Origin of the sequence: Burkholderia sp. DN3021 (assembly GCF_049805555.1) — a bacterium.
GTDB classification, from domain to species: Bacteria; Pseudomonadota; Gammaproteobacteria; order Burkholderiales; family Burkholderiaceae; genus Burkholderia; species Burkholderia pyrrocinia_C.
On sequence record NZ_JBNCAB010000009.1, the window covers coordinates 56,505 to 113,460 of the forward strand.

At 67.3% G+C, this 56,956-nt stretch carries 50 protein-coding genes, 2 tRNA genes and 1 pseudogene (2 of these 53 only partly in view); 21 read left to right on the top strand and 32 right to left on the bottom strand.

Going from position 1 to position 56,956, the window contains the following annotated elements; genetic code table 11:
• A protein-coding gene (locus tag ACPUER_RS07550) for an asparaginase (protein ID WP_425130766.1) crosses the window boundary here: on the bottom strand, positions 1-980 show its 5' portion. It extends 43 nt beyond the left edge of the window; only the first 980 of its 1,023 coding nucleotides appear in the window; the start codon lies at positions 978-980; its stop codon lies off the left edge, out of view.
• A gap of 272 nt (positions 981-1,252) precedes the next feature.
• Between ACPUER_RS07550 and ACPUER_RS07555 the strand changes: the two genes are divergently transcribed.
• The 3 genes from ACPUER_RS07555 to ACPUER_RS07565 all read left to right on the top strand — a co-directional run bounded on the left by ACPUER_RS07555 (position 1,253) and on the right by ACPUER_RS07565 (position 3,130).
• Complete coding sequence (locus tag ACPUER_RS07555; protein WP_034181226.1) at positions 1,253-1,543, top strand: PsiF family protein; 291 nt, start codon at positions 1,253-1,255, stop codon at positions 1,541-1,543.
• A gap of 303 nt (positions 1,544-1,846) precedes the next feature.
• Positions 1,847-2,296: a hypothetical protein gene (locus ACPUER_RS07560; RefSeq protein ID WP_072437185.1), complete on the top strand. Its 450-nt coding sequence runs from the start codon at positions 1,847-1,849 to the stop codon at positions 2,294-2,296.
• A 246-nt stretch (positions 2,297-2,542) separates the two neighbouring features.
• Positions 2,543-3,130, top strand: a complete 588-nt coding sequence (locus ACPUER_RS07565) for a BPSL1445 family SYLF domain-containing lipoprotein (protein WP_072437184.1) — start codon at positions 2,543-2,545, stop codon at positions 3,128-3,130.
• A gap of 96 nt (positions 3,131-3,226) precedes the next feature.
• Here the strand turns inward: ACPUER_RS07565 and ACPUER_RS07570 are convergent, their stop codons facing one another.
• From ACPUER_RS07570 to mltG, 9 genes are all read right to left on the bottom strand, one after another.
• Positions 3,227-4,291 carry a glycosyltransferase family 4 protein gene (locus ACPUER_RS07570; protein ID WP_425130767.1) on the bottom strand — a complete coding sequence of 355 codons (1,065 nt, stop codon included), beginning with the start codon at positions 4,289-4,291 and terminating at the stop codon, positions 3,227-3,229.
• Positions 4,292-4,544: 253 nt separating this feature from the next.
• Positions 4,545-5,723 (bottom strand): AAA family ATPase, encoded by a 1,179-nt coding sequence (locus ACPUER_RS07575; RefSeq protein ID WP_175960960.1) that lies wholly within the window; start codon positions 5,721-5,723, stop codon positions 4,545-4,547.
• 33 nt (positions 5,724-5,756) lie between these two features.
• A complete protein-coding gene (locus ACPUER_RS07580) occupies positions 5,757-6,929 on the bottom strand; it encodes a mechanosensitive ion channel family protein (RefSeq protein WP_105392670.1) in 1,173 nt (390 codons plus the stop codon).
• Between the two features lie 109 nt (positions 6,930-7,038).
• Positions 7,039-7,395: a Rap1a/Tai family immunity protein gene (locus tag ACPUER_RS07585; protein ID WP_011885036.1), complete on the bottom strand. Its 357-nt coding sequence runs from the start codon at positions 7,393-7,395 to the stop codon at positions 7,039-7,041.
• Between the two features lie 130 nt (positions 7,396-7,525).
• Entirely contained in the window at positions 7,526-8,233 is a 708-nt protein-coding gene (locus tag ACPUER_RS07590) for an ankyrin repeat domain-containing protein (RefSeq protein ID WP_072437179.1), read from the bottom strand.
• A gap of 43 nt (positions 8,234-8,276) precedes the next feature.
• Complete coding sequence (locus ACPUER_RS07595) at positions 8,277-9,056, bottom strand: TatD family hydrolase (RefSeq protein WP_152857514.1); 780 nt, start codon at positions 9,054-9,056, stop codon at positions 8,277-8,279.
• Between the two features lie 141 nt (positions 9,057-9,197).
• On the bottom strand, positions 9,198-10,226 hold the full coding sequence (locus ACPUER_RS07600) for a DNA polymerase III subunit delta' (protein WP_425130768.1): 1,029 nt from the start codon (positions 10,224-10,226) through the stop codon (positions 9,198-9,200).
• Between the two features lie 19 nt (positions 10,227-10,245).
• The gene (gene tmk / locus ACPUER_RS07605; RefSeq protein ID WP_034181217.1) at positions 10,246-10,866 is read right to left on the bottom strand and encodes a dTMP kinase; all 621 of its coding nucleotides are present in this window, start codon (positions 10,864-10,866) and stop codon (positions 10,246-10,248) included.
• Entirely contained in the window at positions 10,866-11,885 is a 1,020-nt protein-coding gene (mltG, locus tag ACPUER_RS07610) for an endolytic transglycosylase MltG (RefSeq protein WP_175960966.1), read from the bottom strand. The genes tmk and mltG overlap by 1 nt, the downstream gene beginning before the upstream one ends.
• A 77-nt stretch (positions 11,886-11,962) precedes the next feature.
• On the opposite strand from mltG, the gene ACPUER_RS07615 reads away from it, so the two are divergent.
• Together ACPUER_RS07615 and ACPUER_RS07620 are read left to right on the top strand one after the other, a co-directional pair.
• Complete coding sequence (locus ACPUER_RS07615) at positions 11,963-12,997, top strand: YgfZ/GcvT domain-containing protein (protein WP_175960968.1); 1,035 nt, start codon at positions 11,963-11,965, stop codon at positions 12,995-12,997.
• Between the two features lie 76 nt (positions 12,998-13,073).
• Positions 13,074-13,919, top strand: coding sequence for an NRDE family protein (locus ACPUER_RS07620; protein WP_175960970.1), 846 nt, complete (start codon positions 13,074-13,076; stop codon positions 13,917-13,919).
• 16 nt (positions 13,920-13,935) lie between these two features.
• Here ACPUER_RS07620 and ACPUER_RS07625 read toward each other — a convergent pair whose 3' ends face one another.
• From ACPUER_RS07625 to ACPUER_RS07640, 4 genes are all read right to left on the bottom strand, one after another.
• Positions 13,936-14,376, bottom strand: a complete 441-nt coding sequence (locus tag ACPUER_RS07625) for a GNAT family N-acetyltransferase (RefSeq protein WP_310141240.1) — start codon at positions 14,374-14,376, stop codon at positions 13,936-13,938.
• A 42-nt stretch (positions 14,377-14,418) separates the two neighbouring features.
• Positions 14,419-15,378 carry an alpha/beta hydrolase gene (locus ACPUER_RS07630; RefSeq protein ID WP_310141237.1) on the bottom strand — a complete coding sequence of 320 codons (960 nt, stop codon included), beginning with the start codon at positions 15,376-15,378 and terminating at the stop codon, positions 14,419-14,421.
• Between the two features lie 199 nt (positions 15,379-15,577).
• Entirely contained in the window at positions 15,578-16,057 is a 480-nt protein-coding gene (locus tag ACPUER_RS07635) for a PaaI family thioesterase (RefSeq protein WP_072437170.1), read from the bottom strand.
• Positions 16,054-16,368, bottom strand: a complete 315-nt coding sequence (locus ACPUER_RS07640; RefSeq protein ID WP_425130769.1) for a Dabb family protein — start codon at positions 16,366-16,368, stop codon at positions 16,054-16,056. The genes ACPUER_RS07635 and ACPUER_RS07640 overlap by 4 nt, the downstream gene beginning before the upstream one ends.
• Before the next feature lie 64 nt (positions 16,369-16,432).
• On the opposite strand from ACPUER_RS07640, the gene ACPUER_RS07645 reads away from it, so the two are divergent.
• Both ACPUER_RS07645 and ACPUER_RS07650 read left to right on the top strand, forming a co-directional pair.
• Entirely contained in the window at positions 16,433-16,747 is a 315-nt protein-coding gene (locus ACPUER_RS07645; protein WP_310141233.1) for an Arm DNA-binding domain-containing protein, read from the top strand.
• A gap of 523 nt (positions 16,748-17,270) precedes the next feature.
• Positions 17,271-17,726, top strand: a complete 456-nt coding sequence (locus ACPUER_RS07650) for an avidin/streptavidin family protein (protein ID WP_175960978.1) — start codon at positions 17,271-17,273, stop codon at positions 17,724-17,726.
• Positions 17,727-17,921: 195 nt separating this feature from the next.
• Here the strand turns inward: ACPUER_RS07650 and ACPUER_RS07655 are convergent.
• Positions 17,922-18,392: pseudogene (locus tag ACPUER_RS07655) on the bottom strand (hypothetical protein); the annotation flags it as partial.
• A 598-nt stretch (positions 18,393-18,990) separates the two neighbouring features.
• Here ACPUER_RS07655 and ACPUER_RS07660 point away from each other — a divergent pair.
• Both ACPUER_RS07660 and ACPUER_RS07665 read left to right on the top strand, forming a co-directional pair.
• On the top strand, positions 18,991-21,135 hold the full coding sequence (locus ACPUER_RS07660; RefSeq protein WP_425130770.1) for a hypothetical protein: 2,145 nt from the start codon (positions 18,991-18,993) through the stop codon (positions 21,133-21,135).
• A gap of 28 nt (positions 21,136-21,163) precedes the next feature.
• A complete protein-coding gene (locus ACPUER_RS07665; RefSeq protein ID WP_175960984.1) occupies positions 21,164-21,301 on the top strand; it encodes a hypothetical protein in 138 nt (45 codons plus the stop codon).
• Positions 21,302-21,350: 49 nt separating this feature from the next.
• On the opposite strand, the gene ACPUER_RS07670 is transcribed toward ACPUER_RS07665, so the two are convergent.
• The 5 genes from ACPUER_RS07670 to ACPUER_RS07690 form a co-directional block, all read right to left on the bottom strand.
• Positions 21,351-22,751, bottom strand: a complete 1,401-nt coding sequence (locus ACPUER_RS07670) for a sensor domain-containing diguanylate cyclase (RefSeq protein WP_175960985.1) — start codon at positions 22,749-22,751, stop codon at positions 21,351-21,353.
• Between the two features lie 259 nt (positions 22,752-23,010).
• Positions 23,011-24,189, bottom strand: coding sequence for an acetyl-CoA C-acyltransferase (locus ACPUER_RS07675; RefSeq protein ID WP_425130771.1), 1,179 nt, complete (start codon positions 24,187-24,189; stop codon positions 23,011-23,013).
• A 103-nt stretch (positions 24,190-24,292) separates the two neighbouring features.
• Complete coding sequence (gene pncA, locus ACPUER_RS07680) at positions 24,293-24,925, bottom strand: bifunctional nicotinamidase/pyrazinamidase (protein ID WP_425130772.1); 633 nt, start codon at positions 24,923-24,925, stop codon at positions 24,293-24,295.
• Positions 24,926-24,969: 44 nt separating this feature from the next.
• Entirely contained in the window at positions 24,970-27,054 is a 2,085-nt protein-coding gene (locus ACPUER_RS07685; protein WP_425130773.1) for a 3-hydroxyacyl-CoA dehydrogenase NAD-binding domain-containing protein, read from the bottom strand.
• A gap of 213 nt (positions 27,055-27,267) precedes the next feature.
• Positions 27,268-28,911, bottom strand: coding sequence for a 3-(methylthio)propionyl-CoA ligase (locus ACPUER_RS07690; RefSeq protein WP_425130774.1), 1,644 nt, complete (start codon positions 28,909-28,911; stop codon positions 27,268-27,270).
• A 155-nt stretch (positions 28,912-29,066) separates the two neighbouring features.
• Between ACPUER_RS07690 and ACPUER_RS07695 the strand changes: the two genes are divergently transcribed.
• The 5 genes from ACPUER_RS07695 to ACPUER_RS07715 all read left to right on the top strand — a co-directional run bounded on the left by ACPUER_RS07695 (position 29,067) and on the right by ACPUER_RS07715 (position 32,913).
• The gene (locus ACPUER_RS07695) at positions 29,067-30,635 is read left to right on the top strand and encodes a protein adenylyltransferase SelO (protein ID WP_425130775.1); all 1,569 of its coding nucleotides are present in this window, start codon (positions 29,067-29,069) and stop codon (positions 30,633-30,635) included.
• A gap of 46 nt (positions 30,636-30,681) precedes the next feature.
• Positions 30,682-31,113, top strand: coding sequence for a peptide-methionine (R)-S-oxide reductase MsrB (gene msrB / locus ACPUER_RS07700; RefSeq protein ID WP_072437159.1), 432 nt, complete (start codon positions 30,682-30,684; stop codon positions 31,111-31,113).
• A gap of 158 nt (positions 31,114-31,271) precedes the next feature.
• Positions 31,272-31,802 (top strand): septation protein A, encoded by a 531-nt coding sequence (locus ACPUER_RS07705; RefSeq protein ID WP_034181202.1) that lies wholly within the window; start codon positions 31,272-31,274, stop codon positions 31,800-31,802.
• 1 nt (position 31,803) lies between these two features.
• Positions 31,804-32,112 carry a BolA family protein gene (locus tag ACPUER_RS07710; RefSeq protein WP_047900921.1) on the top strand — a complete coding sequence of 103 codons (309 nt, stop codon included), beginning with the start codon at positions 31,804-31,806 and terminating at the stop codon, positions 32,110-32,112.
• 18 nt (positions 32,113-32,130) lie between these two features.
• On the top strand, positions 32,131-32,913 hold the full coding sequence (locus tag ACPUER_RS07715) for a peptidylprolyl isomerase (RefSeq protein ID WP_072437158.1): 783 nt from the start codon (positions 32,131-32,133) through the stop codon (positions 32,911-32,913).
• 172 nt (positions 32,914-33,085) lie between these two features.
• Here ACPUER_RS07715 and ACPUER_RS07720 read toward each other — a convergent pair whose 3' ends face one another.
• A complete protein-coding gene (locus ACPUER_RS07720) occupies positions 33,086-33,631 on the bottom strand; it encodes an N-acetyltransferase (protein WP_310141205.1) in 546 nt (181 codons plus the stop codon).
• A 5-nt stretch (positions 33,632-33,636) separates the two neighbouring features.
• Complete coding sequence (purL, locus tag ACPUER_RS07725; RefSeq protein ID WP_425130776.1) at positions 33,637-37,701, bottom strand: phosphoribosylformylglycinamidine synthase; 4,065 nt, start codon at positions 37,699-37,701, stop codon at positions 33,637-33,639.
• A gap of 326 nt (positions 37,702-38,027) precedes the next feature.
• Between purL and ACPUER_RS07730 the strand changes: the two genes are divergently transcribed.
• The 3 genes from ACPUER_RS07730 (at position 38,028) to pgi (ending at position 42,661) form a co-directional block, all read left to right on the top strand.
• Positions 38,028-39,329, top strand: a complete 1,302-nt coding sequence (locus ACPUER_RS07730; RefSeq protein ID WP_425130777.1) for an FAD-dependent oxidoreductase — start codon at positions 38,028-38,030, stop codon at positions 39,327-39,329.
• A gap of 53 nt (positions 39,330-39,382) precedes the next feature.
• Positions 39,383-40,927, top strand: a complete 1,545-nt coding sequence (locus tag ACPUER_RS07735; protein WP_425130778.1) for an NAD(P)H-hydrate dehydratase — start codon at positions 39,383-39,385, stop codon at positions 40,925-40,927.
• Between the two features lie 111 nt (positions 40,928-41,038).
• Positions 41,039-42,661: a glucose-6-phosphate isomerase gene (pgi, locus tag ACPUER_RS07740; RefSeq protein WP_425130779.1), complete on the top strand. Its 1,623-nt coding sequence runs from the start codon at positions 41,039-41,041 to the stop codon at positions 42,659-42,661.
• 60 nt (positions 42,662-42,721) lie between these two features.
• Here the strand turns inward: pgi and ACPUER_RS07745 are convergent, their stop codons facing one another.
• Positions 42,722-43,435 (bottom strand): ABC transporter ATP-binding protein, encoded by a 714-nt coding sequence (locus ACPUER_RS07745; RefSeq protein WP_072437152.1) that lies wholly within the window; start codon positions 43,433-43,435, stop codon positions 42,722-42,724.
• Between ACPUER_RS07745 and ACPUER_RS07750 the strand changes: the two genes are divergently transcribed.
• Complete coding sequence (locus ACPUER_RS07750; protein WP_072437151.1) at positions 43,434-44,108, top strand: arylesterase; 675 nt, start codon at positions 43,434-43,436, stop codon at positions 44,106-44,108. The genes ACPUER_RS07745 and ACPUER_RS07750 overlap by 2 nt on opposite strands.
• A 74-nt stretch (positions 44,109-44,182) precedes the next feature.
• Here the strand turns inward: ACPUER_RS07750 and ACPUER_RS07755 are convergent, their stop codons facing one another.
• From ACPUER_RS07755 to tig, 7 genes are all read right to left on the bottom strand, one after another.
• The gene (locus ACPUER_RS07755; RefSeq protein WP_425130780.1) at positions 44,183-46,117 is read right to left on the bottom strand and encodes a SurA N-terminal domain-containing protein; all 1,935 of its coding nucleotides are present in this window, start codon (positions 46,115-46,117) and stop codon (positions 44,183-44,185) included.
• Positions 46,118-46,255: 138 nt separating this feature from the next.
• Positions 46,256-46,332 (bottom strand) — tRNA-Asp (locus ACPUER_RS07760).
• Between the two features lie 23 nt (positions 46,333-46,355).
• A tRNA-Val gene (locus ACPUER_RS07765) sits at positions 46,356-46,431 on the bottom strand.
• A 207-nt stretch (positions 46,432-46,638) separates the two neighbouring features.
• Positions 46,639-49,062, bottom strand: a complete 2,424-nt coding sequence (gene lon, locus ACPUER_RS07770; protein ID WP_310141185.1) for an endopeptidase La — start codon at positions 49,060-49,062, stop codon at positions 46,639-46,641.
• Between the two features lie 197 nt (positions 49,063-49,259).
• Positions 49,260-50,531 carry an ATP-dependent Clp protease ATP-binding subunit ClpX gene (gene clpX, locus ACPUER_RS07775; RefSeq protein WP_006489345.1) on the bottom strand — a complete coding sequence of 424 codons (1,272 nt, stop codon included), beginning with the start codon at positions 50,529-50,531 and terminating at the stop codon, positions 49,260-49,262.
• A 166-nt stretch (positions 50,532-50,697) separates the two neighbouring features.
• The gene (gene clpP, locus ACPUER_RS07780; RefSeq protein WP_010092137.1) at positions 50,698-51,351 is read right to left on the bottom strand and encodes an ATP-dependent Clp endopeptidase proteolytic subunit ClpP; all 654 of its coding nucleotides are present in this window, start codon (positions 51,349-51,351) and stop codon (positions 50,698-50,700) included.
• Between the two features lie 140 nt (positions 51,352-51,491).
• Positions 51,492-52,838, bottom strand: coding sequence for a trigger factor (tig, locus tag ACPUER_RS07785; protein WP_175961013.1), 1,347 nt, complete (start codon positions 52,836-52,838; stop codon positions 51,492-51,494).
• A gap of 391 nt (positions 52,839-53,229) precedes the next feature.
• Here tig and ACPUER_RS07790 point away from each other — a divergent pair, with 391 nt between their 5' ends.
• Positions 53,230-54,375 carry a glycerate kinase gene (locus ACPUER_RS07790; protein WP_425130781.1) on the top strand — a complete coding sequence of 382 codons (1,146 nt, stop codon included), beginning with the start codon at positions 53,230-53,232 and terminating at the stop codon, positions 54,373-54,375.
• Between the two features lie 62 nt (positions 54,376-54,437).
• A complete protein-coding gene (locus ACPUER_RS07795; RefSeq protein WP_111016804.1) occupies positions 54,438-54,887 on the top strand; it encodes a MarR family winged helix-turn-helix transcriptional regulator in 450 nt (149 codons plus the stop codon).
• A 196-nt stretch (positions 54,888-55,083) separates the two neighbouring features.
• On the opposite strand, the gene ACPUER_RS07800 is transcribed toward ACPUER_RS07795, so the two are convergent.
• The gene (locus tag ACPUER_RS07800; protein WP_425130782.1) at positions 55,084-56,082 is read right to left on the bottom strand and encodes a 2-dehydropantoate 2-reductase; all 999 of its coding nucleotides are present in this window, start codon (positions 56,080-56,082) and stop codon (positions 55,084-55,086) included.
• Positions 56,083-56,325: 243 nt separating this feature from the next.
• Between ACPUER_RS07800 and ACPUER_RS07805 the strand changes: the two genes are divergently transcribed.
• Positions 56,326-56,541: a hypothetical protein gene (locus ACPUER_RS07805; RefSeq protein ID WP_029227107.1), complete on the top strand. Its 216-nt coding sequence runs from the start codon at positions 56,326-56,328 to the stop codon at positions 56,539-56,541.
• Between the two features lie 31 nt (positions 56,542-56,572).
• Here ACPUER_RS07805 and ACPUER_RS07810 read toward each other — a convergent pair whose 3' ends face one another.
• Positions 56,573-56,956: the end of a DUF4438 domain-containing protein gene (locus ACPUER_RS07810; protein ID WP_175961019.1), read on the bottom strand. 660 nt of this gene lie beyond the right edge of the window; the window shows 384 of its 1,044 coding nt (coding positions 661-1,044); the start codon falls outside the window, past its right edge; it ends in the stop codon at positions 56,573-56,575.

A 56,956-nucleotide genomic window follows, 5' to 3' on the forward strand; every position in this document is an offset into this window, starting at 1 on the left:
ATGCCGTTCGCCAGCGCGAGCATCAGCAGCACGCGCGCCTTGAACGGATTCAGCGAGCCCGCGCTGACGAAGCCGAGCGCATCGTCGTTGGCCGCGCCGTTGCGCATCACATGCCCCGAGCCGACGCGCGACGCGCGGACCACGGCAACGCCCGCGCTCACCGCATCGGCGAGCGCCGCCTGCAGCGTCGCATGGATCGACCCGTTGCCGGTGCCGGCCACGACGAGCCCGCGCACGCCGGCCGCCACCAGCGCATCGACGGCCGTGCGCGTCACGCCCGCGTAGCTCGCGACGACTTCGACGGGCGGCCACGTTGCGGCGATCGCCAGTTGCGCATCGCGCGAGCGCGTGACGCGGCGCGCGAATTCGACGCGGCCGTCCTGCACCCAGCCGAGCGCACCGAGTTCCGGCGACTGGAATGCGTCGACCGCATAGGTGCTCGTCTTCACGACGTCGCGCGCGCCGTGGATCCGGTTGTTGAACGCGATCAGCACGCCCTGCCCGCGCGCGACCGGATGCGCGGCCACCGTCACCGCGTTCAGCAGGTTCAGCGGGCCGTCGGACGACAGCGCGGTCGCCGGCCGCATCGCGGCCGTCAGCACGACCGGCTTGTCGCCTGTCACGACCAGGTGAAGTGCATACGCGGTTTCCTCGAGCGTGTCGGTGCCGTGCGTGATCACGATGCCGTCGACCGCAGGATCGGCCATCAGCACGTCGATCCGCGCGGCGAGCGTGTTCCACAGCGGCAGTGCGAGATCCTTGCTGTCGATGCTGGCGATCTGCTCGGCGTCGATGCGCGCGACCGACGCGAGCGCCGGCACCGCGTCGACCAGGAAACCGACGCCGAGCGCGCCAGCCTGGTAACCGGCCGTGCTGGCCGCGTCGGGCGCGGCTCCGGCGATCGTGCCGCCGGTGGCGAGCACGGCGATGCGCGGCAGGGCCGCCGCGGACGGGGGGGATGCGGGATTCGGAGTATTCATGGCCGCGATTGTAATGGCTCGCGGCCGGGATCCGGCAGGTTCCGGCGCCACGGCCGATGCCGGCCGCCGCGCATCATGGTTTGTCCCGATCGTCCGGTCGCGCGCGTCGTCAACGGCCGCGGCGCCCGCAACGTTATAGGAAGTGCCGTTTCGGTGTTTTTCACATTGATTTGCCATAATCGGAGCGCACGGTGCGATGTGGCCCTATCCTCATCGCAACGTGCTTCGTGACGGCGTCGATAACACGCAATTCACCCCATGGGAGTGTCGAAATGAAAATCCAATCGCTCGTAGCCGCAGTGCTCCTCGGCGGCATGCTGGCTTCCCCCGCGTTCGCGGCGAACAGCCAGCAGGACAAGATGAAGGCCTGTAACACCCAGGCAGCAGGCAAGACGGGCGACGAACGCAAGGCGTTCATGAAGGACTGCCTGTCGGCGAAGCCCGCGAAGGCAATGACGCAGCAGGAAAAGATGAAGGCCTGCAACACGCAGGCCACCGGCAAGAAGGGCGACGACCGCAAGGCGTTCATGAAGAGCTGCCTGAGCAGCCAGCCGGCCGCCTGAGTTCCGGCGCTCCCGTATCGAATGCCGCGCACCGCTTCGGCGGTCGCGGCATTTTTGTTTTCGTTGCATGCGCATCGACGCGTACGCGCGTGAAGCGCCTGCCGCACGCGTTCCGCCGCCGCCGTTCGACCGCCCACCTCCACCCGTCCCGCTTTCCGGGCCCGCCGTACCGGCGCCGCCACATGGTGCGGCAATTCGCCGCGTTTTCTTCTATGATGGCTGCAACGCGGCCCACCCAAGTACAAGAAGCGCCATCGGGCCGCCCTCGAGACGGACGCGCACGCGCGCCAATTGGAGGCATGGATGGCATGGAGACAACACCGCTGGTTCCGCCGCTGGCTGATCGTGATCGTGTTCTGGGCCGTGCCCGTCGCGATCGTCGCCGTGCGCGAGATCCGCGAGGAAATGGCCTACAACAAGGCGGACCTGCAGCTCGCGCTGACCACCTGGCAGCTCACCGACGCGCAACAGGCAGCCGGCGCCGCCGCGAAGTGCCACGGGGATCCTGACGAGGCGCGCGCGGCCGGCTGCCCGGCCGACGTGCTCGCCGCCAACGCGCCGCGCCAGCAGGCGGCCCGCGACGAATACGTGGTGCGCCGCACTACGCTCGCGGGCTATCTGTGGCATGCGTTCGTCGGCTACTGGGTCGTACCGGCCGCATTCCTGTTCGCCTGCGGCGTCGTGATTGCACTGATCCGCCGCGCGCTGCGCCGCCCGCCGATCAAGCCGCCCGTCCCGCCGGTCACGCACTGACCCGCCCGCAAGCGCCGTCGCCGCCCGATCTGCCGCCCTTGTTCCCCGCATGCCGACCCGCGCGGGGCGCGTCGGCGCGCGGGCGCCGATCCGATCGGTCCGTTGGCGCGCAGCGACACCGCCCCCCGATTTGACGCTCTTTCACGCACGAACGAAAAGGGGTTGTAATCCGCTGTGATATAACTGCCGACGTGATCCGCTCCTTGAGCGAGACTCACTCCGAACGTCATCCGATGGAGAAGAACGATGCAAAAACGGAATCTTGTGCTGAAAGCCGCCGCTGCGCTCATCGTCGGTAGCCTCGCGCTCACCGGTTGCACCACCACCCCGGACAAGCCGGACAACGCCGCGACCAGCGCGTCGAAGCGTCAGGCAATCGACTCGAGCGTCGACGCAACGCTGTCGCGCCTGTATTCCACGGTCAAGGGTTCGCGTGAACTCGTCGCGAAATCGCGCGGCGTGCTCGTGTTCCCGAACGTGCTGCAAGCCGGCCTCATCGTCGGCGGCCAGTCCGGCAACGGCGCGCTGCGCGTCGGCGGCAGCACGGTCGGCTACTACAACACGTCGTCGCTGTCGGTCGGCCTGCAGGCCGGTGCGCAGTCGAAGGCGATCGTGTTCCTGTTCATGACGCAGGAAGCGCTCGACGAATTCCGCGGCTCGGACGGCTGGGCAGCCGGCGCCGGCGCATCGGTCGCGCTCGTGAAGATGGGCGCGAACGGCGCGATCGACACGACCACGGCCACCGCACCGGTCCAGGTCGTCGTGCTGACGAACGCGGGCCTGATGGGCGATGTGTCGATCAACGGCACGAAGGTCACGAAGCTCAAGATCTGACGCTCACGCACCGCCCGTGCGCACCGCGCGCGGGCCATGCGCAAACGGCGATGTCCTTGCGGGCATCGCCGTTTTTTTATCCGCCCGCGCGCCGCGTCAGGTCGTCGAGTCGATCACCTTGAAGCGCGAGCGCTTCTGCGCGCGGATCACCGACTGGTAGACGTCGACATACTGCTGCGCCATCCGCCGCGACGTGAAGCGTTCCTCGAAGCGCTGCCGCACGCGCGCACGCGGCAGCAGGTGCAGCCGGTTCACGGCAGCCACCGCACTGATTTCATCCTCGACGATGAAACCCGACACGCCCTCGTCCAGCACCTCGGGCACCGCGCCGCGATTGAACGCGATCACCGGCGTGCCGCACGACATCGCCTCGATCATCACCAGGCCGAACGGCTCCGGCCAGTCGATCGGGAACAGCAGCGCATGCGCGCCCGACAGGAATTCGGCCTTCTGGTGATCGGCGATCTCGCCGATGTATTCGACGTGCGGCAACGCGAAGAGCGGCTTGATCTCGCGGTCGAAGTATTCCTGGTCGGCCGCATCGATCTTCGCGGCGATCCGGATCGGCAGCCCGCACTGGCGCGCGATGCGAATCGCCGTGTCGACGCGCTTCTCCGGCGAGATGCGGCCGAGGAACGCGAGATAGCGCGGCTCGACGGGCTGCGGCATGTACAGCGTATCGGGCAACCCGTGGTAGACGGTCGTCAGCCATTTCGCCTGCGGCAGCGGCTGGCGTTGCGAGTTCGAAATCGAAATCACGGGCGCCGTGTTGAACGTGTCGAACACCGGCTGCTGCTCGGGCAGGTCGAGCCGGCCGTGCAGCGTCGTCACGTAAGGCGTTTCCTGCCGGTTGAAGACCGAGAACGAGTAGTAGTCCATGTGGAAATGGAGCACGTCGAAGTCCTTCGCGCGGCGCGCGACCGTCTCCATCAGCAGCATGTGCGGTGCGACGCGGTCGCGAATCGACGTGTCGAGCCGCAGCGCGCGCGGCCAGACCGGCTCGAGCTTCGCCCGTGTCGTCGAGTCGCCGCTCGCGAACAGCGTCACGTCATGGCCGAGATCGACGAGCGCCTCGGTGATGTAGGACACGACGCGCTCCGTGCCGCCGTACAGCTTCGGCGGCACCGATTCGGTCAGCGGGGCGATCTGGGCAATTCTCATGGTCCACGTCTCCTGTGTCCTGTCCCGGACGGCAGGCGGGAGCATGCGCTTTTCGCGCGCCCCGCCCCGTGCAGCGCCGGCCGGATATCCCGCCATTATTCGCGATCCCGATCCCCGGAACCGCCTGCCTTGCATTTTATGGGCGTTGTTACAGACAGGATACATTCGTTCCGCCTCGCCCGATCGCACCGCATCGTGCACCGTCGGGCCATGCCCCCGCCCGGGCGCGGCCAAATGCACGCGGCCTGGCCCGTCAGCGCGACGGCCACTTCCACGGCGGCAGGTCGCGCGTGTCGGCATCGACGAGCGCGGTCGCGCCGAGCTGCTTGTCGAGCACCAGCGATTCGCAACCGGCCTCGCGCTCGAGCGTCGCGATGAGCCGCGCCGCATGCGACACGACCAGCACCTGCGAGCGCTGCGCGGCCTGCGCGATCAGGCGGCCGAGCGCCGGCAGCAGATCGGGATGCAGGCTGGTCTCCGGTTCGTTCAGCACCATCAGCGCCGGCGGCCGCGGCGTCAGCAGCGCGGCCGCGAGCAGCAGATAGCGCAGCGTGCCGTCGGACAGCTCGGCCGCCGCGAGCGGTCGCAGCAGCCCCGGCTGGCGCATCAGCACGTCGAAGCGGCCGCGGCCGCCCGGATTGTCGATCTCGACCGATGCGCCCGGAAACGCGTCGTCGATCGCCGCATCGAGTGCAGCGCCGTCGCCGATTTCGCGGATCGTCTGCAGCGCGGCGGCGAGGTCGGCGCCGTCGTCCGCCAGCACCGGCGTATGGGTGCCGATATGCGACTGCCGTGCCGGCGCCTGCGCATCGGTCCGGAAATGGTCGTAGAAGCGCCACGAGCGAATCCGCTCGCGCACCGCGATCATCTCCGGCGCGCCGGTCGGATCGGCGAACTCGGTCATCATGCTGTCGAAGCTCGCAACCGGCTGCGGAATCGTCCGCCAGTCGCCCGACGCGGTGCGTGCGCGGATCTGCGCCCCCTGCCGATCGACCAGCAGCGTCGACGGGCGCGGCAGCGCGCCGCCCCAGATGCATTCGCGCTTGACCACCGGATCGAGCCGGAACATCGACGCGTCGTTCTTCACCGGCAGGCCAAGATCGATCGCGTAGCCGAAATCGTCGCACGCGAAGCCGAGCTTCAGGCTCACCGGCTCCTTGCGCACCGTGCCCGTCACAGGCTCGTCGCCGTTCAGCATCGCCCGCGAAAAACGCTCGGGGCCGGCCCATAGCGTCGACGGCAACCCGCCCTCGCGGGCGAGCGACGGGATCACGCGGCCCTGCGCGGTGTCGGCGAGCAGCCGCAGCGCGCGGTATACGCTCGACTTGCCGCTGCCGTTCGGCCCCGTGACGACGTTGAGCGCCGCGAGCGGCACGATCAGCTCGCGCAGCGAGCGGTAATTGGCGATGGCGAGCGTGTTCAGCGCGGTCATGACGATGGATGGCGGGCAGGCACCGGGCCGCGTTCAGCGGCCTTCGACGGCCTGCGGATCGGCTGCGGTGTTGGCCGCCGTGCTGGCGGCGGGCGCCCGCGCGTGCGGCCGTTCGGGATTCGGCGCGTCCGGCGCGGAATCATGCGGATACAGTTCCATCCGGCTGCGCGGCAGGCATTGCGGATAGCGGCCCTGCAGGTACGCGATCAACCCTTCGCGCACGCGGCAGCGCAGATCCCAGCACGACGACGAATCGGCCGCGCTGACGAGCGCGCGCAACTGCATCGTGCGCTCCGTCGCATCGGTCACCTGCAACACCTGCACGCGGCCGTCCCACTCGGGCGCCGCATGGACGAGCCGCGCGAGCTCCTCGCGCAGCGGCGCGAGCGGCGTGCGGTAGTCGACCGACAGGTAGACCGTGCCGATGATTTCCGCGCTGTTGCGTGTCCAGTTCGTGAACGGGTTCTCGATGATCCACTGCAGCGGCACGACGAGGCGCCGCTGGTCCCACAACCGCACCGACACGAACGAGCCGGTGATTTCCTCGATGCGCCCCCACTCGCCCTGGATCACGACCACGTCGTCGAGCCGGATCGGCTGCGTGAGCGCGATCTGCAGCCCGGCAATCAGGTTGCCGAGCACCGGCCGCGCAGCGATACCGGCGACCAGGCCCGCGACGCCGGCCGACGCCAGCAGGCTCGCGCCCACCTGGCGCACGTTCGGGAACGTCATCAGCGCGGCGCCGGTGCCGATGATCACGATCAGCACCATCACGGTCCGCACGAGCACCTTGGCCTGCGTATGGATGCGCCGCGCCTGGAGGTTGTCGGCCGTATCGAGCGGATGCGCCCGGATGATCGCGTCGCCGACGCCCGCCGCGAGCCGCACCAGCAGCCACGTGAGCGACACGATGGAGCCGACCGCCGCCGCGGTGCGCATGCCGCCCACGAACGACATGCCGTCGTCGGCCTGGACCCACAGGAATTCGAGCGCCAGCAGCGCGAGCACGACGAGCGACGGCTTGTCGATGTAGCGCAGGATCGCGCTCATCAGCGGATACGGCTGCGCGATGCGCTTGACGATGCGTGCGCCGAGACGGTGCACGATCGTGACGACCAGCACGACGATGACCGACACGGCCAGCGTGCCGAGCCACGAATGCAGCGGCGCATCGGCGATGCGCTGCAGTTCCTCGATTGAAATCATCGGCGCCCGGGATGCTTCGGTTATGAGGCGCGCACGCCTCGTCCTGGATGTGCGTCGGCGACGTCCGGGGTAGCGCACGCACCGGCACGCGCCCGGACACGGCGTCAGATCAGTTGCCGCCCCTGCAGGGAAACGCCTTGCCGAGACCGAGCGACACCGCGGTGCTCGCGTTGTAGTCGGCCAGCTTCGGATTTTCAGCAATGTACTTGCGCACCGCATCGGTCATCTGCTGCGCCCGGATGTCGGGCGGCAGGCAGAAATACTGGCCGACACGCGGCCCCGTGGTGCCGCCGATCGCGTCGATGGTGTTGTAGACGCCATCGGCAGCGCCTTCGATGTAGGCCGCGCACGACGCCCGCGACTTGACGTCCGTCTTCGCGCACAGCCGGTCGAGATCCGCGCCCGTGAAAGCCGCCGCCGACAACGGCACGGCAAACGCCGCGGCACAAAACATTGCGCGCAACATGGTGTTCCTTATGTCAATGCGGCCCGAGACCGCCTGCTGCGTTGGCCGGCGCGGCGCCGGACCCCCTTCTCCGGCCGGAATCCGCCCGGCCGGGTGCGCACCGCCGCCCTGGCCGGTGCACCGAAAACCGTCATTTTGCACTCTTTTGCGCATCTGCCGGCGCCGACGCGCCGATACGCACCGTACGCTTGCTCAGGATGTCGATCGCGTCCGGCGCCTTGTAATGCTTCGCGAACTCGAGCGCGGTGATGCCGAGCTGGTTCTTCACCTGCGGATCGGCCCCCTGGTCGAGCAGCAGCGTGACCGTCGACGCATGGTTGCCGCGCGCGGCCATCATCAGCGGCGTGGTGCCGTTCGGCGAAGCCGTGTCGATATACGCGTCATGGTCGAGCAGCACCTTGACGACCGCGTCCTGGCCGTTGGTCGCCGCGTAGTGCAGCGGCGCCCAGCCCTTCTTGCTGACTTCCGCGCCCTTGTCGATCAGCAGCTTGACGAGGCCGACGTCGCCGTTCAGCGACGCGAGCATCAGCGCGTTCTCGCCGGCCTTGTCCTCCTTCTCGAGGTCGACGTTCGGCGTCGTGGCGATCGCCGCCGCGACCTTGTCGGATTTCTCGCGCGCGGCGATCACCAGCAGCGGGTCGCCGTTCGGCGCGAGCGTGTTCGGATCGAGGCCGTTCTTGAGCTGCTTGCCGATGTCGGCGATGTCGTCGAACTTGACGGCCTTGACGATCGCGTCGAGCGACTCGGCATGCGCGCCGGCTGCAGCGAACAGGCCGCTCGCGATCAGCGCGGCGGCAACGAGTGCGCGTTTGGTCGGATGGTTGGTCGGCTTCGTCATTGTTGTGGGCTCCTTCCCTGGGTTGTCGGCTGCGCGCGCGTCGTTAGCGGGCGATCTTGAACAGCCGGAAAAAGTTCTGTGTCGTCGCATCGGCCAGCGCCTCGACGGCGATCCCGCGCTCGGATGCGATAAAGCGTCCGACATGGCTGACGTACGCAGGTTCATTCGGCTTGCCGCGATACGGCACCGGCGCGAGGTACGGCGAGTCGGTCTCGATCAGCAGCCGGTCGAGCGGCACGCGCCGCGCGACGTCCTGCACGTCGGTCGCGTTCTTGAACGTGACAATGCCCGACAGCGAGATATGGAAGTTCTGCGCGAGCGCCTGCTCGGCGACGGGCCACGGTTCGGTGAAGCAGTGCATCACGCCGCCCGGCACGTCCGCGCGCTCCTCGGCCATGATCCGCAGCGTGTCCTCCGACGACGACCGCGTATGGACGATCAGCGGCTTCATCGTCGCGGTCGCCGCGCGGATGTGCGTGCGAAAGCGTTCGCGCTGCCATTCCATGTCGGCGATCGAGCGGCCCTCGAGACGGTAGTAGTCGAGGCCCGTTTCGCCGATCGCGACGACCTTCGGGTGCGCGGCCAGCTCGACGAGTTCCGCGAGCGTCGGCTCGCGCGCGTCCTCGTGATCGGGATGCACGCCGACCGACGCGTAGACGTTGTCGTACGCGTCCGCGATCGCGAGGACCTCGGGCAGCGTCTCGAAATCGACGGACACGCACAGCGCGTGCGTGACGTCGTGCTCGCGCATGTTCTCGAGAACGGCCGGCAGGCGGTCGGCCAGGCCCTTGAAATTGATGTGGCAGTGAGAGTCGACGAACATCGTGTTTCCTGAATACGTAAGGCGGGCGCTCATGCGCTCGCCGGCGTGCGGCAGCGAGCGGCGTTCGCGGGCCGGCCGGCCGCGGTCGCGTCGCCGAGTAAGCCGAACATCGTTTCGCAACCCATCAGAAGCAATGCCGGGTCACGCGAACATTTCCCGATATCCGAGAAACAATTCCTCGAATACGAGCCGCGCGTTCAGCGGATGGTTCTCGACCGTCCGCTGCCGCGTCACGGCCTTCATGAAGCGCGCGAACGCGTTCGCGTCGACCGATTCCGCGCAGCGCGCGAGCGCCGCAGCGTGCACCGGGAAGTAGCGCGGCGCGCCCGCCATCCGCTGCGCGAGCAGATCGTACAGCCAGCGCTGCAGCCAGCCGAGCACCAGCGGCACCGGCAGCTTCTGCAGCGTCTCGCCGCATGCGAACGGGTCGCACGCCGCACCGGCCGCGAGCTGCCCGAGCGTGTAGTCGCGCAGCGGGCGGTTCTCGTCGCTCGCGAGCGCCAGCGCGGCGAGCGGCGCGCCGCCGGCTTCGGCGAGCAGCGCGCTCGCATGGTCGACGCCCTGCGCCGCGAGCCAGGCCGCGGCCGCGTCGGGCGCCGGCACGGTCATCGGCCACTGCCGGCAGCGGCTGATGATCGTCGGCAACAGGCGGTCGATGCGCGCCGACACGAGCAGGAACACGACGCCGGACGGCGGCTCCTCCAGCGTTTTCAGCAGCGCGTTCGATGCGGCGACGTTGAGCGCCTCGGCCGGATACAGCACGACGACGCGCGCGCCGCCGCGGTGCGAACCGACCCCGCAGAAGTCGAGCAGCGCGCGCACCTGCTCGATCTTGATTTCCTTGCTCGGCGCGCGCGTCTTCTTGCCGCCTTCGTCCGCGTCGGCCGGCTTCGCGTCGTCCGCGGCGCCCGGCGCTTCGCCGGCCAGCACCTCGGGCAGCACGATCCGGTAGTCCGGGTGGTTGCCCTGCGAGAACCAGGTGCAGGCCGCACACGTGCCGCACGGCTCGCCGTTCGGCAGCGGCGATTCGCACAGGAAGCCCTGCGCGAGATGCTGCGCGAACTGCAGCTTGCCGATCCCGGCCTGGCCGTGCAGCAGCAGCGCATGCGGCCATTGCGCGCGCAGTTGCTGCAGGCGGTTCCAGTCGTCGGTCTGCCACGGATAGATCATGTGGTGCGTTCCTTGCGGGTTACAGCGCGGCGAGCACGCGTTCGAGCTGCCGGCGGATCTCGGGAATCGACTGCGTCGCGTCGACGATCGCGAAGCGGTGCGGCGCCTCTTCCGCGCGCCGCAGGTATTCGCCGCGCGTGCGCGTGAAGAACGCGTCGGACTCGCTTTCGAACTTGTCGGGCATGCGCGCCGCGCCGCGGCGCTCGCTCGCGACCTGCGGCGCGACGTCGAACAGCACCGTGAGGTCGGGCTGGAAACCGCCCTGCACCCAGCGCTCGAGCGTCTCGAGCTTGTCGCGCGGCAGCCCGCGGCCGCCGCCCTGGTACGCGAACGTCGCGTCGGTGAAGCGATCGGACACGACCCAGTCGCCGCGCGCGAGCGCCGGCTCGATCACGAGCGCAAGATGCTCGCGGCGCGCGGCGAACATCAGCAGCGCTTCCGTCTCGAGATCCATCGGCTGGTTCAGCAGGATCTCGCGCAGTTTCTCGCCGAGCTGCGTGCCGCCCGGCTCGCGGGTGACGACGACCTGCCGGCCGGCCGCGGCCAGCTTGCCCTGGAGGCGTTCGCAGAACCATTGCAGGTGGGTGGTCTTCCCTGCCCCGTCGATGCCTTCGAACGTAATGAATTTACCGCTCGCCATTATTGCCCTCGTATGTACTTGTCCACGGCCTTGTTGTGGTCGCCGAGCGTGTCCGAGAACACGCTGGTGCCGTCGCCCTTCGCGACGAAATAGAGCGCGCTCGTCTGCGCCGGATTGATCGCCGCCTGCAGTGCGGCGACGCCCGGCAACGCGATCGGCGTCGGCGGCAGGCCGCGTCGCGTGTAGGTATTGTATGGAGTGTCGGCCTGCAGGTCGCGCTTGCGCAAGCGGCCGTCGTACGCGTCGCCGAGCCCGTAGATCACCGACGGATCGGTCTGCAGCGGCATGCCGATGCGCAGCCGGTTCGCGAACACGGCCGCGACGAACGCGCGGTCGGCCGCATGGCCCGTTTCCTTCTCGACGATCGACGCGATCGTCAGCATTTCGTAAGGCGACTTGTACGGCAGCCCCGGCGTGCGCGCGGCCCAGGCCTCGTCGAGGCGCGTCTGCATCAGGTGGTACGCGCGCCGGTAGATGTTCAGGTCGCTCGTGCCCTTGTCGAACAGGTAGGTATCCGGGAAGAACAGCCCTTCGCCGCTGCCGCGCTGCACGGTGCTGTCCGACGCGCCGATCGCGCGCAGCAGCTCGGCGTCGCTCATGCCGGCCGTGGTGTGCGCAAGATCGGGGTTCCCGTCGAGTTCCGCGCGCATCCGCTTGAAGGTCCAGCCTTCGATCACCGTCGCGACGTATTCGTTCACGTCGCCGCGCGCGATCTTCTGCAGGACTTCGTAAGGCGTGATGCCCGTCTTGAATTCGTAGTTGCCGGACTTGAGCCGGCTCGACAGCCCGAGCACGCGCGTCATCGCGACGAAACCGAACGGCTCGACCGGCACGCCGCCGCGCTTGAGCTGCAGCGCGACGCTCTTCACGCTGCTGCGCGGCTTGATCGTGACGTCGAGCGATGCCGAACCCAGCAGCAGCGGCCGGGTCGCCCAGTAATATCCGCCGCCCGCGCCGGCAGCGGCCACAACGACGGCCAGCGCCACGATCGTCGCGGCGCATTTCTTCAGTAGGGACATGGAAACGTGACTCAGGTAAGACCCATATAATACTTGTTCGCCTCCGTCAAAGTCAGGGTTGACTGTTCCCTCATTCCATGAGCTCACCGTTCGCTTCACCGGCTGCCCAGGCCGCATCCGCCTCGCTCCCCGTATTCCCCCGCCCGTCCGCCGCCGATTTCGATGCGCCGGGCGCCTGCATGCCGCTGCCGCAGTTCGGCGTGATCGACGTGGCCGGCGACGACGCCGCGACGTTCCTGCACAGCCAGCTGACCAACGACATCGAGCATCTCGATGCCGCGAGCGCACGGCTGTCCGGCTATTGCTCGCCGAAGGGGCGCCTCATCGGGTCGTTCCTCGCGTGGCGTGCCGGCCACGATGTGCGCCTGCTGGTTTCGAAGGACGTGCAGCCCGCCGTGCAGAAGCGGCTGTCGATGTTCGTGCTGCGCGCGAAGGCGAAGCTCACGGATGCGAGCGACGCGCTCGCGGTGGTCGGCTTCGCGGGCGACGTGCGCGAAGCGCTGGCGGGCATCTTCGATGCGCTGCCCGACGGCGTGCACGTGAAGGTCGACGGGCCGGCCGGCACGCTGATTCGTGTGCCCGATGCGGCCGGCCGCAAGCGCTATCTGTGGATCGGCCCGCGCGCGGAAGTCGATGCACGCATCGCCGCGCTCGCCGGCACGCTGCCGGTCGTGTCGCCGGCCGTGTGGGACTGGCTCGACATTCGCGCGGGCGAGCCGCGCATCACGCAGCCGGCCGTCGAACAGTTCGTGCCGCAGATGGTCAACTTCGACGTGATCGGCGCCGTCAACTTCCGCAAGGGGTGCTACCCGGGCCAGGAAATCGTCGCGCGCAGCCAGTACCGCGGCACCATCAAGCGCCGCACCGCGCTCGCGCATGTCGCCGGCGAGACCGATACCGTGCATGCCGGCGTCGAGCTGTTCCACAGCGACGATCCCGGCCAGCCGTGCGGGATGATCGTCAACGCGGCGGCCGCGCCCGCGGGCGGCGTCGACGCGCTCGTCGAGATCAAGCTCGCCGCGCTCGATAACGGCACCGTGCACGTCGGTTCGGCCGACGGCCCGGCGCTCGCGTTCGACGCGCTTCCGTACGCGTGGCCGACGCAAGCGTGACGCACTGACAACCCGTTCGCGCGCCGGCTCGCGAGTCGCAGCCGGCGCCCGATGTTTCCTGCGAGAGATTCGCCCGATGTGTCTGATTGCCTTCGACTGGCAGCCTGATGCCGCCGCCGGTCCCGTCTTTACCCTCACCGCCAACCGCGACGAGTTCTTTCGCCGCACGAGCGCGCCGCTCACCTGGTGGGAGGATGTACCGGGCGTGCTGGCCGGCCGCGATCTCGAAGCCGGCGGCACGTGGCTCGGCGTATCGCGCGACGGCCGCTTCGCGGCGCTGACGAACTACCGCGCGCCGTTCGACATCCGCGCGGGCGCGCCCACCCGCGGCAAGCTCGTGTCCGATTTCCTTCGCGGCTCGTCCGTCGCGCCGCTCGACTATCTCGGGCAGCTTGCCGAGCATGCGGCCGTGTACAACGGCTTCAACCTGCTCGTCGGCGACTGGACGCGGCGCGAACTCGCGTGGTTCTGCAACCGAGCGCCCGACGGCGAAAGCAGTGTCGCCGCGCCCGTCGCGATCGCGCCCGGCGTGCATGCGCTGTCGAATGCGCGGCTCGATACGCCCTGGCCGAAAGTGGTGCGCAAGCGCGCGGAGCTCGGCACGCTGCTCACCGACAATCCGACCCCGTCGCTCGACGAACTGGTCGATCTGATGCGCGACCCGCATGTCGCGGACGACGACGCGCTGCCGCACACGGGTATTCCGATCGAGCGCGAGCGCGCGCTGTCGGCCGCGTTCATCGAGACGCCCGAGTACGGCACGCGCGGCACGACCGCGCTGCGCGTCACGATGAAGGAAGGCGTGCGGCTGACAGTCGAGATCAAGGAGCGCTGCGACGACGACGGTTCGCACCGCACCGTCCGCCCGGGTGCGTTCGAGCGCGCATTCACGTTCGACGTCGACGCAACGCGGCCGCGCTGAACGCGCATTGCCCGCGCTACGGCGCGCGCGCCATCTCGACGTGCGGCACGCCGGCTTCGACGAACGGTTCGCCGACCGCCGCAAAGCCGTGCCGCACATAGAACGACACCGCCGAATCCTGCGCATAGAGCCGCACGACGGTTTCGCCGCGGCGCCGCGCGGCAGCCAGCAGCGCGTGCAGCACGGCCGACCCGACGCCCTGCCCGCGCGCGTCGGCCAGCACGGCGACGCGGCCGATCGTGCCGGACGGCAGCAGCCTCCCCGTCGCGACCGCGCGGCGTATTCCCGTCGCCGCGTCGATCCGGTACGCGACCGCATGGAGCGATAGCGGATCGTCGTCGTCGAGCTCCCATTCCGGCGGAATCTGCTGCTCGCGCACGAATACCGCGTCGCGAATCCGCGCAGCGTCGCCACCCAGTAGCGTCCAGTCACCCGTTTCCACTACGCCGTCCGTCATCGCAGCCCTCCATGCGGCGCACACGCCGTCAAACGCCCGCCGTCAAACGTCGTCGAACGCGGCCTTCAGCGCCGCGACCGCATCGGCATGCGCGGCCCGCACCTCGGGCACGTAGCCGCCCATCTTGAAGAATTCGTGGATCATCCCCGGATAGCAGACCAGCGTAACCGCATTGCCGGCCGCGCGCAGCTTGTCCGCGTACGCGGCGCCCTCGTCGCTCAGCGGATCGTATTCGGCCGTCGCGATCCAGGCCGGCGCGACGCCCGCGAACGACGGCGCGTCGCGCGTGCCGTCGAGCGGCGCGAAGCGCCAGTCGTCGCGGTCGGCCGAATCGCGCACGTATTGCGTGAAGAACCACTGGATCGTGTCCTGCGACAGCAGGTAGCCGTTCGCGAGCCGTGCGTGCGATTCGGTGCCCTGGTAGCCCGTCACGCCCGGATAGATCAGCATTTGAAGCGCCAGGCGAATGCCTGCGTCGCGCGCGAGCACCGCGCAGACGGTCGCGAGCGTGCCGCCCGCGCTGTCGCCGCCGACCGCCAGCCGCGCGGCGTCGATGCCGAACGCGGCGGCCTCGCGATGCAGCCAGCGCAACGCGTCGTCGGCATCGTTCACCGCGGTCGGAAACCGGTGCTCGGGCGCGAGCCGGTAGCCGACCGACAGCACCGCGCATTGCGCGCCGTGCGCGAACATCCGGCACAGCGCATCGTGCGTGTCGACGCTGCCGACCGTGAAGCCGCCGCCATGGTAGTAGACGAGCGCGGGCAGCGGCTCCGCGAGGCTCGGCTCGACCGGCAGGTACAGCCGCGCGCCGATCGTGCGGCCGTCGCGCGTCGGCACGACGCACTCCTCGACCGAATGCATCGGCGCCGGCGCGACGTCGAGGATCGGCGCGCTCTTCTCGTACGCAGCGCGCGCCTGCTGCGGCGTCTGATGGTGATAGGACGGACGTTTCGCGCGCTCGATCATGTCGAGCACCTGGGCGATCTTCGGATTCAGCGGCATCGGAGAGGACGGCGCCTGCGCGGCGCCGTGAACGGACAAGCGTCACATGATGCCATGCCCGCGTCGGGCCGGCGCTACGCGCGCTGCGTGTCGAAATACCGGCCCTTCGGCGTCCGGTGAAGCGCGTCCTTCACGCAATCTCGCACCGCAAAACAAAACGGCCCTGCCTGTGAAGAGGCAGGGCCGTGCGTCGGGGCGCTTACGCGTCGCTCGGGCCGGGCTGCGCGTCCGGCGCCGTGCGCGAGCGTTGCCGCTTGATGTCGCGGCCCACCGCGAGCCGCCGCATGTACTTGAACGTACCGAGCGCCTTCGCGACGAAGTTGCCGTCGCTGTCGCGCACTTCGCCTTCGCAGTAAGCCATCGTCGTCGAACGATGCATCACGCGCCCGTATGCGCGCAATTCGCCGCGCCCCGGCTGCATGAAGTTCACCTTCATCTCGACCGTGACGACGCCGACGCCGTCGTCGGTCAGGCTGCGCGCCGCCATCGCGAGCGCGATGTCCGCAAGCGTCATCGTCACGCCGCCGTGCGCGATGCCCCACGTGTTCATGTGCCGCTCTTCGAGCGGCAGCACGATCTCGCTCGCGCCATCCTTCGCGGACACGAGCTGCACGCCGAGCAGGTCGACGAACGGGCTTTCGATCGACGGGCCGTCCGCCGGGGATGCCGCGTCGCTCATCGTGCGCTGTCGACGACGTAGTCGACGCACTCGCGCGATTCGGCCACCGCGGCGACGAATTTCTTCACTTCCTGGTGAACCGGGTGCACCTGGTAGGCGTCGAGCGCGGCCTTGTCCGCGAAATCGGACACGAGCACGATGTCGGAGGTCGCATCGAGGCCCGGCGTCGCCACGCCGACGTCGATCTGCAGGATGCCCGGTACGAGATCGCGGCAGCCTTCGAGCTTTTCCTTCAGCTTCAGCGCGTTCTGCGCGCGCGTCGCGCCTTCCGCGGATTCCTTCAACTTCCACATGACAATATGTCTGATCACTTCGTTCGCTCCAGTTCGTGTTGGTTCAGTGATTCGCCTGTAACCCTTACCAGTCGGGCTTCCTATGCCCTTTCGCTGTTCGCTCACGTTCGCCAGAAATCGCGCCCAGCCGAGAAAAAAGCGGGTAAGAAAGGGGGTATCACTCCAGCCTTCCAAAGACAATACCCTCTATTTCACCGTGCCACTTACCGACGTCAAGATCCGACAAGCGAAGGCAGGCGACAAGCCTACCAAACTTACCGACGCCAATGGACTGTATCTTGAGGTGCGTCCGTCCGGCTCCAAGCTCTGGCGATACCGATACAGGATTGCCGGGAGCCGGGAAGGAGAATCTATTCGCGATCGGCGAATACCCCGCCGTCAGCCTCCCGCGTGCTGAGTGCCCGTAGTATCCCCATTCCTTAAAAAGTGGGCACTTTTGACAACCCGCGCACCCGCACTCGTGGACACCGACTTGGGCTTACAAAACGACGTTTATTGCATTTCCAGAAATTAAGTCAAGCATACCGAAACAGACTGAAACTCATCCTTAATCCAATCCCGCCCTATAATTTCTGGAGGATTTCGACATACATCTTGACTATCCTTAATCGCAGGACAATCTCTCGTGAAAAATATGAAATCTTCTATAAGGACATTCAGTTTTATCTAATAATCCGCTCCGATTGGTCACCTCAAGAGTCATTTTATGAAAGACTCAAATCATCGCCAGTGTAGTTGCTGAATGGAAACGACCGGACAAACACATTGCCCACTCGATCAAATCTCATCAAAGGATGATTGCTGCTAGCAGACATCATCAGTCGAGCTCGCACAAAATTCGTGCCGGATTGGGGTAAGGTTCGCCATTGAGTGGCTGAGCCGATACGCGGGATCCGCACAGTAGAACGGAAGGAACCGAAATGAAGAAAACTCTCGTATCACTCGCTATTTTGGGGACCGTCGCATCACCTTCATGGGCCGACACGGCAACTTGCCAAAATCCAGTCGGCGCGTGGCGCAACGAGTTGGGCTCAACAATGAAGATCTCCTCCGTCGCGAGCAGCGGCGCCATTACCGGAACGTATATCTCGCCTTCTGGAACTGGCGGACAGACCTTTTCACTTTCCGGCTGGTATTACGCGGCACCGTCTTCAAGCCCCGGACTTGATCAAGTCACGTTGGTTACATTTTCCGTAAATTGGAACAATAACTCGGCTAGCTACAATAGCATTACAACCTGGTCAGGACTTTGCCGAGTGACGAACGGTGCACCGACGATCACGGCGCTTTACTATTACGCAAACGCTTTCGCTCAGTTTCCGTGGAAACACGTCAATGTAGGGCAAGATATTTTCACACCAGTTAGCTCACAGTAAGAGGGCCGCTGCAGACGTTCCTACACCCGAGTCGCGCGTCAGCGTCAGGACTCGAAATGAAAGCGCCTCGCTGCCAACGGATCGGCGCGAGGTGCAGTTCGAAGCACAACAAAAAGCCCTGAGGGCTTACGCACTCAGGGCTTCTATATCCATTTCGTAGGGACGAACGCCCCCCACACGACCTAACGGGCTCCACTATGTGTTCTTATGTCCCGAGAGGTTTGCACGACTAACGCACGGTGCCAGCGATTCTCGCAATTGACGGCGCATTGTGTCGGACACCGATCCATTCACGTGATCGAGCAGCGCGTGCATGTCATGAAAACGACGAGACCAGTGCCGACGATATTCATCGAGCAGGACACCGATCGCCTGCGCACGCGCTGCTTCGTCAATCGGCCGCTTGCCCGAGCCGGCGCAATCCGGACGAATGTAGCGGCCGTCTCGCCGTACGATGCCGCGCCCTTCGCACCGCACGCACCGATCGTTGATCCATTCGTCGAGCAAGCGCAACGCGAAGCGCTCGACGATACCGACCTTTGCACGCTCGACTTCATGTCCTGCACGCTGATCACGTCGCTCGTCACGCTCCAGGCCCGTGAACCGACTGCGCTTGAAACGACCCGACAAGCGGATCATCTGCCCAAACAGCAACGTCGCTTTCCGCTGCATCGCAGGAACGCGGATTGCTCATGCGTCGCACGCTCCGTTTCCGCGCATTCCGGCATTGCCCGACAACAGCCGGCACAAACGCGACGATTCAATTCCTGTCCGGCACCAATCGCCGAATTGAAACGTCATTGTCAATTGTTTCGCCCACCGGATATCCGGATTCCACTATTTACTTTCTTTGAATCGCATATTTTACCGACTCAACGGGTAATAATTGCGATCGCCTTTTCAATCGAACATTGGAAAACCGCGAAAACATTATTGACTTCAACTTTCCCGTAAATTTAGAATCCCCTACGACGGCTTACGTTTCATTTTCTCCCGCCGCATACGAGTTGCCATTCGCTCGCGCGAAGGCCACCCCTGAGCCTTTTCCCGCGCCGCGCCGGGGCGACGCCCTCTGCCATTTCCGTTTTCGGCACTGATCGATCATTCGCTTTTTTGCCGCGCAATTCGCTTGTCGCAGAAGCATCACATCTCGATTAATTCCAGGCATTCGCCCGAATGTCCGCAGCACAGAACGAAACGGACGGAAGATCCGTTCATTCGACCATTCCGATAAAAATCGCCAGTCACCAGGAGGGACATCAACATGCATCGCCTTGCGAAGTCGCTGTGTCTCGGGTTCGTCTGCGCCGGCCTGCTCGCCGCGTGCAACGACGACGACGTCAAGTCGAACGGCGCTCCGTCAAACAACGCCGCGCTGTCGTTTCGCATGGACACCGGCGGCCAGATCAACGCGTTCTACCGGCAGGACAAGGTCGCCGCGCACCTGCTGGCGCGCTCGTCGACAAAACCGCGCTTGCTCGTGGTCTTCCCCGCCGGCAACAGCGGCACTGGGCTGTGGTTCGACGACACCGCACAGCCGGTGAACTGGAGCCTCGACACGCCACCGTCCGCGCTGTCGGCCCCCGACACGCACGGCCGCCCGCTGTACGGCATCGGCGCCGACGTGTCGGTGGACACCGACACGCTGACGATCCGCCAGGGCGTGCTCAGCAACGTACGCTTCCTGCGCGACTTCAACGGCGGCGCAACGATTCCGCAGCAAATCGTCACGGCGCCGGCGATCCAGCGCAGCGCAGCGCAATGGCAACGCGACCGGATCGACGGCGCGCCCGGCTATGCGCTGCGCATCACGCTGCGCGACGGCGGCAGCATCGCGCCGGCAGCGGGCGGCAAGCTCGTGCTGCGCGCACCGGCGGGCTCGCACACGCTGAAGTTGCATGTCGACGCGCTGTCGGGCGAGACGCCGCTGTCGCCGATCACGCGCGCCGATTTACTCGCGCCGTCCGTGAACCCCGATCCGGTCAGCCAGAACGTGCTCGAATTCCTGAGCTTCCACGACAAGCTGCTGGCCGGCTCGTGGCAGTACGACACGTACTTCGGCCGCGACACGCTGATCTCGGTCCGCATGCTGATGCCCGTGCTCGAACCGGCGGCGATCGAGGCCGGTTTGTCATCGGTGCTGAGCCGCCTGTCGGCCGACGGCAAGGTCGCGCACGAGGAAGGCATCGGCGAATTCGCGCTGGCCGACAACCAGAAGAACGGGCGACCGAACGATCCGACGCCGACCTACGACTACAAGATGATTGACAGCGACTACCTGCTCGCGCCGATCGCGGCCGCGTGGCTGATCGACGACACGCGCGGCCAGGCCCGCGCGGCCGCCTATCTGGCGCAGCGCGGCAGCGACGGGCAGACCAACGGCAGCCGCCTGGTCGTCAACCTGCTGCACGTCGCGGCGACCGCGCAGCCGTTCGCGCAGCAGCCGTCGGTCGCGAACCTGATCCACCTGCGGCCCGGCGAGATCGTCGGCAACTGGCGCGACAACACCGACGGGCTCGGCGGCGGCGTCTATCCGTACGACGTGAACGCGGTGCTCGTGCCCGCCGCGTTGCGCGCGGCGAATGCGTTCCTCGCGCGCGGACTGCTCGATCCGTACCTGGATGCCGGGCAGCGCGCGACGCTCGCCAACACGGCGAACCAGGCCGCCGCGTGGGAAACGCAGGCGCCGCCGCTGTTCCAGGTCAGCGTGCCGGCCGCGCAGGCGGCCACCGACGTGTCGGCCTATGCGCCGTCCGCCGGCGTGCCGTCCGGTGCCGCGCCGAGCGCACCGCTGTCGTTCTACGCGCTGTCGCTCGATCAGCAGGGCAACCCGATTCCGGTGATGAATTCCGACGGCGGCTTCGCACTGCTGTTCGGCACGCCGCCGGACGACGAGCTCCAGCGGATCGTCGCCGACGTCACGCGGCCGTTCCCGACCGGGCTCGTGACCGATGCCGGGATGCTGATCGCGAACCCGGCGTATGCGAACCAGTCGCTGTGGCCGAAGTTCACGAGCTCCGCATACCACGGCACGGTCATCTGGTCGTGGCAGCAGGCGATGTGGGTGGCCGGGCTCGATCGCCAGCTCGCGCGCCAGGACCTGTCGGCCGCGACCCGTGCATTGCTCGCGCAGGCGCGGCAGACGATCTGGCAGGTGATCTCGAACGGGCGCGACATGCGCACGTCGGAGATGTGGACATGGTCCTACGTGAACGGCCAGTACCGGACCGATGCATTCGGCACGCGCAGCGCGGACGCGACCGAAGCCAACGCGGCGCAGCTCTGGAGTACGACGTATCTCGCGATCCGCGATCCGCAGCAGCGCGCGGGCAAGTACTGGTGGCAGGCGTCGCAGCGGATGCAGGACACGCAGCCGACCGGCAACGCGGCAGCCGTCGCGTCGCGATAGCGCATCGCACGCGGGCACGGGGGCGCTGGTGCGCGTGCTGGAACACGTGCCGTCGGCCGGCACGCCGATGCATGTGGTGTGGCCCGCGACGCGGCTCCTGCCGCACAAGCTGAGGGTGGCGATCGATGCGGTGCTGGCGGCGATTCCGCCGCTGCTCGCGTCGTAGGCGGCCGATTTCGACGAGCCGTGCGCGACTCGCCCCGCTCGCCCGGGCGTTACCGCGACACGACCCGGTTCCGCCCTTCCCGCTTCGCCTGGTACAGCCGCTCGTCGACCACGCGCAGCAGCGCATCGACCGTACTGCCGTCGACCCCGTATTGCGCGACGCCGACGCTGACCGTCACCTGCACGCGCTTGAAGTCCAGCCCGAACGGCGAACTCGCGATCGACGAGCGCACGCGCTCGGCCGTCATCCGCGCGCCCTCGAGCGGCATCTCCGGCAGCAGCGCCATGAACTCCTCGCCGCCGACTCGCGCGAGCCCGCCCGCCGGCCGGATCGCCTCGAGGCACTGGCGTACGACGCCGCGCAGCACCTCGTCGCCGATCTGGTGCCCGTACGCATCGTTGATGTTCTTGAAATTGTCGAGATCGAGCGCGAGCAGGCAAAACGGCGTGCCGTCGCGCTCGGCCCGCACCATCTCGCGCTCGACCTGCGCGATGAACTGCCGGCGGTTCGATGCGCCCGTCATCGGATCGGTCGCGGCCATGTACTCGAGCTTCTGGTTCGTGCGCCGCAGTTCCTGCAGCGCGCTCTCGGCGCGCGCCATCGACTCCGACAGCCGGCTCATCAGGTCTTCCTGGCTGTAGATCGCCGAGAACGAGCGCGTCGTCTGCAGCGCCTGCACGACGCCGTAGCTGAGCAGGAAGAAGCCGCCCGCGAAGATCGCGTGCGCGAGCCACCACATATGGTTCCACGGCTTGCCGAGAATGAATGCGAGCGACGACAGCGCGAACGCCATGATCGACATGCCGTAGATCACCATCAGCGGCGAGCGGATTCGCCGCGCGAGCAGCACGCCGACGTTCAGCAGCGAGAACACGAGCGCGCCGCCCTCCATCGACAGCCGCGTGCCCAGCGCGCCCGCGACCGGCGAATACGCGATGTACGCAACGGCCACGTTGACGATCACGAAGAACATGATCCACGGCAGCCACGTCCGGACGCTCGTGCGTTTCTCGACGCGATCGGGCGGACGCGAATACGACATCAGGCCCGTGAGCAGCAGGATCGACATCACGAGCCGCGACGCGGGCCCGTACAGCAGGAACAGCCAGATATTGTGGTGCGCCATCCCGGTGAATGCACCGTGCAGCGAATAGATCATCGCGAAGCCGAGAAAGCCGAGCGTCAGCCAGCGCAGCAGCGGCTCGCCGGACGACCGGTAGCACACCCACGTCACGTAGGTGACGAACGCGCCCTCGAGGGTCGCCGCCGCAATCGCGATTTCATGGAACACGTGGCTCTCGAACACGACACGCGGGTCGCCGAAGAACCACAGATAGGCAATCAGATAGGCAGGCAGCAACGCGAATCCGACCAGCAGGCATTTCGCGTAAAGCCTCGCGGCCGCGCTGACGACGCGCGGCGGTTCCCCGGCTGCATAGGTCGTACTCATTCGGTCCCCGGTCGGTCTGCTGCGTTGGTTCAACCTTCGCGGCACGTATCGCGCGATGTACGATCCGGCCCGTCGTGCCGAACGGCAAATGTCAGAGCAAGTATAGGTGGGGCAATTCGTTTGACAAGTAAGGGGAAACGGCATTGCCGGGAGCATGTCTTTTGCTTCCCGATTGTTTCGAATGGCGGTACTGTCACGCCGTTCGTGTCGCGGCCGCTGGCCTCGCCGAAGCGAAACCGCGACCGCCACCAGCCAAAAATCAGATAATTTCGAACAGGCCCGCCGCGCCCTGCCCGCCGCCGATGCACATCGTGACAACCACGTATTTCACGCCTCGGCGCTTGCCTTCGATCAGCGCATGGCCCGTCAGGCGGGCGCCCGACACGCCGTACGGATGGCCGACGGCGATCGCACCGCCGTTCACGTTCAGACGATCCTCGGGAATCCCGAGCGTGTCGCGGCAGTACAGCACCTGCACCGCGAACGCCTCGTTCAGTTCCCACAGGCCGATGTCGCCGACCTTCAGCCCCGCCTGCTTCAGCAGCTTGGGCACCGCGAACACGGGGCCGATGCCCATCTCGTCCGGTTCGCAGCCGGCCACCGCGAAGCCGCGGAACACGCCCAGCGGCTGCAGCCCTTCGCGCTGCGCGGCAGCGGCGCTCATCACGACGCACGCCGACGCGCCGTCCGAGAACTGGCTCGCGTTGCCGGCGGTGATCACGCCGCCCGGCACGGCCGAACGGATCTTCGACACGCCTTCGAGCGTCGTGTCGGGACGGATGCCTTCGTCGGCCGATACGGTCACCTCCTTCGTGAACAGGCGGCCCGTCGCCTTGTCGACGATACCCGCGAGCACGGTGATCGGCACGATCTCGTCGCGGAAAAGACCGGCTTCCTGGGCGGCCGCGGCCCGCAGTTGCGACTGCACGCCGTACTCGTCCTGCCGCTCCTTCGAGATTCCGTAGCGCTTCGCGACGTTCTCGGCCGTCTGCAGCATGTTCCAGTAGATCTCGGGCTTGTGCTCGACCAGCCAGCCCTCCTGGACCATGTGCCGGTTCATCTCGTTCTGCACGCACGAGATCGATTCGACACCGCCCGCAACATATACGTCGCCTTCGCCCGCGATGATCCGCTGCGCGGCCAGCGCGATGGTCTGCAGCCCCGACGAGCAGAAACGGTTCACCGTCATCCCCGGCACGGTCACCGGCAGCCCCGCGCGCAGCGCGATCTGCCGCGCGATGTTCGCGCCGGTCGCGCCTTCGGGGTTCGCGCAGCCCATGATCACGTCCTCGACGCGCGCGGGGTCGAGCTTCGCGCGTTCGAGCGCGGCCGCGACCACGTGGCCGCCGAGCGTCGCGCCGTGCGTCATGTTGAAGGCACCGCGCCAGGATTTCGCGAGCGGCGTGCGTGCGGTCGATACGATTACGGCTTCGGTCATGCGAGTCTCCTTCGGTCCTGCTTCATGTTAGGGTCTGTTTACATATGGAACGCGGCATGTGCGTTCCATATGTAAACAGACCCTGAATCGGATGGGGAATGCGCTACGCCGCCGGGCGCGCGCCCGCGGACGTCACATGTGCGACGCCCGCTGCCTGCATCTGCTGCCATGCGTGCGCGAGCGACCCGTTCAGGTCGATCGCGCGGCACGCGTCGTTGATCACCGCGGCTTCGAAACCGGCCGCGCGCGCATCGAGCGCCGACCACGCGACGCAATAGTCGGTCGCGAGCCCGCAGCACCACACACGCTTCGCGCCGAGTTCGCGCAGATAACCCGCAAGCCCCGTGCGGGTCGTGCGGTCGGCCTCGACGAACGCGGAATAGCTGTCGACCTGCGCGTCGCCGCCCTTGCGGATCACGAGCCGCGCATGCGGGATGTCGAGGTCGCGATGCAGCGCCGCGCCGTCGGTGCCCTGCACGCAGTGCACGGGCCACAGCACCTGCTCGCCGTACGGCAGCGCGAGCGTCGAGAACGGCTCGCGCCCCGGATGGTTCGCCGCGAACGACACGTGCTCGCGCGGGTGCCAGTCCTGCGTCAGCACGACCTGGTCGAAGCGTCGCGCAAGCGCGTTGATCACCGGCACGACCGCGTCGCCGTCCGGCACCGCGAGCGCGCCGCCTGGCATGAAGTCGTATTGCACGTCGATCACGAGCAGTACGTCGTCGGTGCGTTTCATTGCGTTTCTCCTGCGGAAATCGGTTGCGCCGCCGCGCGATATCGTCAGCCGTTGAACCCGCGGCCGGCCTTCGCGAGCTCCACGATCGACGGCGCGAGCTGCCATGCGTCGCCGTTCGGCGCGGCCGCGTAGCGGCGAATCGCGCGCTCGACGTTGTAGAGGCCGACCATGTCCGCGTACAGCATCGGGCCGCCACGCCACAGCGGGAAGCCATAGCCGGTCAGATAGACCATGTCGATGTCGGACGCCTTCGACGCGATCTTCTCTTCGAGGATCTTCGCGCCTTCGTTGACGAGCGCGAACACCAGCCGCTCGACGATCTCGTCGTCGCCGATCTTGCGCCGCTCGACGCCGCGCTCCTTCGAATACGCGACGACCATCTCGTCGACCAGCGACGACGGCTTCGCGTTGCGATCGCCCGGCACGTAGTCGTACCAGCCGGCGCCCGTCTTCTGACCGAAGCGGCCCTGCTCGCACAGGCGGTCGGCGATCTTCGAGTACTGGAGATCCGGCTTCTCGACGTAACGACGCTTGCGGATCGCCCAGCCGATGTCGTTGCCGGCGAGGTCGCTCATCCGGAACGGCCCCATCGCGAAACCGAACTTCTCGATCGCGCGATCCACCTGCGCGGGCAGCGCACCTTCCTCGAGCATGAAGAGCGCCTGGCGGATGTACTGCTCGATCATCCGGTTGCCGATGAAGCCGTCGCACACGCCCGACACGACCGCCGTCTTGCGGATCTTCTTCGCGACGGCCATCACGGTCGCGAGCACGTCCTTCGCGGTCTGCGCGCCGCGCACGACCTCGAGCAGCTTCATCACGTTCGCCGGGCTGAAGAAGTGCATGCCGACGACGTCCTGCGGACGCTTCGTGAACGCCGCGATCTTGTCGACGTCGAGCGTCGACGTGTTCGACGCGAGGATCGCGCCCGGTTTCGCGACTTCGTCGAGCTTCCTGAACACCTGCTCCTTCACGCCGAGTTCCTCGAACACGGCCTCGACGATCAGGTCGGCATCCTTCAGGTCGTCGGAGGACAGCGTCGGCGTGATCAGCGCCATGCGCGCGTCGAGCTTCTCCTGCGTGAGCTTGCCCTTCTTCACCTGCGCGTCGTAGTTCTTGCGGATCGTCGCGACGCCGCGCTCGAGCGCTTCCTGTTTCGTCTCGAGCAGCATGACGGGCAGGCCCGCGTTGACGAAGTTCATCGCGATCCCGCCGCCCATCGTGCCCGCGCCGATCACGCCGACGCGACGGATCTCGCGCAGCGGCGTATCGGCCGGCACGTCGGGAATCTTGCTCGCCGCACGCTCGCCGAAGAACGCATGGCGCAGCGCGCGGCTTTCCGGCGTCATCATCAGCGCGACGAAACCCTCGCGCTCGGCGACGCTGCCCTTGTCGAAGCCGTTCAGCACGCCGGCCTCGATCGCGTCGATGCACTTGTGCGGCGCGGGGAAGTTCGGCGCCGCGGCCCGCGCGGAATTGCGCGCGAACTGGATGAAGCCTGCGGCGTTCTCGTGGACGATCTTGCGATCGCGCACGCGCGGATGCGGCCCCTTCTGCGCCCCGACCTTGCGCGCGAACGCGACGGCCGCGTCGAGCAGGTCGCCGTCGGCCATCTCGTCGAACAGCCCGCTCTTCGCAAGCTGCTCGGACGGCACGGGCGCGCCCGACACGATCATGTTCAGTGCGGTTTCGAGCCCGACCGCGCGCGGCAGGCGCTGCGTGCCGCCCGCGCCCGGCAGCAGGCCGAGCTTCACTTCGGGCAGCGCGACCTGCGCGCCGGGCGCCGCGACGCGGTAGTGCGCACCGAGCGCGAGCTCGAGGCCGCCGCCCATCACGACGCTGTGCAGCGCCGCGACGACGGGCTTAGCGCTCGCCTCCACCGCGCGGATCACGGTGTGCAGCGTCGGCTCCTGCAGCGCCTTCGGCGTATTGAATTCGGTGATGTCGGCGCCGCCCGAGAACGCGCGGCCCGCGCCGGTCAGCACGATGGCCGTGACCGACGGGTCCTGCGCGGCGCGATCGAGCGCGTCCATGACGCCCTGCCGGGTCGACAGGCCGAGCCCGTTGACGGGCGGATTGTTGAGCGTGAGGACGGCCACGCCGTCGCGAGTCGAGTAATCCACTGCCATCTGCCTGCCTCCATGCATCGCGCGCCGGGGTGGCTGCGCTTCATTGTGCGCGGTCGAACGGCCGCATGTCCGGATCGAACGGAGGCAGCATACAACGAAAAAGCACGGTCGTTCAATTTTAATTTGTATCCCGACCGGGGGACGGATCGGGCGACCGGATCGCGGGCCGTCGCCGGCCCGCGCTTGCCTGGCCTTATGGCGCCTTGCGGCTCCTTATGGCTCGCACACCGCCGTCGGCAACACGTAATCGCGGAACGTCTCGCGCAGCTTCAGCTTCTGCAGCTTGCCGGTCGCGGTGTGGGGCAACGATTCGACGAACACGACGTCGTCGGGGATCCACCATTTCGCGACCTTGCCCTCATAGAACGCGAGCAGCGCGTCGCGGCTCAGGTTCGCGCCTTCGCGGAGCACCACGACGAGCAGCGGACGCTCTGTCCATTTCGGGTGCGCGCATGCGATGCACGCGGCTTCGGCCACGCCCGGGTGCGCGATCGCGACGTTCTCGATGTCGATCGAGCTGATCCACTCGCCACCCGACTTGATCACGTCCTTGCTGCGGTCGGTGATCTGCAGGAAGCCGTCGGGGTCGATCGTCGCGACGTCGCCGGTCGGGAACCAGCCGTCCGACAGCGGCGACGCGTCGCCGCGAAAGTAGTGATCGATCACCCACGGCCCGCGCACCTGCAGTTCGCCGAACGCGACGCCGTCCCACGGCAATTCATGGCCGTCCTCGCCGACGATGCGCATGTCGACGCCGCAGATCACGCGCCCCTGCTTCTCGAGCAGCCTGCGCTGCGCATCGAGCGGCCGCTGCGACTGCGCCCAGTTAAGCTTCGCGAGCGTGCCGAGCGGCGACAGTTCGGTCATCCCCCATGCGTGGATCACGCGCACGCCGTATTCGTCCTCGAACGTGCGCAGCATCGCGGGCGGGCACGCGGAGCCGCCGATCACCGTGCGGTTCAGCGTCGAGAAGCGTACGCCGGCTTCGCGCATGTAATTGAGCAGGCCGAGCCACACGGTCGGCACGCCCGCGGAGAACGTCACACGCTCGGCCTCCATCAGCTCGTACAGCGATTTCCCGTCGAGATCCTTGCCGGGCAGCACCAGCTTGCCGCCGGTGAGCGGCACCGCGTACGGCAGCCCCCACGCATTGACGTGGAACATCGGCACGACGGGCAGCACGGCGTCCATCGCGGACAGGTTCATCGCGTCGGGCAGCGCGGCGCCGTACGCGTGCAGCACCGTCGAGCGGTGCGAATACAGCACGCCTTTCGGATTACCGGTCGTGCCCGACGTGTAGCAGAGCCCCGACGCCTGCTGCTCGTCGAGGCACGGCCAGTCGAAGCGGCCGTCCTCCGCTTCGACGAGCGTTTCGTAGCAGAGCAACGGCGTCGCGCAGGACGGCAGGTGCGCGGCGTCCGTCATCGCGACCCAGCCCTTCACGTGCGGACAGTGCGGCGCGATCGCGTCGACCAGCGGCGCGAAATTGATGTCGAACAGGACGTAGCGGTCTTCCGCGTGATTGACGATGTACGCGATCTGCTCGGGGAAGAGGCGCGGATTGATCGTGTGGCATACGGCACCCATCCCGCCGATCCCGTAATACGCCTCCAGATGCCGGTAGCCGTTCCACGCCAGCGTGCCGACGCGGTCGCCGGTTTCGACGCCGAGCCGTGCGAGCGCCTGCGCGAGCTGCTTCGCGCGGCGTTCGCAATCGCGGTACGTGTAGCGATGCACATCGCCCTCGATGCGCTTCGACACGATCTCGGTGTCGCCCGCGTGACGCGCGGCATGCGCGATCAGCGAGGACACCAGCAACGGCATGTCCATCATCTGGCCCAGCAACGGCTTACCCATCGTCTTGTTCTCCCGGAAGGACGCGAATCGGTGACCAGCCTCGAACCTGCGCGCGCCCGTCAGCGGCCCGGACGGGCGCGGCGCACGGTGCGCGGGCCGCCATGCGGGCGGCGCGGCGCCGCCTTACAATATCGGCTTACCCAGAGGCGCTCAACATGTCGTTTTCCCGAAGCGCAGCCGATCCGGCTGACACCTTGCCCGACCTCGCCGCCACGCTCGGCGCACCCGCCGAAGGCGGGTTCGTCCAGCTCGGCGACGCGTTTCATACGCGGCTGCCGGCCGCGCCGCTTGCCGCGCCGTACGTCGTCGGCTTTTCCGACGAAGTCGCGCAACTGCTCGACCTGCCTGCGTCGCTCGCCGCGCAGCCCGGCTTTGCCGAACTGTTCGCCGGCAACCCGACACGCGACTGGCCCGCAACCGCGATGCCGTACGCATCGGTGTATTCCGGCCACCAGTTCGGCGTGTGGGCCGGCCAGCTCGGCGACGGCCGCGCGCTGACGATCGGCGAGCGCACCGGCACCGATGGCCGCCGCTACGAGCTGCAACTGAAAGGCAGCGGCCGCACGCCGTACTCGCGGATGGGCGACGGCCGCGCGGTGCTGCGCTCGTCGATCCGCGAATTCCTGTGCTCGGAAGCGATGCATCACCTCGGCATCCCGACCACGCGCGCGCTGACGGTGATCGGCTCCGACCAGCCGGTGGTCCGCGAGGAGATCGAGACGTCGGCCGTCGTCACGCGCGTGTCGGAAAGCTTCGTGCGCTTCGGCCACTTCGAGCACTTCTTCTCGAACGATCGCCCCGACCTGCTGCGCCAGCTCGCCGATCACGTGATCGACCGCTTCTATCCGGATTGCCGAAACGCGGACGATCCGTACCTCGCGCTGCTCGAAGCCGCGACACTGCGCACGGCCGACCTCGTCGCGCAGTGGCAGGCCGTCGGCTTCTGCCACGGCGTGATGAACACGGACAACATGTCGATCCTCGGCGTGACGATCGACTACGGCCCGTTCGGCTTCGTCGACGCGTTCGACGCGAACCATATCTGCAACCACTCCGATAACAGCGGCCGCTACGCATACCGGATGCAGCCGCGCATCGCGCACTGGAACTGCTATTGCCTTGCGCAGGCGCTGCTGCCGCTGATCGGGCTGCAGCACGGCATCGCCGATGACGATGCGCGCGCCGAGCGCGCGGTGGACGACGCGCAGGCCGTGCTCGCGAAATTTCCGGAACGCTTCGGCCCGGCGCTCGAACGCGCGATGCGCGCGAAGCTCGGCCTCGAGCTCGAACGCGAGAACGATGCCGAACTCGCGAACAAGCTGCTCGAGACGATGCATGCGAGCCATGCTGATTTCACGCTGACGTTCCGCCGCCTCGCGCAACTGTCGAAGCACGACGCGAGCCGCGACGCGCCCGTGCGCGACCTGTTCATCGACCGAGACGCGTTCGACGCCTGGGCGAACCTCTACCGCGCGCGGCTGTCCGAGGAAACGCGCGACGATGCGGCACGTGCGGCCGCGATGAACTGCGTGAACCCGAAATACGTATTGCGCAACCATCTGGCCGAAGTCGCGATCCGGCGCGCGAAGGAAAAGGATTTTTCGGAGATCGAGCGGCTCGCGCAGATCCTGCGCCGGCCGTTCGACGAACAACCGGAGCATGACGCGTACGCGGCGTTGCCGCCCGACTGGGCCGGGTCGCTCGAAGTGAGCTGCTCGTCCTGAAGCCCCCAACCCGCGCGTATCGAACGACCGATCAGGAGAACCCCACATGTCCCACGATTCCGACGACAAGACCTTCCCGTACGAGAAGGACGACGCCGAGCTGCGCCGCCGGCTCACGCCGATGCAGTACGAGGTCACGCAGCATGCGGCGACCGAGCGCGCCTTCACCGGCGAATACACCGACACCGAAGACGCCGGCATCTACAAATGCGTCGTCTGCAGCACGCCGCTGTTCGAGTCCGGTTCCAAGTTCCATTCGGGCTGCGGCTGGCCCAGCTACTTCAAGCCGCTCAACGGCGAGGTGATCGACGAGAAGGTCGACTACTCGCACGGCATGGTGCGCGTCGAGGTCCGCTGCAACCATTGCGGCGCGCATCTCGGCCACGTCTTCGAGGACGGCCCGCGCGACAAGACCGGTTTGCGGTACTGCATCAATTCGGCTGCGTTAAACTTCGAGTCCCGACCCGAAAACGAATGAGCGGCGCCGGGCGGATCGGCGAGACGGCCCTTTGGGGGCGACCTTCGCCGGGCGGCTTGCTCTCGGGCTGGCCGCCCCGATCCGCGACGGCGGTGCCTGGCGGGTCCCTACAACGGTGAAAGGCCGCGCACGCGGCGTTTCACGCAGCTGCGAGCGCCATGAAATTCCTGTTCGATCTGTTTCCGATCATCCTGTTTTTTGTCGCCTTCAAGGTCTGGGGCATCTTCACCGCCACCGCCGTCGCGATCGTCGCGACGCTGGCCCAGGTCGCGTGGGTCGCCTTCCGGCACCGGAAGGTCGACACGATGCTGTGGGTCAGCCTCGGCGTGATCGTCGTCTTCGGCGGCGCCACCCTCGTCCTGCATGACGAGAAATTCATTCAATGGAAACCGACTGTGCTGTACTGGCTGTTTGCGGTCGGGCTGCTTGCCGCGCGCTATGCGTTCGGCAACAACCTGATCGAGAAGATGATGGGCAAGCAGCTCACGCTGCCGCACCCCGTGTGGGACAAGCTGAACGTCGCGTGGGCGCTGTTCTTCGCGGTGCTCGGCGTCGCGAACCTGTACGTGGTGCACAATTTCACCGAATCGCAATGGGTGAACTTCAAGCTGTTCGGCACGACGGGCGCGATGGTCGTGTTCATCATCCTGCAGAGCCTGTGGCTCACGAAATACCTGAAGGACGAATGACATGACGGACGCCTTTCTCCACGCGTCGCCCGACGAACGCATCGCACTGATCGAGGCACGCCTCACCGCATCGCTCGCACCCGTGTCGCTCGCCGTGCGCGACGACAGCGCACAGCACGCGGGCCACGCCGGCGCGGCCTCGGGCGGCCACTACACGGTCACGATCGTGTCGGCCGCATTCGCGGGCAAGCCGCGCGTCGCACGGCACCGGCTGGTGTATGATGCGCTCGCTGATGCGATGCAGCGCGGCATTCACGCGCTCGCGATCGTGGCTTACACGCCCGAAGAATTCAACGAATCTTCAATCTAGTCTCATTAGGAATTCCCGATGATCCTGAAATCCCCCCGCCTGTGGGTCGCGGCGGCTGCATTCGCAGCGGCACCGGCATTTGCCCAGAACATCGCCGTCGTCAACGGCACGCCGATTCCGAAGTCGCGCGCGGACGCGATGGTTGCCCAGCTCGTCCAGCAAGGCCAGACCGACAGCCCGCAACTGCAGCAGGCCGTGCGCCAGGAACTCGTGAACCGCGAAATCCTGATGCAGGAAGCGATCCGCGAAGGCATCCCGAACCGTCCGGACGTGAAGGCGCAGGTCGCCGTCGCGCAGCAGACCGTCGTGCTGCGTTCGATGATCGAGAGCTTCCTGAAGAAGAACCAGCCGACCGACGCCGAAGTGAAGGCGCGCTACGACGAACTCGTCAAGGGCGCCGGCGGCAACCGCGAATATCACCTGCACCACATCCTCGTCGACAGCGAGCAGCAGGCCAAGGACCTGATCGCGAAGATCAAGGCCGGCGCGAAGTTCGAGGATCTCGCGAAGCAATACTCGAAGGATCCGGGTTCGGGCAAGAACGGCGGCGATCTCGACTGGTCCGACCCGAAGGCGTACGTGCCGGAATTCTCGGCGGCCGCGCAGAAGCTGCAGAAAGGCCAGATGACCGACGCGCCGGTGAAGACGCAGTTCGGCTGGCACATCATCCGCGTCGACGACATCCGCGACATCGCGCCGCCGCCGTTCGACCAGGTGAAGGCGCAGATCGCGCAACAGCTCGTGCAGCAGAAGCTGCAGGCGTTCGAGGAAGGCCTGCGCCAGCAGGCAAAGATCCAGTAACGCAGGCGCCCGTCTCCGTGCATCGGAAAGCCGCTCTTCGGAGCGGCTTTTTCATTTGGCGCGCGGAATCGCACGCATCGTGAGGTTTCGGCAGCCGGTCGACGCGCAATAAAAATGCCGCTCCAAGGAGCGGCATTTTCTGTGCCGAACATCACCCGCGCCGCAGCGTTCGCTACGCGGGATAGAACACGTCGTGATAGCGCACTTCGCCCGACGGCCGCGGCACCGATGCGTCGAACGACAGCGCCATGAAATACTCGCGCGGTACGTCCGGAAACACGATGTCGCCGGACGGCTCGAACCCGAAGCGCGCGTAGTACGCGGGATCGCCGAGCACGACGCAGCCGCGCGCGCCGAGCCGGCGCAACGCGTCGAGCCCCGCGCGCACGAGCCCGGCGCCGATGCTCTGCCGCTGGCAGTCGGGCAGCACCGCGAGCGGCGCAAGCCCGTACCACTGCTGTCGATCCGCCGGCTCGCCGCCGATCGCGACCGGCGAGAACGCGACGTGGCCGATGATGCAGCCGTCGCGCTCCGCGACGAGCGACACGCTCAGCGCACCGTCCGCGCGCAGCGCGTCGACGATTCGCCGCTCGAACTGCCCGCCCTGCGGTTCGCCCGCGAACGCCGCGACGATCACGCGGCCGATCGCGTCGGCCTCGCTCGCACGCTCGTCGCGCAGCGTGACGATCTCGACCGGCGCGTTCGGGTCGAACCTCATCCGGATCAGCCGATCCAGCGGCGCGCGTTGCGGAACACGCGCATCCACGGGCTCGCTTCACCCCAGCCTTCCGGGTGCCAGCTCATCGCGACCGTCCGGTGCACGCGCTCCATGTGCGGCATCAGTACCGAGAAGCGGCCGTCGGCCGTCGTCACCGACGTGATGCCGGCCGGCGAGCCGTTCGGGTTGAACGGATAGCGCTCGGTCGCTTCGCCGCGGTGGTCGACGTAACGCATCGCGACTGCAACGCGGTCGATGTCGCCCTGCTGCGAGAAGTCCGCATAACCTTCGCCGTGCGCGACCGCGACCGGAATCCGCGAGCCTTCCATCCCCGTGAAGAAGATCGACGGCGACTTCTCCACTTCGACGAACGAGAAGCGCGCCTCGAACTGCTCGGACTTGTTGCGCGTGAACTTCGGCCACGCTTGCGCGCCCGGAATCATCGACGCGAGGCTCGACAGCATCTGGCAGCCGTTGCAGATGCCGAGCGCGAACGTGTCGGGACGCGCGAAGAACGCCGAGAACATGTCGGCCAGGTTCGCGTTGAAACGGATCGTCTTCGCCCAGCCTTCGCCCGCACCGAGCACGTCGCCGTACGAGAAGCCGCCGCACGCGACCGCACCCGCGAAATCGGCGAGCGTCGCGCGGCCGGCGAGCAGGTCGCTCATGTGCACGTCGTGCGCGTCGAAGCCCGCGCGGTCGAACGCGTAGGCCGTTTCCAGATGCGAGTTCACGCCCTGCTCGCGCAGGATCGCGACGCGCGGCCGCGCGCCGGTCGCGATGAACGGCGCGGCGATGTCGTCGGCCGGATCGAAGCTCAGCACCGGCGAGATGCCCGGATCGGCCGCGTCGAGCAGCGCGTCGTATTCGGCATCCGCGCATGCGGGGTTGTCGCGCAGGCGCGCGATGCGCCAGCTCACTTCGCCCCATGCACGGTGGAGTTCGGTGCGCGGCGCGTCGAAGATCTTCTTCGCGTCGCGGTACACCTCGATCACGTCGCGATCGTTGACCGAGCCGATCACGTGCGAGCACGTCGACAGGCCGAACTCGCGCAGCGCGCCGAGCACCGCGTCGCGGTCGGCCGTGCGCACCTGCACGACGGCGCCGAGCTCCTCGGAGAACAGCGCGCGCAGCGTGCGATCGTCGCGGCGGCCGCTCGTCTGCTTCGCCCAGTCCTTCGCGTCGCCGTAGTCGGATTCGTGATGCGGGTCGAGCGTCAGCATGTCGACGTTCAGCGACACGCCCGCGTGGCCCGCGAACGCCATTTCGCACACCGTCGCCCACAGGCCGCCGTCCGAGCGGTCGTGGTACGCAAGCAGCTTGCCCTGCGCATTGAGCGACTGGATCGCGTTGAAGAAGCGCTTCAGGTCTTCCGCATCGTCGACGTCCGGCGTCGTGTCGCCGACCTGCTGCGTGACCTGCGCGAAGATGCTGCCGCCCATCCGGTTCTTGCCGCGGCCGAGATCGATCGCGATCAGCACGCTGTCGCCCGCGTCGGCGACGCGGCGCAGTTGCGGCGTCAGGTGGAGCCGCACGTCCTCGACCGGCGCGAACGCGGAGATGATCAGCGACACCGGCGCGACCACTTCCTTCGCGACGCCCTGCTCGTCCCACTTCGTCTTCATCGACAGCGAGTCCTTGCCGACCGGGATGCCGATCCCGAGCGCCGGGCACAGCTCCATGCCGATCGCCTTGACCGTGTCGAACAGCGCGGCGTCCTCGCCGGCCGTGCCGCACGCGGCCATCCAGTTCGCCGACAGCTTCAGCTTGTCGAGCGACGCGATCGGCGCGCTCGCGATGTTCGTGATCGCTTCGCCGACGGCCATGCGGCCCGATGCCGGCGCGTCGATCACCGCGAGCGGCGTGCGCTCGGCCATCGTCATCGCCTCGCCCTTGAAGCCCGCATAGTCGAGCGCGGTGACCGCGCAGTCGGCCACCGGCACCTGCCAAGGGCCGACCATCTGGTCGCGCACCGACGTGCCGCCGACCGACCGGTCGCCGATCGTGATCAGGAACGACTTGCTGCCGACCGTCGGGTGCTTCAGCACGTCGACCGCGACTTCCGACAGCGCGATGCCCGTCACGTCGACCGGCGCGCGCTCGGTCGTCACGCGCGTGACGTCGCGGTGCATGCGCGGCGGCTTGCCGAGCAGCACTTCCATCGGCATGTCGACCGGATATTCGTCGGCACCCGTCGCTTCGGCATCGACGAGCTGCAGCTGGCGCTCGTCGGTTGCAACACCGACCACCGCGAACGGGCAGCGCTCACGCGCGCAGATCGCCTCGAAGCGCGGCAGGTCGGCCGGCGCGATCGCGAGCACGTAGCGCTCCTGCGCCTCGTTCGACCAGATCTCGCGCGGCGACAGGCCCGATTCCTCGAGCGCGACCTTGCGCAGTTCGAAGCGCGCGCCCTTGCCCGCGCCGTCGACGATCTCGGGGAACGCGTTCGACAGGCCGCCCGCGCCGACGTCGTGGATGCTCAGGATCGGGTTTTCCGCGCCGAGCTGCCAGCAGCCGTTGATCACTTCCTGCGCGCGACGCTCGATTTCGGGATTGCCGCGCTGCACCGAGTCGAAATCGAGCTCGGCCGTGTTCGCGCCGGTCGCCATCGAGCTCGCGGCGCCGCCGCCCATGCCGATCCGCATGCCGGGGCCGCCGATCTGGATCAGCAGCGAGCCGGCCGGCACGTCGTGCTTGTGCGTGTGTTGATCCGCGATGTTGCCGAGGCCGCCCGCGATCATGATCGGCTTGTGATAGCCGCGCACCTGGCCGCCGACGTTCTGCTCGTACACGCGGAAGTAGCCGCCGAGGTTCGGGCGGCCGAATTCGTTGTTGAACGCGGCGCCGCCGAGCGGGCCGTCGATCATGATCTGCAGCGGCGACGCGATGCGGTCCGGGCGGCCATACGGGCCGTGCGCATCGTTCGGGTTGCGCTCGCCGACCGGCTGCGCCGCATCGCGCGCGTTTTCCCACGACTGGCGTGCATCGGGCAGGTCGAGGTTCGACACGGTGAAGCCCGTGAGCCCGGCCTTCGGACGCGCGCCGCGGCCCGTCGCGCCTTCGTCGCGGATCTCGCCGCCCGCGCCGGTCGCCGCACCCGGGAACGGCGAGATCGCCGTCGGGTGGTTGTGCGTCTCGACCTTCATCAGCGTGTGCGTGAGCTCGGTGTGGCGGCCATATCGCTCGCCGGGCTCGCCGGCCGCGCCCGCGTTGCGCGGGAACCAGCGCTCGGCCTCGGCACCCATCATGATCGACGAGTTGTCGGAATACGCGACGATCGTGCCCTGCGGATTCAGCTTCTCGGTGTTGCGGATCATCGCGAACAGCGACATGTCCTGCGCTTGCCCGTCGATCGTCCACTGCGCGTTGAAGATCTTGTGGCGGCAGTGCTCGCTGTTCGCCTGCGCGAACATCATCAGTTCGACGTCGGTCGGATTGCGTTCGAGCTTGCGGAATGCGTCGACCAGGTAATCGATCTCGTCGTCGGCGAGCGCGAGGCCCAGCTCGACGTTCGCGCGCTCGAGCGCGCCGCGGCCGACGCCCAGCACGTCGACGCTCGCGAGCGGCTTGGCCGGCAGTTCGTCGAACAGGTGCTTCGCGTCGTCGCGCGCGGCGACCACGCTTTCGGTCATCCGGTCATGCAGCGCAGCGGCGACGGCCGCACGCGCGTCGTCGGACAGCGCCTTCTTGCCGCCAAGCAGGCCCGACTTCAGCGTGACCGTGAATTCGACGCCGCGCTCGATGCGGCGCACCTGCGTGAGGCCGCAGTGCTGCGCGATGTCGGTCGCCTTGCTCGCCCACGGCGAGACCGTGCCGAAGCGCGGCAGCACGACGAAGGTCTCGGCCGCGCCCTTCTCGGCCGCCGGCTCGAACGGCGCGCCGTAGTGCATCAGCGCGTCGATGCGCGCGCTGTCGTCGGCCGACAGCGGCTCGGCCGCATTGACGAAGTGCAGGAACTGGCCGCGCACCGCGACGATGTTGGCGTCGATTTGCCTGAGCGTGTCGAGCAGACGGGTTTGACGGAAATCGGAAAGGGCCGAAGCACCGGGAAAACACGAGAAGTGAGCCATGGGCTGGACTGACGTCGATGAGTCGCGCAAGGTGGCGACGTGGGGCGAAAGGAAGGCCGTAATTATACCCGGAAGTCAGTCGCCCCAAACCGGCCGATCGGCGCCCGCATGCACCGCGACGGTGCCGCGGCGCGCGCCGTGCATGGCCGCCCGTCGGGCCGGCCCGCCCGGGTACGGCAGCCGGCGCCGCCGCGCGGCAGCATGGCACCTGCTCGCGCGACGCCGGTTACCGCGATTTTGGCGCTATCATTCCGGGTTCACCGGGCCCGGGCCCTCAGCGAATCCTCACCGGGCGGCGTGCGCGCCGCCCGTCATCGAAGCAATCCATGGATGTCATCGTCATCGGCGGCGGAATCAGCGGCGTCGCCACCGCCTACCAGTTGCGCGCGGCCGGCCATCGCGTGTGCGTGGTCGAACGCCACGCGACCGTCGCGCAGGGAGCGACCTACGGCGACGGCGGCGCGCTGCTGCCGAGCCCGCTCGACGTCTGGTTCGGTCCGACCTTCATGCGCCAGCGCCAGCCGCGCGACAGCGGCATCGTCTACAAGCCGGGCTTCAACGGCGGCGTGCGCCGCTTCGTCAAGCAGCTCGGCGCGCTGCGCGAGCCCGATGCGTTCGCCGCGCAGTACGCGCGGCTGCGCCCGCTGATCGACGCGTCGCGCGACACGCTCGCCGACATCGAGGCGCGCCTCGAACTCGAATTCGAACAGAAGCCCGGCATCCTGCACGTCGTGCGCGATCCGCGCGACTGGGAAGCGATGCAGCCCGCGCTCGACCTGCTGCGCACGCTCGACCAGCCGTACCGCATGCTGAGCGCCGACGAATGCGCGGCGCTCGAACCGTCGGTGCCGGCCGAGCCCGGCTTCGCCGGCGGCGTGCTGCTCGAGACCGAGCGCACCGGAAACTGCCCGCTGTTCGCGAAACTGGTCAAGCAGACGCTCGACGAGCACGGCGTGCAGTTCCGCTTCGGCGCGGACGTCGCTGCGATCCGCGTCGATACCGGCCGCGCCGCGATCGAACTGGTACCGTCCGGCCAGCGGAACGCGGCGAAGGCGCACGAGGTCGACGTGATTTCCGCCGACGCGATCGTGGTCGCCGCCGGCGCCGGCAGCCTGCCGCTGCTCGAACGGCTCGGCTGGCGCCTGCCGCTGCACCCGGTGCGGGTCCACACGCTCACCGCGCCGGTCGCGTACGAAGAGCACGCGCCGCACCTGAGCGTCGTCGATTCGATCAAGCGCATCTCGATCACGCGCACCCACCAGCGGCTGCGCATCGGCGGCGCCGCCGTGCTGCAGAGCCTGCCCGACACCGCGAAGCCGCTTGCCGAGCCGCTGTCCGAGGCCGCGCTCGCGCTGCTCGGCCAGGCCGTCCACGACTGGGTGCCCGGTGCCGCCAGGATCTCGGCTGCGCTGTCGTGGCAAGGCACGCAACTGCTGTCGCCGGACGGCCTGCCCGTCGTGGGTCCGACCCCGCATCCGCGCGTGTTTGTCAATTTCGGGCACGGCCCGACCGGCTGGGGGCTCGCGTGCGGGTCTGCTAAAGTGGTGACCGACTACCTCGGCGGCGACGTGCAGCACTGGCCCGCCGACACGCTCGCCGCACTGCGCGCCGGGCGCTTCACGACCTGACCGCCGCGGGCCCGTCCCGTGGCGGCATCCTTGCCAGCCGCCACGATCCCGCGATGACCGCTACCCGCCCGCTTCCCGATTCCGATCCGATCGCACTGCTGCGCGTCGCCGACTTGCGCACGGCCGAAGCCGACGCGGCCGCGGCGCTGCCGCCGCACACACTGATGGGCCGTGCGGGTGCCGCCGCCGCGCGCTGGCTGTCCGAGCGCGTCGCCGGCGACGACCGCCCCGTATGGTTCGCGGTCGGCCCCGGCAACAACGGCGGCGACGCGTTGGTCGCCGCCGCGCAGCTCCAGCAACTCGGCATCGCGACGCAGGCGTGGATGCCGGTGCCGGTCAAGCCGGACGACGCGCAATGGGCGCTCGGCCTCGCGCGCGCGGCCGGCGTCCCGCTGTCGGCCACGCCGCCCGCGTCGCTGGACGGTTACGCATGGGTCGTCGACGGGCTGTTCGGCATCGGTCTCGGCCGCGCGCTCGACGGCGCGTTCGCCGAACAGGCCGCGCGCATTGCCGCGCATGCACGGCGCGGCGGCCGCGTGCTCGCGCTCGACGTGCCGAGCGGGCTCGACAGCGATACGGGCCGGATCGTCGGCGCAGGCGTCGCCGTCACGGCCACGCATACGCTCACCTTCATCGGCGCGAAGCCGGGCCTTTACACGGGCGACGGCCGCGACCTCGCCGGCGAGATCGACGTCGCGTCGCTCGACGTCGCACCGCCCGCCGCGCCGGCCATCGTACTGAACACGCCCGAGCGATTCGCCGCGGCGCTGCCCGCGCGCGCGTTCGCGTCCCACAAGGGCACCTTCGGCAGCCTCGCGGTGCTCGGCGGCGACACCGGCATGTGCGGCGCACCGATCCTGGCCGCGCGCGCCGCGCTGTTCGCGGGCGCCGGCAAGGTGCACGTCGGCTTCCTCGGCGCCGGCGCGCCGCCGTACGACCCGCCGTTCCCCGAACTGATGCTGCATCCGGCCGATAGCCTCGACCTCGGCGCGATGACCGCGATCGCGGCCGGCTGCGGCCTCGGCACGCGCGAAGCCGCGGCAACGCTCGTGCGCGACGTGCTCGCCCGCGACGCCGCGACGCTGCTCGATGCGGACGCGCTGAACCTCGTCGCGACGCACGCGGACCTCGCGGCCGCCGTTGCCGCGCGCGGCGCCCGCGGCAACCCCTGCGTGCTGACCCCGCACCCGCTCGAGGCCGCGCGGCTGCTCGGCAGCGACACGGCGACGGTGCAGCACGACCGCGTCGCGGCGGCGCAGGCGCTCGCCGCGCGCCATGCAGCCATCGTCGTGCTGAAAGGCTCGGGCACGGTGATTGCGGCCCCCGACGGCCGCGTGACGATCAACCCGACCGGCAACGCGGCGCTCGCCACCGGCGGCACCGGCGACGTGCTCGGCGGCCTGATCGGCGCGCTGCTCGCACAGCGAGTCACACCGTACGAGGCGGCGCTCGCGGGCGTCTACCTGCACGGCCTCGCGGCCGACACGCTGACCGCGCACGGCACCGGCCCGGCCGGGCTCACGGCCGGCGAACTCGCACCGATGGTGCGCACGCTGATCAATCGCCTTTTTTATCCATCGCCGCGCGCCGACGCATAACGCCGCTATACTGACTGCCCCGCCGCACGGCGGGCCCTCTCGTCCGCCGGCCTGCCGATTCCGATGAGCCGGCGCGGCATTCCTCCCGATTCACGCTTCACTCGAACCGCCATGACGCTGAATTCGCTCCCCGCCTGGACTGCCCTTCAATCCCACTTCGAACAGATCCGCCACGCCCGGCTGCGCGACTGGTTCGCACCGGAAAACGACCGCGCGCCGACCCGCGCCGAACGCTTCACGATCCCGGGCGGCGGTCTCGCGGCCGACTTCTCGAAGAACCGCATCAACGACGAAACGCTGCGCCTGCTCGTGCAGCTCGCGCGCGACGCGGGCGTCGAAACGCGCCGCGACGCGATGTTCGCGGGCGAGATCGTCAACGCGACCGAAGGCCGCGCCGCGCTGCACACCGCGTTGCGCGCGACCGACCCGCACACGCCGTTCCACGCGCAGGTGAGCGCCGAGCGCGCGAAGATGGCGACGTTCGCGCGCGCCGTGCGCAGCGGCACGTGGACGGGCTACACGGGCAAGCGCATCCGCCACGTGATCAACATCGGCATCGGCGGCTCCGATCTCGGGCCGAAGATGGTCGTGCATGCGCTGCACCACGTCGCGACGCCCGACATCTCGACCCACTTCGTGTCGAACGTCGACGGCGCCGATCTCGCGCGCGTGCTCGAACAGGTCGATCCCGAGGAAACGCTCGCGATCATCGTGTCGAAGACCTTCACGACGCTCGAGACGATGACGAACGCACGCTCGCTGCGCGACTGGTTCGTCGCACGCGGCTGCCCCGAGGACGCGCTCGCGAAGCACTTCGTCGGCGTGTCGGCGAACCCGGCCGAAGTCGTGAAGTTCGGCATCGCCGCGGACAACGTGTTCGAAATGTGGGACTGGGTCGGCGGCCGCTATTCGCTGTGGTCGGCGGTCGGCCTGTCGATCATGATCGCGATCGGCCCCGAGCAGTTCGACGAGCTACTGGCCGGCGCGAACGACATGGACCGCCATTTCCGCGAAGCGCCGCTCGAGCGCAACCTGCCGGTGCTACTCGGCCTGATCGGCATCTGGTACCGGAATTTCTTCGGCTCGCAGAGCTATCTCGTCGCGCCGTATTCGGAAGCGCTGCACTACCTGCCGTCGTACCTGCAGCAGCTCGAAATGGAGAGCAACGGCAAATCCGCGCGCCTGGACGGCACCTTCGTCGATTACCCGACGTCGGCCGTCACGTGGGGCGAGCCGGGCACCAACGGCCAGCATGCGTTCTTCCAGATGCTGCATCAGGGGCCGACGATCGTGCCGATCGACTTCATCGCGGTGCTGACGCCCGAGCATCCGCTTGCGAGCCATCATCCGAAACTGCTCGCGAACTGCTTCGCGCAGAGCGAGGCGCTGATGCTCGGCCGCACGCTCGACGAAGCGCGCAAGGTCGCGGGGCCCGAAAAGGAAGCGCTCGCGCCGCACCTGACGTTCCCCGGCAACCGCCCGACGACGACGCTGCTCGTCGATGCGCTGACGCCGCGCACGCTCGGCGCGCTGATCGCGCTTTACGAGCACAAAGTGCTCGTGCAGGCGACGGTGTGGGACATCAATCCGTTCGACCAGTGGGGCGTCGAGCTCGGCAAGATTCTCGGCAAGGTCGTCGAAGCCGACCTGACGGCCGAGTCGGTCGATCCCGCGAAGCACGACTCGTCGACCACGGCGCTGATCGAACGCGCTCGCGCGGCGCTCAAGCGCTGACGCGACGGCGTCACGCGCACGCCGGCCGCGCATTGCACCCCGCGCGGCTGGCAGGAAAATTCAGGCGCCGCGCTGCGCTGCGTGCGGCTCGACGATGTGCCCGGCATCGAGCGTCACCGTCGTCGCGCAGCGGCGCGCCAGTTCGGCATCGTGCGTGACGAGCACGAGCGTTGCGCCGTGCGTGCGGTTCAGTTCGAACATCAGGTCGATGACCGCATGCCCCGTCGCCGCATCGAGGCTGCCGGTCGGTTCGTCGGCAAACAGGATCGCCGGGCGCGTGACGAACGCGCGCGCGAGCGCGACGCGCTGCTGCTCGCCGCCCGACAGCAGCTTCGGATAATGCGCGGTGCGTTCGCCGAGACCGACCTGCACCAGCAGCGCCCGTGCGCGGTCGGCCGCCTCGCGCGCGCTGATGCCGCCCCGCAGCTCGAGCGGCAGCATCACGTTTTCGAGCGCCGTCAGGTGCGGCATCAACTGGAACGACTGGAACACGAACCCGACGGCACCGTTGCGCAGCGCGGCGCGCTCGTCCTCGTCGAGCTGGTCGAGCGCGCGGCCGAGCAGGCGAACCGTGCCGCTCGTCGCGCTGTCCAACCCTGCAAGCAGGCCGAGCAGCGTCGACTTGCCCGACCCCGACGCACCGACGATCGCGAGGCTGCTGCCCGGCCGCACGGCGAGCGTGATGCCGTCGAGGATCGTCAGCTCGCCCGTTGCGTCGGCGACCCGCTTGCACACGTCATGGACTTCGATGATCGGATCGGTAATCTTGAACATGGACACGACATTTCGCTGGAAAAGACGCGCGGCGCTCGCCGCGCTGCTGGGCACCCTGCTGACCGCAACCGCGCCCGCACGCGCCGTGACAGCGCCGGCCCCGACATCGGGCCAGCCGGTGATCGTCGTGCTCGGCGACAGCCTGTCGGCCGAATACGGGCTGCCGCGCGACACGGGCTGGGTTGCATTGCTGCGACAGCGGCTCACGAACGAGCGAATCGATTATAGCGTCGCGAACGCCAGCGTCAGCGGCGACACCACGAGCGGCGGCCGCGCGCGGCTGCCTGCGGTGCTGCAGCGGCTCAAGCCGTCGATCGTCGTCGTCGAGCTCGGTTCGAACGATGCGCTGCGCGGCGTGCCGCTCGCGACGACCGAGCAGAACCTGCGCGACATCATCGCCGGCGCACGGCGTGCACAGGCGAAGGTCGTGCTGGTCGGCATGTACGTGCCGCCCAATTACGGCCCCGACTACACGCAGAAGTTCCACGCCGTCTATACGCGGCTGTCGAAGGATCTCGGCGTGCCGCTCGTGCCGTTCCTGCTGGCCGGCATCGAGAACAAGCCCGAGATGTTCCAGGCCGACCAGATGCATCCCGCGCAGCAGGCGCAGGGCATTCTGCTCGACAACGTGTGGCCGGCACTGAAGCCGCTGCTCGGCAAGCCGCGCGGTTGACGACGTACCGCCCGCCAGAAAACAAAAAGCCCCGCTCGAAGCGGGGCTTTTTATTGTTGCGTGCGAAACGGTACTCAGTTGGCGCCATCCTGCGACTGGCTGGTCGTCGTCCCGTACAGCTTCACCTTCGAACGATCGCGCAGCGCGGCGAGATACGCTTCGCCTTCGCTCTGCGCGTCGACCTGCGCCATCTGCTGCTGCGCGGCCGCCAGTTGCTGCGGATCGACGGCCGTACCCGGGATCACCGCGTTTACGCGGTAGATCGCGTAGCCGTCGGCGCCGAGATCGACGCCGACGTAAGCCGGCAGCGTCTTCGCATCGACCTTGTAGACGGCGCTCAGCGCGGCCGGCGTCAGGCCCTGCGATTGCGTGCGCGACACCTTCTGCGCTACCGCGAACCCGTCGGTCGACTTCGACTTCTGCAGCTCGGCCAGCTTCGCCGCACCGTCCTTCTGCGCGAGTGCCGCGGCCTGCTCGGCGACGACCTTCTGCCGCACGACGTCCTTGATCGCATCGAGCGCGGGTACGGCAGCCGGCTTGTAGTCGGTCACGCGCGCCGAGATCAGCGTGTTGTTGCCGACGTCGATCGCCTGCGTGTTGTTCTGGTTCTTCACCGAGTCGTTCGCGAACACGGCGGCCAGAAACTTCGGATTGTTCAGCGGGCTCGTCGGCGGCAGCTGCGGATTCGGCGTCGGCGTGACGGTGGCCGTCTGGATCGTCAGCTTGTACTTGTCCGCGGCCGGCTGCAGCGTCTTCGCCTTTTCGTAGACGGTCGACGTGAAACCTTCCGCGTTGTCCGTGAACGCCTTCGAAGCGTACTGCTGCTTCAGGTCGATCGCGATCCGGTCCTTCACTTCCGCGAACGGCTTGACGGCCGCCGGCTTCACTTCGGTCGCCTTCAGCACGTGGAAGCCGAGATCCGACTGCACGACGCCGCTCACGTCGCCCTGCTTGAGCGCGAACGCGGCATCGTCGAACGCCTTGCCGCCCGCCGTCGAGCCGCGCGTGATGAAACCGAGGTCGCCGCCCTTCGCGGCCGACGGCGCGTCCTGCGAGCTCTTCTGCGCGATCTGCGCGAACTGGTCCGGATGCGCCTTCACGTCGGCGAGCAGTTGCTCGGCCTTCGCCTTCGCTGCGGCCTTGTCGGCCGCGCTTGCGCTGCTCGCCGCGGCGATGAAGATGTGGCTCACGCGAACCTGCGCTTCGGTGCGGAAGTGCGTCGGGTTGTCGTCGTAGAACTTCTTGATGTCCGCATCGGTCGGCTGGGCGCTTGCGGCCGCCGCGGCCGGCGAATAGACGAGGTACTGGATCGTCGCGGTCTCGGGCGTCGCGAAGCCCTGCTTGTGCGCGTCGTAGTACGCGGCGAGCTGCGCGTCGGTCGGCTGGACCTTCGCTGCGTAGTCGCTCGTCTTCAGCACGAGCGCCTGCACGTCGCGCTGCTGCGCGGCGAGTTCGGACAGGCGTTGCGCGAGGCTCTTCGGCGTGAACGCGCTCGACACGATGCTGGCCGGAATCTGCTGCAGTGCAAGGCTGTAGCGCACGCGCTCCTGATACTGCTCGGGCGTCATCCCCTGGAACGACAGCAGTTGCGCGTAACGCTCGACGTCGATCGAACCGTCGGGCTTCTTCAGCGACGCGATCATCGGGTCGCTCATCAGCGCATCGCGCACCGCATTGTCGGACGCGGTCAGGTGCAGACGCTGCGTTTCATCGGCCAGCACGCGCTGCTGGATCAGGCCGTCGAGCACCTGCTTGCGATGCTCGGGCGTATCGAACATCTTGATGTCGAACTGCCCGCCGAGCGCCTGACGCGCCTGGTCGATCTGCTGGCGGAACGCGCCGTCGAATTCGACCCGCGTGATCTTGTGCCCGTTGACCGCTGCGGCGTTCGCACTGTCGTCGAAGAAGCCGCGGAAGCCTTGGATCCCGACGAAACCCAGCCCCGGCAACACGATCAGGAGCAGGAGCGCCATCATCAGGCGCTGGTGATTACGGAAGAAATCGAGCATGCGTGACGGGAAAATTGGACAAAACGACCGATATTACAACATACGGGGTGGGACGGGAGAAAAGCAGACGTGCAGCAAGCGGGCGCAACGGACAGCACAAACGAAAATGCCCGCACAAGGCGGGCACTTTCGTTTGTTTGGCGGAGCGGACGGGACTCGAACCCGCGACCCCCGGCGTGACAGGCCGGTATTCTAACCGACTGAACTACCGCTCCTTGGTCTGGCTGAATCAGGAAACTGGTGGGTGCTGAGGGGTTCGAACCCCCGACCTACGCCTTGTAAGGGCGCCGCTCTACCAGCTGAGCTAAGCACCCGTTCCCGATTCGTTCTGGCTGCGATCTGCGTTTCCGCATCAACAACCAGCGAGCCCGCAAGTTTAATTCATCCCCGATCATTTTGCCAAGCCCGGACGCAAATTTTTTTCTGCCGCACCCGTTCGCGATTCCGTGTGCACATAAAAAAACCCGCGGACACGCCGCGGGTTTCGTGAACAACCGTCAGGAAGGACGGCGTTCAGGGTCTCAGTGCTTGACGACTTCCGTCGAGCCGGCCTCCTTCGCCGCCTCGCCGACCGGCGCTGCTGCCTTCGCTTCTTCTTCCGGCGGCAGCGGAGTCGGCGAACGCTCGAGCGCGAGCTCCAGCACCTTGTCGATCCAGCGGACCGGCACGATCTCGATCGCGTTCTTCACGTTGTCCGGAATGTCCGCGAGATCCTTCACGTTCTCTTCCGGGATCAGCACGAGCTTGATGCCGCCGCGATGCGCGGCCAGCAGCTTTTCCTTCAGCCCGCCGATCGGCAGCACTTCGCCACGCAACGTGATTTCGCCCGTCATCGCGACGTCGGCACGCACCGGGATACCCGTCAGCACCGACACCAGCGCGGTCGTCATCGCACCGCCGGCGGACGGACCGTCCTTCGGCGTCGCGCCTTCCGGCACGTGAATGTGGATGTCCTGCTTCTCGAACGCTTCGTCCTTGATGCCCAGACGGCGCGAACGCGAGCGCACGACCGAACGCGCAGCCTCGACCGACTCCTTCATCACGTCGCCGAGCGAACCCGTGCGGATCACGTTGCCCTTGCCCGGCATCACCGCGGCTTCGATCGTCAGCAGGTCGCCGCCGACTTCCGTCCACGCGAGGCCCGTCACCTGGCCGACCTGGTTTTCCTTCGCCGCGAGGCCGAAGTCGTACTTGCGCACGCCGAGGAACGTATCGAGATTCTCGCCATCGACCTTGATCGCGCCCGATGCCTTCTTCAGCAGCAGCATCTTCACGACCTTGCGGCAGATCTTCGACACTTCCCGCTCGAGCGAACGCACACCGGCTTCGCGCGTGTAGTAGCGGATGATGTCGCGGATCGCCTGCTCGGTGACGTCGACCTCGCCTTCCTTCAGCCCGTTGTTCTTCTTCTGCTTCGGCAGCAGGTAACGCTGCGCGATGCTGACCTTCTCGTCTTCCGTGTAACCCGACAGACGGATCACTTCCATCCGGTCGAGCAGCGGCGGCGGGATGTTCAGCGAGTTCGACGTCGCGACGAACATCACGTCCGACAGGTCGAAGTCGACCTCGATGTAGTGGTCGGCGAACGTATGGTTCTGTTCTGGATCGAGCACTTCGAGCAGCGCCGACGACGGATCGCCGCGGAAATCCATGCCCATCTTGTCGACTTCGTCGAGCAGGAAGAGCGGATTGCGCACGCCGACCTTCGTGAGGCTCTGCAGGATCTTGCCCGGCATCGAACCGATATACGTACGGCGGTGGCCGCGGATCTCGGCTTCGTCACGCACGCCGCCGAGCGCCATCCGGACGAACTTGCGGTTCGTCGCACGGGCGATCGACTGGCCGAGCGAGGTCTTGCCGACGCCCGGGGGCCCGACGAGGCACAGGATCGGCGCCTTGACCTTGTCGACGCGCTGTTGCACCGCGAGATACTCGAGGATACGCTCCTTGACCTTCTCGAGGCCGAAGTGATCCTCATCGAGCACCTGCTCGGCGTTCGACAGGTCGTTGTTGACCTTGCTCTTCTTGCGCCACGGCAGGCCGATCAGCGTGTCGATGTAGTTGCGCACGACGGTCGCTTCCGCCGACATCGGCGACATCAGCTTCAGCTTCTTCAGCTCGGCATCGGCCTTCTTCTTGGCTTCCTTCGGCATGCGCGCGGCGTTGATGCGCTTCTCGAGTTCCTCGAGATCGGCCCCCTCTTCGCCTTCGCCCAGTTCCTTCTGGATCGCCTTGACCTGCTCGTTCAGGTAGTACTCGCGCTGGCTCTTTTCCATCTGGCGCTTCACGCGCCCGCGGATGCGCTTTTCGACCTGCAGGATGTCGATCTCGGCTTCGAGCTGCGCGAGCAGGTGCTCGAGGCGCTCGATGACCGGGAACATCTCGAGGATGTGCTGCTTCTGGTCGAGCTTCAGCGGCAGGCGCTCGGCGATCATGTCGGCGAGGCGACCTGCTTCGTCGATGCCCGACAGCGACGTGAGGATCTCCGGCGGGATCTTCTTGTTCAGCTTCACGTACTGGTCGAACTGCGACACGATCGCGCGGCGCAGCGCTTCCGTTTCGGCGCTGTCGGCATGATCCGGCTCGAGCGGCATCACGTCGCAGGAGAACTGCGTCTCCTGTTCTTCGATCGACAGTGCCTTCGCACGCTGCAGGCCTTCGACGAGCACCTTCACGGTGCCGTCCGGCAGCTTCAGCATCTGCAGGATGTTGGCGATACAACCGACCTCGTACATGTCCTTTTCGGTCGGTTCGTCCTTGGCCGCGGTTTTCTGGGCGACGAGCATGATGTGCTTGCCGCCTTCCATCGCTGCTTCGAGGGCCTTGATCGATTTCGGCCGGCCCACGAAGAGCGGAATCACCATGTGCGGGAAAACGACGACATCCCGCAGCGGCAGCAGCGGGAGCGTGATGCGTTCCGGCGGGAGAAGTTGGGTGCCTGACATTTCATTTCCCCATGAGTGGAATCAATTGTTCGGTAATTGAGGCCGCCACAACGAATTGCAAGCCTTCAAGTGCGGGAAATATTCGGTAAGAAAGTAACCACCGCGTGTCGAGTCAGAGTTACCCACAAGATAAACGAAAAAAAGCCGCCCACGGTCTCATGAACGGCCTTTTTCGCAGAACATCGTCGGCAAGCCGGTCAGTTCGAACCCGCCACCTTCGGCGTGTCCTCGTAGATCAGCAAAGGCTTGCCGTCCCCATCGATGACGTTCTCGTCGATGATGACCTTGCTGACCCCTTTCATCGTCGGCAGCTCGTACATCACGTCGAGCAACGCCTGTTCGATGATCGAACGCAAACCGCGCGCGCCGGTCTTGCGGCGGATCGCCTTGCGGGCGACTGCCTGCAGTGCGCCCGGCCGGATCTCCAGCTCGACGCGCTCCATCGCGAACAGCTTGTGATACTGCTTGACGAGCGCGTTCTTCGGCTCGACCAGGATCTTCATCAGCGCGGCTTCATCGAGCTTGCCGAGCGTCGCGACCACCGGCAGACGGCCGATCAATTCGGGGATCAGACCGAATTTGATCAGGTCTTCCGGTTCCGTTTCGCGCAGCACTTCGCCCGCGTCGCGCTCCTGCTTGCTCTTGACCGTCGCGCCGAAGCCGATGCCGGTTTTCTCGGTGCGATCGGTGATCACCTTCTCGAGACCGTCGAACGCGCCGCCGCAGATGAACAGGATGTTGGTCGTGTCGACCTGGATGAAATCCTGGTTCGGGTGCTTGCGGCCGCCCTGCGGCGGCACCGACGCCATCGTGCCCTCGACGAGCTTCAGCAGCGCCTGCTGGACGCCCTCGCCCGACACGTCGCGCGTGATCGACGGGTTGTCCGACTTGCGGCTGATCTTGTCGATTTCGTCGATGTAGACGATCCCGCGCTGGGCCTTGTCGACCTCGTAGTTGCAGTTCTGCAACAGCTTCTGGATGATGTTCTCGACGTCCTCGCCGACGTAGCCGGCTTCGGTCAGCGTCGTCGCATCGGCGATCACGAACGGCACGTTGAGCAACCGCGCGAGCGTCTGCGCGAGCAGCGTCTTGCCGGAGCCCGTCGGGCCGATCAGCAGGATGTTGCTCTTCGACAGCTCGACGTCGTCCTTCTTGTCGAGATGCTTCAGGCGCTTGTAGTGGTTGTACACGGCCACCGCGAGGATCTTCTTCGCGCGCTCCTGGCCGATCACGTACTGATCGAGGATGTCGCGAATTTCCTGCGGGCTCGGCAGATCCGACCGCGACAGGCTGGCCTCGACGCCGGCGGCAGCCGCCTCGTCGCGAATGATCTCGTTGCAGAGGTCGATACATTCATCGCAGATGAACACCGACGGGCCCGCGATGAGTTTTTTCACCTCATGCTGGCTTTTCCCGCAAAACGAGCAATACAACAGCTTCTCGCTGTTCGAACCTTTTTTGTCCGCCATGAATGTAGAGCCTCCGGACAGGTAAATGACATGATACGCCGAATGCTCCGAACGCCGCGCCTAGGGCGCGACCGGAGCCGGCCGGATGCGCTTGCCGCAGAGGCTCGGGGCGTGCGGAACATAGCAGGGGCGCCGCGCGAATCGGGGCGGCACCCCACTTAAAAGTTTACGGGCGCTTCAGCAGCACCTGGTCGATCAACCCGTACGCCTTCGCGTCTTCGCTCGACATGAAGTTATCACGGTCGGTGTCGCGCGCGATGCGCTCGACGTCCTGGCCCGTGTGCTGCGCGAGCAACTGGTTGAGCCGCTCCTTCAGGTAGAGGATTTCGCGCGCCTGGATCTCGATGTCGGATGCCTGGCCGCGTGCGCCGCCGAGCGGCTGGTGGATCATCACGCGCGAGTTCGGCAGCGCGAAGCGCTTGCCCTTCGCGCCCGACGCGAGCAGGAAAGCGCCCATGCTGGCCGCGAGCCCCATGCACAGCGTCGATACGTCCGGCTTGATGAACTGCATCGTGTCGTAGATCGCCATGCCGGCCGACACCGACCCGCCCGGGCTGTTGATGTACAGGCTGATGTCCTTGTCGGGATTCTCGCTTTCGAGGAACAGCAGCTGCGCGACCACGAGGTTGGCGGTCTGGTCGTTCACTTCGCCGACCATGAACACCAGGCGCTCCTTCAGGAGACGCGAATAGATATCGTACGAACGCTCGCCGCGGCCGCTCGTTTCGACGACGATCGGCACCAGCCCCAGTGCTTGCGCCTCGAAACCCTGCGGCGCGTTCGAAGCAAGCATGTCCAGCAATTCAGCGCGAGTGATCATTCAATGAACCTTGTTCGAATGGAAAATTGAACGGAGGGAAGCCGCCCGCTCAATCGCCATATTAATGGCAACCGTGCGCTTGACGTAAAAACGGCGTGCAGGCCGTCGCTCCGACAGCCGGCACGCCGCTAGAGCAACACTTACGCTTGCGCCGATGCGCTCGCGAGTGCCTCGAAGCTCACTTCCTTGTCCGTCACCTTTGCCTTGCCCAGCACGAAGTCGACGACGTTGCTTTCAACGACGAACGCTTCCATCTCGGCGAGGCGCTGCTGGTTGGAATAATACCAGCGGACCACTTCCTTCGGGTCTTCGTAGCTCTTCGCGAACTCGTCGACTTCCGCGCGGATCTGTTCCGGCTTCGCTTCGAGGCTGTTCGACTTCACGAGCTCGGCCAGCACCAGGCCCAGCTTCACGCGACGCTCGGCCTGCTCGGCGAACATCTCGGCCGGGATCGGTGCGTCCTTCGCGTTCGGCACGCCGCGCTGCGCCAGATCCTGGCGAGCCATTTCGACGAGACGTTGCTGGTCCTGCTCGATCAGCGCCTTCGGCACGTCGAGTTCGGAAATCTTCAGCAGCGCGTCCATCACCTGGTTCTTGACGATCGACTGCGTGCGGCGCTTCGCTTCGCGCTCGAGGTTTTCCTTGATCTCGCCGCGCATCTTCGTGAGATCGCCGTCTTCGATGCCGAGCGACTTCGCGAATTCGGCGTCGATTTCCGGCAGGTGCGGCCACTCGATCTTCTTCATCGTGACCGTGAATTGCGCGGTCTTGCCCGCGACGTCGGCACCGTGGTAGTCGTCCGGGAACTTCAGGTCGAACGTGCGCGATTCGCCGGCCTTCAGGCCCAGCGCCGCGGTTTCGAATTCCGGCAGCATGCGGCCTTCGCCGAGCACGAACGGGAAATCTTCGGCCGTGCCGCCCTGGAACGCGACGTCGTCGATCTTGCCGACGAAGTCGACCGTCACGCGGTCGCCGTTCTTCGCTGCGGTGTCCGCACCGCCGTCGCCGTGCTCGCCGGCTTCGCCGCGTGCGTGGTAGTGCACGCGCTGCTTGCGCAGGATGTCCAGCGTGCGGTCGATTTCGGCGTCGCCGATCGACGTCGTCGAGCGCTCGACTTCAGCCGTCGCCAGATCGCCGATCTTCACTTCCGGGTAGACCTCGAACGTCGCGTCGAACGCGTATGCATCTTCGGCTTGCTCCTGCTTCGGCTCGAAGCTCGGCTGGCCGGCGACGCGCAGGTTTTCCGCGCGGCTGATCGTGAAGAACTCCTGGCCGATCTTGTCGCTCAGCACTTCCGCCTCGACCTGGCCCGCGTACTGCTGCGCGACCATCTTCAGCGGCACCTTGCCCGGGCGGAAACCCGGCATGCGCACGTTCTTCGCGAGTTTCTGGATACGGGCGTCGATTTCCTTCTGCACGGTGTCTTTCGGCAGGGAAATCGTCACGCGGCGTTCAAGCTTGCCGAGGTTCTCAACAACGTTAGCCATGGCTTCAATCGTCCTAAAATTATTCGAGCGAATCGGGTTTTCCTTGCCGTGCCTGCCTGCGGCGTGAAGTGAGGGTCACGTTCACACGCCGCGCCGGAGCGCCACGCCATCCCTGCACGCGCCGGATGGCTAGCGCAAGCGGCTCGGAGCACGGCTTTGGCCGGAAGAATCGACTATTCTAGCAAACAATTTTCCTCGCACCGCCAGTTCGGCGCGACGCGCATGCGTCTGCGCCATGCCGGCAGCCCCTTGCACGGCAATGCGCGCGGATCGCCGCTATGCCGTACGCCGTATCCAACGCGGGCCCGCCATCCTGTAAGCTCCAATTGAGGGTGCGCCGCCGTCGCGGCCCCTGCCATTCTTCACACCAATCACGCCTTCCGGAGACACCATGCCGCAACACCCGTCCGCGCCTGTCGTCGTCATCGCGCCCGATTCGTTCAAAGGCTCGCTTTCCGCCGAGCAGGTCGCGGACGCGATCGCCACCGGCATCCGCCGCGCCCGCCCCGACGCGGTCGTGCGCTGCTGCCCGATGGCCGACGGCGGCGAAGGCACGCTCGACGCGATGCTGGCAGGCGGCGGCACGCGGCGCTCGCTGCGGGTGGCCGGCGCGTCGCTCGCGGCACGCGACGCGGCGGTCGGTGTGATCGACGCGCGCACCGCGATCGTCGAGACGGCCGAGATCGTCGGCATTACCGACCCGGTCGGCATGAGCGTGCCGGTCGACGCGCGCAGCACGCGCGGGATGGGCGAGGCGATCCGCACGCTACTCGACGACGGCGTGCGCCGCTTCTTCGTCGCGCTCGGCGGCAGCAGCACCAACGATGCGGGTGCCGGGCTGCTCGCGGGCCTCGGCCTGCAATGCTTCGACGCGGCCGGCCAGCCGGTCGAGCCCGTGCCGTCGCGGCTCGCCGACATCGCGCGCCTCGACGCGTCGGGACTCGACCCGCGCCTGAAGGAAACGGAATTCGTCGGCATGTCCGACGTCGACAACCCGCTGACGGGCGCGCACGGCGCGACCGCCGTATTCGGCCCGCAAAAAGGCGTGACGTCCGCGCAGGTTGCGACCCTCGACGCGGCGCTCGGCCATTTCGCCGACCTGCTCGAAGCCGCGCTCGACCGACGCGCTCGCGACCTGCCCGGCGCCGGCGCCGCGGGCGGCCTCGGTTTCGCGCTGCACATGCTCGGCGCGCAGTTCGAAGCCGGCGCCGAAGTGGTCGCGCGGCAGGTCGGGCTCGATGCGGCGCTCGCCGGCGCCGACTGGCTGATCACCGGCGAAGGCCGCTCCGACGTGCAGACGCTGCACGGCAAGGCGCCGTTCATCGCGTGCCGGCACGCACAGGCCGCAGGCGTGCCCGCGTCGCTGCTGTCGGGCGCGGTCGATCCGGCCGCGCTGCCGCGCCTGTCCGAACACTTTTCCGGCTGCTTCTCGCCGGCTCCCGGGCCGATCACGCTCGACGTCGCGATCCGCGACGCGGCAAACCTGCTCGCGAACGAAGCGGAGCAATTGACACGCCTGAAGTACGGCGCACACTGACCGTTGACCCGAGCGCGCGATACAGGAACAATCGGGCCCGCCCTTTTTCTTCAGGATTCGACATGAAAGGCCGTCAAACCGGGCTCGATCAGTTTCTGACCTATCGCCTCCATGCACTCACGAAGCGATCCGACCGCGGGATCGGCGAGGTGTACCGGCACAAGCTCGACATCTCGCTGCCCGAGGCACGCGTGATCGCCGCCGTCGGCGCGTTCGGTCCGTTCTCGATCATGGATCTCGCGCGCCACACCAATCTCGACAAGAGCCAGGCGAGCCGCGCGGCCGAAGCGCTGCTGCGCCAGGGGCTGCTAGAGCGCAGCGCGAGCGACGAGGATGGCCGGATCGTGCTGATCGCGCTGACCGCCGACGGCCGCGCGCTGCATCGCAAGATCATGCCGATCGTGCGCAAGTGGAACGACGGGCTGCTCGCGTGCCTGTCCGACAGCGAACGCCAGACGTTCGAGCGGCTGCTCGACAAGGTCGTCGCGCACGCAACCGAGCGGGACGACTGAGCCGCGTGACGGGCTCGGCATCGGCAGACGATCGAGCCCTGCCGGCAGCATTGATCCGACGAATTCGACGGGCCGCCCGGGCCGCGTAACCAGCGACCGGGCGGCCCGTTTTGCATTATGCAGCGACACCCGCCAAGGATCGCGCTTCGCCGCGTTGACCGCGACCGCGACCGCGAATCCATCAGGCTCGCAGACGTTACAGCCCGCTGTTCGCCGCGCGCTGGCGCAACAGCCCGAGCACCGCGTCGCAATACGGGGTCGGCACATCGAGCTTGCGTCCGAGCTCAGGAAACACGCCGAGGATCGGCCCGATCTCGAGCGGACGCCCCGCTTCGAAATCCTGCAGCATCGACGTCCTGAACGCGCCGAGCTTGCGCGTGACCGCGATCCGTTCGGGCCCGCTCATCCCTGTCGACAGGCCGAGCTTTGCGCCGATCGCGGCAGCCTCCTCCATCATCCGCAGCGCGAGATCCTGCGTGAACGGATCGTCGAGCAACTGCTCGGCCGTCGATCCCGTCAGCGCACTCAGCGGATTCATGTTCATGTTGCCCCACAGCTTCGCCCAGATCTCGGTCCGGATCGCCGGCGTCGACTCGACGTCGAACCCGCCCGCCGCGAGCGCCGCGGCGAACCGTGCGGCGGCCGTGTCGAGCCGCGGACCGGGTGCGCCGACGATCAGCCGGTTGCCGCGCCCGCGGCGCACGACGCCCGGCGCGTCGGTGCTCGACGACAGGTGCACGACGCAGCCGATCGCCTGCGCGGGCGGCAGCGCCGCCGACACCGCGCCGGCCGGATCGACCGCGTCGAGCGGCACGTTGTCGATCGGCCCTTCGAGCCCGTGCGTGAACCACCACGGCAGCCCGTTCATCGCCGCGACGATCACGGTGTCCGGCCCGACCAGCGGCGCGATGCGCGCGGCCAGCACCGGCAGCGCCTGCGCCTTCAGCGCGATCACCACGTAGTCCTGCACGCCGAGCGCGGCCGCATCGTCGCTCGCGCGCACCGGCACCGACGATGTGACGCCCGCCTCGTCGATCACGCGCACGCCGTGCGCGTTCAGCGCGTCGAGCGTCGCGCCGCGTGCATATGCGCTCACGGTCATGCCGGCGCGCGACAGTGCGGCCGCAAGCAATCCGCCGATCGCGCCGACACCGACCACCGCCGCGCGCACCGACCCTGAATTCATGTCGTTCATGATGGAATTCCGTCTCCCGGGAGCTGACGAGCATAGCGCGACATGGTTGCATGCACAACCATCTCGATGAGGCACGGCCGCCGACGGGATCGGCACCTGTTGCGCTACAGACCGATGGGCTCCTGCCTGCCCGCGAACAGCGCGATCGAGGCCGCGAGCGTGATGCGCCGGCCCTTGCGCGATCCATGCGAATGGGGTTTGCTGTGACTTTGCATGAACAAGGCCACGAGCCGCATCCTTCCGATGAAACCCACCCCGCGCGAGCATGCGCGCCGCAGGCCGTCGAACCTGACGCTGAATATCGCCGCCATCCTGGTCGGCCTCGTGACGTTCGCGATCGGCGCGAGCTGGCTGATCTACAGCTGGATCGTCGACCGCGAAGCGCAGTATTTCGCCATTCCACTGGTGTTCTCGGTGCCGGTGATCGTCGCGGTCGCGGTGCGCAGCTTCTGGGATTAGCGACCCGGCAAGGCGCGCAAATGCCTGCGCTTCATTCGACGACGGAACGGCCCGCGGTGTCGAACGCCAGCCGCACAGGCTGCTCGCGCAGCACACGGCGGCGCCGGCAATCGATCTCGGCCAGCGTCGGCCGCTGCCGCGGCGGCACGGCACGGCGAATGCCGAAGATCTCGGCGAGATTCGCCTGCGGCTCATGCACCGGTATCAGCACGTCGGCGGGACCGGTCAGCAGCGGCGTCACGCCGGGGCCGTGGCCGCTGACCGTGCTGTCGCCATGCACGATGACGCCGATGGTCACGCGGCCCGCGCGATAGAGCGGGCCGCGTCGCGTGTCGGCGTCGGTAATCGCGACCATGTCGCCGAAACGCAGGCTGCCCAGCCGATAGCGCTCGCGCGTGAGCCGATCGGCAAGCTG

Bases quoted from the DNA above. Each gene is read 5' to 3' on its own strand.
- ACPUER_RS07555 (WP_034181226.1), top strand. From the start codon at position 1,253: ATGAAAATCCAATCGCTCGTAGCCGCAGTGCTCCTCGGCGGCATGCTG.
- ACPUER_RS07560 (WP_072437185.1), top strand. From the start codon at position 1,847: ATGGCATGGAGACAACACCGCTGGTTCCGCCGCTGGCTGATCGTGATC.
- ACPUER_RS07565 (WP_072437184.1), top strand. From the start codon at position 2,543: ATGCAAAAACGGAATCTTGTGCTGAAAGCCGCCGCTGCGCTCATCGTC.
- ACPUER_RS07570 (WP_425130767.1), bottom strand. From the start codon at position 4,291: ATGAGAATTGCCCAGATCGCCCCGCTGACCGAATCGGTGCCGCCGAAG.
- ACPUER_RS07575 (WP_175960960.1), bottom strand. From the start codon at position 5,723: ATGACCGCGCTGAACACGCTCGCCATCGCCAATTACCGCTCGCTGCGC.
- ACPUER_RS07580 (WP_105392670.1), bottom strand. From the start codon at position 6,929: ATGATTTCAATCGAGGAACTGCAGCGCATCGCCGATGCGCCGCTGCAT.
- ACPUER_RS07585 (WP_011885036.1), bottom strand. From the start codon at position 7,395: ATGTTGCGCGCAATGTTTTGTGCCGCGGCGTTTGCCGTGCCGTTGTCG.
- ACPUER_RS07590 (WP_072437179.1), bottom strand. From the start codon at position 8,233: ATGACGAAGCCGACCAACCATCCGACCAAACGCGCACTCGTTGCCGCC.
- ACPUER_RS07595 (WP_152857514.1), bottom strand. From the start codon at position 9,056: ATGTTCGTCGACTCTCACTGCCACATCAATTTCAAGGGCCTGGCCGAC.
- ACPUER_RS07600 (WP_425130768.1), bottom strand. From the start codon at position 10,226: ATGATCTATCCGTGGCAGACCGACGACTGGAACCGCCTGCAGCAACTG.
- tmk (WP_034181217.1), bottom strand. From the start codon at position 10,866: ATGGCGAGCGGTAAATTCATTACGTTCGAAGGCATCGACGGGGCAGGG.
- mltG (WP_175960966.1), bottom strand. From the start codon at position 11,885: ATGTCCCTACTGAAGAAATGCGCCGCGACGATCGTGGCGCTGGCCGTC.
- ACPUER_RS07615 (WP_175960968.1), top strand. From the start codon at position 11,963: ATGAGCTCACCGTTCGCTTCACCGGCTGCCCAGGCCGCATCCGCCTCG.
- ACPUER_RS07620 (WP_175960970.1), top strand. From the start codon at position 13,074: ATGTGTCTGATTGCCTTCGACTGGCAGCCTGATGCCGCCGCCGGTCCC.
- ACPUER_RS07625 (WP_310141240.1), bottom strand. From the start codon at position 14,376: ATGACGGACGGCGTAGTGGAAACGGGTGACTGGACGCTACTGGGTGGC.
- ACPUER_RS07630 (WP_310141237.1), bottom strand. From the start codon at position 15,378: ATGCCGCTGAATCCGAAGATCGCCCAGGTGCTCGACATGATCGAGCGC.
- ACPUER_RS07635 (WP_072437170.1), bottom strand. From the start codon at position 16,057: ATGAGCGACGCGGCATCCCCGGCGGACGGCCCGTCGATCGAAAGCCCG.
- ACPUER_RS07645 (WP_310141233.1), top strand. From the start codon at position 16,433: ATGCCCTTTCGCTGTTCGCTCACGTTCGCCAGAAATCGCGCCCAGCCG.
- ACPUER_RS07650 (WP_175960978.1), top strand. From the start codon at position 17,271: ATGAAGAAAACTCTCGTATCACTCGCTATTTTGGGGACCGTCGCATCA.
- ACPUER_RS07660 (WP_425130770.1), top strand. From the start codon at position 18,991: ATGCATCGCCTTGCGAAGTCGCTGTGTCTCGGGTTCGTCTGCGCCGGC.
- ACPUER_RS07670 (WP_175960985.1), bottom strand. From the start codon at position 22,751: ATGAGTACGACCTATGCAGCCGGGGAACCGCCGCGCGTCGTCAGCGCG.
- ACPUER_RS07675 (WP_425130771.1), bottom strand. From the start codon at position 24,189: ATGACCGAAGCCGTAATCGTATCGACCGCACGCACGCCGCTCGCGAAA.
- pncA (WP_425130772.1), bottom strand. From the start codon at position 24,925: ATGAAACGCACCGACGACGTACTGCTCGTGATCGACGTGCAATACGAC.
- ACPUER_RS07685 (WP_425130773.1), bottom strand. From the start codon at position 27,054: ATGGCAGTGGATTACTCGACTCGCGACGGCGTGGCCGTCCTCACGCTC.
- ACPUER_RS07690 (WP_425130774.1), bottom strand. From the start codon at position 28,911: ATGGGTAAGCCGTTGCTGGGCCAGATGATGGACATGCCGTTGCTGGTG.
- ACPUER_RS07695 (WP_425130775.1), top strand. From the start codon at position 29,067: ATGTCGTTTTCCCGAAGCGCAGCCGATCCGGCTGACACCTTGCCCGAC.
- msrB (WP_072437159.1), top strand. From the start codon at position 30,682: ATGTCCCACGATTCCGACGACAAGACCTTCCCGTACGAGAAGGACGAC.
- ACPUER_RS07705 (WP_034181202.1), top strand. From the start codon at position 31,272: ATGAAATTCCTGTTCGATCTGTTTCCGATCATCCTGTTTTTTGTCGCC.
- ACPUER_RS07710 (WP_047900921.1), top strand. From the start codon at position 31,804: ATGACGGACGCCTTTCTCCACGCGTCGCCCGACGAACGCATCGCACTG.
- ACPUER_RS07715 (WP_072437158.1), top strand. From the start codon at position 32,131: ATGATCCTGAAATCCCCCCGCCTGTGGGTCGCGGCGGCTGCATTCGCA.
- ACPUER_RS07720 (WP_310141205.1), bottom strand. From the start codon at position 33,631: ATGAGGTTCGACCCGAACGCGCCGGTCGAGATCGTCACGCTGCGCGAC.
- purL (WP_425130776.1), bottom strand. From the start codon at position 37,701: ATGGCTCACTTCTCGTGTTTTCCCGGTGCTTCGGCCCTTTCCGATTTC.
- ACPUER_RS07730 (WP_425130777.1), top strand. From the start codon at position 38,028: ATGGATGTCATCGTCATCGGCGGCGGAATCAGCGGCGTCGCCACCGCC.
- ACPUER_RS07735 (WP_425130778.1), top strand. From the start codon at position 39,383: ATGACCGCTACCCGCCCGCTTCCCGATTCCGATCCGATCGCACTGCTG.
- pgi (WP_425130779.1), top strand. From the start codon at position 41,039: ATGACGCTGAATTCGCTCCCCGCCTGGACTGCCCTTCAATCCCACTTC.
- ACPUER_RS07750 (WP_072437151.1), top strand. From the start codon at position 43,434: ATGGACACGACATTTCGCTGGAAAAGACGCGCGGCGCTCGCCGCGCTG.
- ACPUER_RS07745 (WP_072437152.1), bottom strand. From the start codon at position 43,435: ATGTTCAAGATTACCGATCCGATCATCGAAGTCCATGACGTGTGCAAG.
- ACPUER_RS07755 (WP_425130780.1), bottom strand. From the start codon at position 46,117: ATGCTCGATTTCTTCCGTAATCACCAGCGCCTGATGATGGCGCTCCTG.
- lon (WP_310141185.1), bottom strand. From the start codon at position 49,062: ATGTCAGGCACCCAACTTCTCCCGCCGGAACGCATCACGCTCCCGCTG.
- clpX (WP_006489345.1), bottom strand. From the start codon at position 50,531: ATGGCGGACAAAAAAGGTTCGAACAGCGAGAAGCTGTTGTATTGCTCG.
- clpP (WP_010092137.1), bottom strand. From the start codon at position 51,351: ATGATCACTCGCGCTGAATTGCTGGACATGCTTGCTTCGAACGCGCCG.
- tig (WP_175961013.1), bottom strand. From the start codon at position 52,838: ATGGCTAACGTTGTTGAGAACCTCGGCAAGCTTGAACGCCGCGTGACG.
- ACPUER_RS07790 (WP_425130781.1), top strand. From the start codon at position 53,230: ATGCCGCAACACCCGTCCGCGCCTGTCGTCGTCATCGCGCCCGATTCG.
- ACPUER_RS07795 (WP_111016804.1), top strand. From the start codon at position 54,438: ATGAAAGGCCGTCAAACCGGGCTCGATCAGTTTCTGACCTATCGCCTC.
- ACPUER_RS07800 (WP_425130782.1), bottom strand. From the start codon at position 56,082: ATGAACGACATGAATTCAGGGTCGGTGCGCGCGGCGGTGGTCGGTGTC.
- ACPUER_RS07805 (WP_029227107.1), top strand. From the start codon at position 56,326: ATGAAACCCACCCCGCGCGAGCATGCGCGCCGCAGGCCGTCGAACCTG.